This window comes from Flavobacterium aquicola (assembly GCF_003385115.1).
Taxonomy (GTDB): Bacteria; Bacteroidota; Bacteroidia; order Flavobacteriales; family Flavobacteriaceae; genus Flavobacterium; species Flavobacterium aquicola.
This window is the reverse complement of record NZ_QUNI01000008.1, coordinates 57,672-115,342: the sequence shown is the minus strand read 5'-3', so window position 1 is coordinate 115,342 and position 57,671 is coordinate 57,672. Positions and strand designations below refer to the sequence as shown.

General features: G+C 34.7%; 45 protein-coding genes (2 of these 45 cut by a window edge). 23 read left to right on the top strand and 22 right to left on the bottom strand.

What is annotated here, in order from left to right; translation table 11 throughout:
- The 4 genes from hisC to pckA form a co-directional block, all read right to left on the bottom strand.
- Positions 1–667 carry the 5' portion of a histidinol-phosphate transaminase gene (gene hisC, locus C8P67_RS14470; RefSeq protein WP_115813881.1) on the bottom strand. It extends 377 nt beyond the left edge of the window, so the window shows 667 of its 1,044 coding nt (coding positions 1–667); its start codon is at positions 665–667; its stop codon lies off the left edge, out of view.
- Positions 668–741: 74 nt separating this feature from the next.
- On the bottom strand, positions 742–2,034 hold the full coding sequence (gene hisD, locus C8P67_RS14465) for a histidinol dehydrogenase (RefSeq protein WP_115813880.1): 1,293 nt from the start codon (positions 2,032–2,034) through the stop codon (positions 742–744).
- Positions 2,035–2,135: 101 nt separating this feature from the next.
- Complete coding sequence (gene hisG, locus C8P67_RS14460) at positions 2,136–2,993, bottom strand: ATP phosphoribosyltransferase (protein ID WP_115813966.1); 858 nt, start codon at positions 2,991–2,993, stop codon at positions 2,136–2,138.
- Between the two features lie 398 nt (positions 2,994–3,391).
- On the bottom strand, positions 3,392–5,011 hold the full coding sequence (pckA, locus tag C8P67_RS14455; protein WP_115813879.1) for a phosphoenolpyruvate carboxykinase (ATP): 1,620 nt from the start codon (positions 5,009–5,011) through the stop codon (positions 3,392–3,394).
- Positions 5,012–5,291: 280 nt separating this feature from the next.
- Between pckA and C8P67_RS14450 the strand changes: the two genes are divergently transcribed.
- Complete coding sequence (locus C8P67_RS14450) at positions 5,292–6,992, top strand: putative transporter (protein ID WP_170141473.1); 1,701 nt, start codon at positions 5,292–5,294, stop codon at positions 6,990–6,992.
- Positions 6,993–7,170: 178 nt separating this feature from the next.
- On the opposite strand, the gene C8P67_RS14445 is transcribed toward C8P67_RS14450, so the two are convergent.
- Positions 7,171–9,147: an alpha-ketoacid dehydrogenase subunit alpha/beta gene (locus tag C8P67_RS14445; RefSeq protein WP_115813877.1), complete on the bottom strand. Its 1,977-nt coding sequence runs from the start codon at positions 9,145–9,147 to the stop codon at positions 7,171–7,173.
- A gap of 170 nt (positions 9,148–9,317) precedes the next feature.
- Between C8P67_RS14445 and C8P67_RS14440 the strand changes: the two genes are divergently transcribed.
- The 6 genes from C8P67_RS14440 to C8P67_RS14415 all read left to right on the top strand — a co-directional run bounded on the left by C8P67_RS14440 (position 9,318) and on the right by C8P67_RS14415 (position 14,498).
- Entirely contained in the window at positions 9,318–10,268 is a 951-nt protein-coding gene (locus C8P67_RS14440; RefSeq protein ID WP_115813876.1) for an isopenicillin N synthase family dioxygenase, read from the top strand.
- 76 nt (positions 10,269–10,344) lie between these two features.
- Entirely contained in the window at positions 10,345–10,674 is a 330-nt protein-coding gene (locus C8P67_RS14435; protein WP_115813875.1) for a translation initiation factor, read from the top strand.
- A gap of 115 nt (positions 10,675–10,789) precedes the next feature.
- Complete coding sequence (locus C8P67_RS14430; protein ID WP_115813874.1) at positions 10,790–11,662, top strand: nucleoside phosphorylase; 873 nt, start codon at positions 10,790–10,792, stop codon at positions 11,660–11,662.
- A 3-nt stretch (positions 11,663–11,665) separates the two neighbouring features.
- Entirely contained in the window at positions 11,666–12,136 is a 471-nt protein-coding gene (locus tag C8P67_RS14425) for a DUF4265 domain-containing protein (RefSeq protein ID WP_115813873.1), read from the top strand.
- Between the two features lie 156 nt (positions 12,137–12,292).
- Positions 12,293–13,417 carry an SDR family oxidoreductase gene (locus C8P67_RS14420; RefSeq protein ID WP_115813872.1) on the top strand — a complete coding sequence of 375 codons (1,125 nt, stop codon included), beginning with the start codon at positions 12,293–12,295 and terminating at the stop codon, positions 13,415–13,417.
- 148 nt (positions 13,418–13,565) lie between these two features.
- On the top strand, positions 13,566–14,498 hold the full coding sequence (locus tag C8P67_RS14415; protein ID WP_115813871.1) for a transglutaminase: 933 nt from the start codon (positions 13,566–13,568) through the stop codon (positions 14,496–14,498).
- A gap of 137 nt (positions 14,499–14,635) precedes the next feature.
- Here the strand turns inward: C8P67_RS14415 and ung are convergent, their stop codons facing one another.
- The gene (gene ung, locus C8P67_RS14410; RefSeq protein ID WP_115813870.1) at positions 14,636–15,307 is read right to left on the bottom strand and encodes a uracil-DNA glycosylase; all 672 of its coding nucleotides are present in this window, start codon (positions 15,305–15,307) and stop codon (positions 14,636–14,638) included.
- Between the two features lie 108 nt (positions 15,308–15,415).
- Between ung and C8P67_RS14405 the strand changes: the two genes are divergently transcribed.
- Complete coding sequence (locus C8P67_RS14405; RefSeq protein WP_115813869.1) at positions 15,416–17,581, top strand: endonuclease MutS2; 2,166 nt, start codon at positions 15,416–15,418, stop codon at positions 17,579–17,581.
- Between the two features lie 78 nt (positions 17,582–17,659).
- Here the strand turns inward: C8P67_RS14405 and C8P67_RS14400 are convergent, their stop codons facing one another.
- Positions 17,660–19,021, bottom strand: a complete 1,362-nt coding sequence (locus C8P67_RS14400; protein ID WP_170141472.1) for a T9SS type A sorting domain-containing protein — start codon at positions 19,019–19,021, stop codon at positions 17,660–17,662.
- Positions 19,022–19,406: 385 nt separating this feature from the next.
- Here C8P67_RS14400 and C8P67_RS14395 point away from each other — a divergent pair, with 385 nt between their 5' ends.
- Positions 19,407–19,823 (top strand): thiol-disulfide oxidoreductase DCC family protein, encoded by a 417-nt coding sequence (locus C8P67_RS14395; protein WP_115813867.1) that lies wholly within the window; start codon positions 19,407–19,409, stop codon positions 19,821–19,823.
- Positions 19,824–20,303: 480 nt separating this feature from the next.
- Here the strand turns inward: C8P67_RS14395 and ettA are convergent, their stop codons facing one another.
- From ettA to holA, 6 genes are all read right to left on the bottom strand, one after another.
- On the bottom strand, positions 20,304–21,995 hold the full coding sequence (gene ettA, locus C8P67_RS14385; protein ID WP_115813865.1) for an energy-dependent translational throttle protein EttA: 1,692 nt from the start codon (positions 21,993–21,995) through the stop codon (positions 20,304–20,306).
- A 179-nt stretch (positions 21,996–22,174) separates the two neighbouring features.
- Positions 22,175–23,986: a cytochrome-c peroxidase gene (locus tag C8P67_RS14380; protein ID WP_115813864.1), complete on the bottom strand. Its 1,812-nt coding sequence runs from the start codon at positions 23,984–23,986 to the stop codon at positions 22,175–22,177.
- Between the two features lie 81 nt (positions 23,987–24,067).
- Positions 24,068–25,555: an alkaline phosphatase PhoX gene (locus tag C8P67_RS14375; RefSeq protein WP_115813863.1), complete on the bottom strand. Its 1,488-nt coding sequence runs from the start codon at positions 25,553–25,555 to the stop codon at positions 24,068–24,070.
- A 238-nt stretch (positions 25,556–25,793) separates the two neighbouring features.
- Entirely contained in the window at positions 25,794–25,976 is a 183-nt protein-coding gene (locus C8P67_RS14370; protein ID WP_115813862.1) for a CAL67264 family membrane protein, read from the bottom strand.
- Positions 25,977–26,045: 69 nt separating this feature from the next.
- Positions 26,046–28,064: a type I pullulanase gene (gene pulA, locus C8P67_RS14365; protein WP_115813861.1), complete on the bottom strand. Its 2,019-nt coding sequence runs from the start codon at positions 28,062–28,064 to the stop codon at positions 26,046–26,048.
- Between the two features lie 11 nt (positions 28,065–28,075).
- Positions 28,076–29,080, bottom strand: a complete 1,005-nt coding sequence (gene holA / locus C8P67_RS14360; RefSeq protein ID WP_115813860.1) for a DNA polymerase III subunit delta — start codon at positions 29,078–29,080, stop codon at positions 28,076–28,078.
- 121 nt (positions 29,081–29,201) lie between these two features.
- Here holA and C8P67_RS14355 point away from each other — a divergent pair, with 121 nt between their 5' ends.
- From C8P67_RS14355 to C8P67_RS14345, 3 genes are all read left to right on the top strand, one after another.
- Entirely contained in the window at positions 29,202–29,657 is a 456-nt protein-coding gene (locus C8P67_RS14355; protein ID WP_115813859.1) for a type I restriction enzyme HsdR N-terminal domain-containing protein, read from the top strand.
- Between the two features lie 99 nt (positions 29,658–29,756).
- A complete protein-coding gene (locus C8P67_RS14350; RefSeq protein WP_115813858.1) occupies positions 29,757–30,749 on the top strand; it encodes a glycosyltransferase family 2 protein in 993 nt (330 codons plus the stop codon).
- A 74-nt stretch (positions 30,750–30,823) separates the two neighbouring features.
- Positions 30,824–31,681, top strand: a complete 858-nt coding sequence (locus C8P67_RS14345; RefSeq protein ID WP_115813857.1) for an OmpA/MotB family protein — start codon at positions 30,824–30,826, stop codon at positions 31,679–31,681.
- Positions 31,682–31,781: 100 nt separating this feature from the next.
- On the opposite strand, the gene C8P67_RS14340 is transcribed toward C8P67_RS14345, so the two are convergent.
- Together C8P67_RS14340 and C8P67_RS14335 are read right to left on the bottom strand one after the other, a co-directional pair.
- Positions 31,782–32,402: an L-threonylcarbamoyladenylate synthase gene (locus C8P67_RS14340; protein ID WP_115813856.1), complete on the bottom strand. Its 621-nt coding sequence runs from the start codon at positions 32,400–32,402 to the stop codon at positions 31,782–31,784.
- 86 nt (positions 32,403–32,488) lie between these two features.
- Positions 32,489–34,825 (bottom strand): ATP-dependent helicase, encoded by a 2,337-nt coding sequence (locus C8P67_RS14335; protein WP_115813855.1) that lies wholly within the window; start codon positions 34,823–34,825, stop codon positions 32,489–32,491.
- A 331-nt stretch (positions 34,826–35,156) separates the two neighbouring features.
- Between C8P67_RS14335 and C8P67_RS14330 the strand changes: the two genes are divergently transcribed.
- A complete protein-coding gene (locus C8P67_RS14330; protein ID WP_115813854.1) occupies positions 35,157–35,639 on the top strand; it encodes a hypothetical protein in 483 nt (160 codons plus the stop codon).
- An 82-nt stretch (positions 35,640–35,721) separates the two neighbouring features.
- Here the strand turns inward: C8P67_RS14330 and C8P67_RS14325 are convergent, their stop codons facing one another.
- A complete protein-coding gene (locus C8P67_RS14325) occupies positions 35,722–36,087 on the bottom strand; it encodes a VOC family protein (protein ID WP_115813853.1) in 366 nt (121 codons plus the stop codon).
- A gap of 37 nt (positions 36,088–36,124) precedes the next feature.
- A complete protein-coding gene (locus tag C8P67_RS14320; protein WP_115813852.1) occupies positions 36,125–36,892 on the bottom strand; it encodes a sulfite exporter TauE/SafE family protein in 768 nt (255 codons plus the stop codon).
- Positions 36,893–37,023: 131 nt separating this feature from the next.
- On the opposite strand from C8P67_RS14320, the gene C8P67_RS14315 reads away from it, so the two are divergent.
- Complete coding sequence (locus C8P67_RS14315) at positions 37,024–37,545, top strand: DUF7935 family protein (protein ID WP_115813851.1); 522 nt, start codon at positions 37,024–37,026, stop codon at positions 37,543–37,545.
- 74 nt (positions 37,546–37,619) lie between these two features.
- Here the strand turns inward: C8P67_RS14315 and C8P67_RS14310 are convergent, their stop codons facing one another.
- Together C8P67_RS14310 and C8P67_RS14305 are read right to left on the bottom strand one after the other, a co-directional pair.
- Complete coding sequence (locus C8P67_RS14310) at positions 37,620–39,686, bottom strand: M1 family metallopeptidase (protein WP_115813850.1); 2,067 nt, start codon at positions 39,684–39,686, stop codon at positions 37,620–37,622.
- On the bottom strand, positions 39,683–40,468 hold the full coding sequence (locus C8P67_RS14305) for a transposase (protein WP_115813849.1): 786 nt from the start codon (positions 40,466–40,468) through the stop codon (positions 39,683–39,685). Before C8P67_RS14305 ends, C8P67_RS14310 begins: the two co-directional genes overlap by 4 nt.
- A gap of 166 nt (positions 40,469–40,634) precedes the next feature.
- Between C8P67_RS14305 and C8P67_RS14300 the strand changes: the two genes are divergently transcribed.
- Genes C8P67_RS14300 through C8P67_RS14290 form a run of 3 tightly spaced genes read left to right on the top strand, consistent with a single transcriptional unit; the run spans position 40,635 to position 42,610 of the window.
- Positions 40,635–41,375, top strand: a complete 741-nt coding sequence (locus C8P67_RS14300; RefSeq protein WP_115813848.1) for a Dph6-related ATP pyrophosphatase — start codon at positions 40,635–40,637, stop codon at positions 41,373–41,375.
- A gap of 32 nt (positions 41,376–41,407) precedes the next feature.
- Positions 41,408–41,917: a hypothetical protein gene (locus C8P67_RS14295; protein WP_115813847.1), complete on the top strand. Its 510-nt coding sequence runs from the start codon at positions 41,408–41,410 to the stop codon at positions 41,915–41,917.
- A gap of 3 nt (positions 41,918–41,920) precedes the next feature.
- Positions 41,921–42,610 carry an aspartyl/asparaginyl beta-hydroxylase domain-containing protein gene (locus tag C8P67_RS14290; protein ID WP_115813846.1) on the top strand — a complete coding sequence of 230 codons (690 nt, stop codon included), beginning with the start codon at positions 41,921–41,923 and terminating at the stop codon, positions 42,608–42,610.
- Positions 42,611–42,612: 2 nt separating this feature from the next.
- Here C8P67_RS14290 and C8P67_RS14285 read toward each other — a convergent pair whose 3' ends face one another.
- Genes C8P67_RS14285 through C8P67_RS14275 form a run of 3 tightly spaced genes read right to left on the bottom strand, consistent with a single transcriptional unit; the run spans position 42,613 to position 46,131 of the window.
- Positions 42,613–44,313: a carbamoyltransferase family protein gene (locus C8P67_RS14285; RefSeq protein ID WP_115813845.1), complete on the bottom strand. Its 1,701-nt coding sequence runs from the start codon at positions 44,311–44,313 to the stop codon at positions 42,613–42,615.
- 33 nt (positions 44,314–44,346) lie between these two features.
- Entirely contained in the window at positions 44,347–44,892 is a 546-nt protein-coding gene (locus C8P67_RS14280; RefSeq protein WP_115813844.1) for a DUF1697 domain-containing protein, read from the bottom strand.
- A 45-nt stretch (positions 44,893–44,937) separates the two neighbouring features.
- Positions 44,938–46,131 (bottom strand): hypothetical protein, encoded by a 1,194-nt coding sequence (locus C8P67_RS14275; RefSeq protein ID WP_115813843.1) that lies wholly within the window; start codon positions 46,129–46,131, stop codon positions 44,938–44,940.
- Positions 46,132–46,319: 188 nt separating this feature from the next.
- On the opposite strand from C8P67_RS14275, the gene recG reads away from it, so the two are divergent.
- The 6 genes from recG to pheT all read left to right on the top strand — a co-directional run.
- Positions 46,320–48,428: an ATP-dependent DNA helicase RecG gene (gene recG / locus C8P67_RS14270; RefSeq protein ID WP_115813842.1), complete on the top strand. Its 2,109-nt coding sequence runs from the start codon at positions 46,320–46,322 to the stop codon at positions 48,426–48,428.
- Positions 48,429–48,673: 245 nt separating this feature from the next.
- Positions 48,674–49,732 (top strand): efflux RND transporter periplasmic adaptor subunit, encoded by a 1,059-nt coding sequence (locus tag C8P67_RS14265; protein ID WP_115813841.1) that lies wholly within the window; start codon positions 48,674–48,676, stop codon positions 49,730–49,732.
- A 74-nt stretch (positions 49,733–49,806) separates the two neighbouring features.
- Positions 49,807–52,905, top strand: coding sequence for an efflux RND transporter permease subunit (locus tag C8P67_RS14260; RefSeq protein WP_115813840.1), 3,099 nt, complete (start codon positions 49,807–49,809; stop codon positions 52,903–52,905).
- A gap of 72 nt (positions 52,906–52,977) precedes the next feature.
- Positions 52,978–54,288 carry a TolC family protein gene (locus C8P67_RS14255; RefSeq protein ID WP_115813965.1) on the top strand — a complete coding sequence of 437 codons (1,311 nt, stop codon included), beginning with the start codon at positions 52,978–52,980 and terminating at the stop codon, positions 54,286–54,288.
- Positions 54,289–54,314: 26 nt separating this feature from the next.
- Positions 54,315–55,178, top strand: a complete 864-nt coding sequence (locus tag C8P67_RS14250; RefSeq protein ID WP_115813839.1) for a bestrophin family protein — start codon at positions 54,315–54,317, stop codon at positions 55,176–55,178.
- Positions 55,179–55,367: 189 nt separating this feature from the next.
- A protein-coding gene (pheT, locus tag C8P67_RS14245) for a phenylalanine--tRNA ligase subunit beta (protein ID WP_115813838.1) crosses the window boundary here: on the top strand, positions 55,368–57,671 show its 5' portion. Its footprint extends 117 nt past the window's final position; 2,304 of the gene's 2,421 nt are visible here — the first part of the coding sequence; it begins with the start codon at positions 55,368–55,370; the stop codon falls past the right edge of the window.

Here is a 57,671-nt window from a genome sequence, read left to right as displayed (position 1 = left end):
CATAACAAACTCCCAAACGAATTCCTGCCAGACCATAGGCTTTAGATAAAGTCTGCGTGATAATCAAATTAGGATATTGATCCAATTTTTGCAACCAGCCTTCTTTATCTGAAAAATCAATATAAGCTTCGTCAATAACCACAAAACCATTGAATTTTTCTAATAGAGTTTTCACACTTTCCTCTGAAAAAGAATTCCCAGTAGGATTATTTGGTGAACATAAAAAGATGATTTTAGAATTTGAATCAACTGCTTCTAAAATTTTATCAATTTGTGGCTGAAAATCATTCGAAAGCAGTACTTCTCTGTTTTCAACAGCGTTGATATTAGCCAAAACGCTGTACATTCCGTAGGTAGGCGGTAGTGAGATAACATTGTCAATTTTTGGCTCACAAAAAGCTCTGAACAATAAATCTAAAACTTCATCACTTCCGTTTCCTAGCAAAATTTGTTTTGGATTTACATTCTTCATTTTTCCTAAAACCACTTTTACATTCCCTTGTTGTGGGTCAGGATAACGGTTTACGCCGTTTTGATATGGATTTTCATTGGCATCCAAAAAAATCATATCAGCTGTATCGAAATCTTCAAACTCATCACGAGCCGAAGAATAAGGCTTTAATTTCTTGACGTTTTCACGTACTATGGTGTTTATATCGAAAGTCATTTTTTTAATTTGCTTTATGCAATAGGCTTTATGCTGTAAGCCTTTTGCAATATTCTTGATTATTTTTTTTCTGCCTATTGCTTATCGCTTAACGCCTTTAGCCTTAAAGTAACTGCATTTTTATGTGCCTGCAATCCCTCGGCTTCTGCCATGACTTCAATTGCTTTTCCAATGTTTTGGATTCCTTTTGGAGTAATTTTTTGGAAAGTCATTGACTTAGTGAAACTGTCAAGGTTTACACCGCTGTAATTTTTTGCATAACCATTAGTTGGCAAGGTATGATTCGTTCCCGAAGCGTAATCTCCTGCGCTTTCCGGAGTGTAATTTCCAATAAAAACAGAACCTGCGTTTCCTATATTTTGAACATAAAAATCTTCATCTTTAGTACAAATGATAAAATGTTCTGGACCATATTCGTCGATTAATTCTAAAGCTATTTTATCATTTTCGACATAAATCAATTTGGAATTCGCAATTGCTTTTTCAGCAATCCCTTTTCTCGGAAGAACATCCAATTGCGATTGAACTTCTTTCTCTACCTCATCAATTAATGTTTTTGAAGTCGAAACCAAAATCACCTGACTGTCAGTTCCATGTTCGGCTTGGGAAAGTAAATCGGAAGCTACAAAAGCAGGAACGGCTGTGTCATCAGCAACAATAAGTAACTCCGATGGACCAGCAGGCATATCGATTGCTACACCAAATTGCGTTGCTAATTGTTTAGCAACAGTTACAAACTGGTTTCCCGGACCAAATATTTTATACACTTTCGGAATGCTTACAGTTCCAAAAGTCATTCCAGCAATCGCTTGGATTCCTCCTACTTTCAGAATTTTGGTTACACCGCATAAATAAGCAGCATATAAAATAGCAGGATTGATGTTTCCGTTTTTGTCCGGAGGTGAGCACAATACAATTTCGCTGCATCCTGCAAGATTCGCAGGAACAGCCAGCATTAATACTGTTGAAAACAAAGGAGCTGTTCCGCCTGGAATGTATAAACCAATTTTTTGGATTGGTCTTTTTTCTTGCCAGCAGTTTACGCCTTCGATAGTTTCAACTTCAATTCGGTTTGTTTTTTGTGCTAAGTGGAACTTTTCAATATTTGATTTAGCCAATAGAATGGCTTCTTTTAATTCTTTAGAAATACTTGCAATTGCAGTGGCTATTTCGGTTTGTGAAACTTCCAGTTCAGGAACTGAAGCTCCGTCAAAAAGTGAAGTGTATTTTGCAACAGCAAAATCTCCTTTTGACTGCACTTCCTTGAAAATTCCTTTCACCGTTGCTTCTATATCGTCAACTGTTTTGGTTGGTCTTTCTAAAATTGAGGACCAAGTTTCTGGTTTTGGATTGTATATTTTGTTCATTTCTTATATTGCTGTAAGCTTTAAGCTATAGGCTTTAAGCTTTATTAACTTTGTGTTTTTTTTGGCTTAAAGCGTATTGCTTACAGCCTAAAGCGCGAAGCTTAAAGTACCATTTTTTCTATTGGACAAACTAAAATTCCTTCGGCACCGGCATCTTTCAATTTATCGATTACTTCCCAGAAAGTGTCTTTGTCAATAACAGAGTGAACACTGCTCCATCCTTCCTGCGCCAAAGGCAAAACAGTTAAGCTTCGTAATACAGGAAGAATTTTTCCAACTTCATCGATTTTGTCGTTTGGAACATTCATCAAAATATATCTTGATTTTCTAGCTCTTAAAACCGATTCAATTCGGAATTTCAAAGTGTCGATTAATTTTTGGTTTTCTGGGTTTATTTTTGGAGAAACCGCCAAGACTGCTTCACTTTTCAGGATAACTTCAACTTCTTTCAAGTTGTTTTTAAATAAAGTGCTTCCGCTTGAAACGATATCTACAATAGCATCGGCAAGGCCAATATTTGGTGCGATTTCAACCGATCCTGAAATTTGGTGAATATCAACGGTCATTCCAAATGAAGCAAAATAGTTGATAACTGTATTAGGGTAAGATGTGGCGATTCGCAGTCCGTCCAAATCTTTTATGGAATTGTATTCGAAGGTTTTTGGAACTGCAACAGAGACTTTGCATTTTGAAAACCCTAATTTTTGTGCTACTTCAATACCTTTTCCTTTTTCAACCAAAAGATTATCTCCCACGATAGCTGCATCTACAACACCATCAATTAAATATTGCGGTATATCTGAGTTTCTAAGAAATAAAACTTCTAAAGGGAAATTAGTTGCTTCAGCTTTTAACTGATCGTTTCCGTTATCTATAGAAATACCGCAGTCTTTTAGGATTTGGATACTTTCTTCGTTTAAACGTCCCGATTTTTGAATTGCAATTTTAAGTGTACTCATTTTAGTTTTTTTAGTTTGTTGTTTTGAGTTAATGCCTGAGTACAAAGAATGGGTAATAAAAAACCCGCTTGATGTACTCAAACGGGTTTAGATTATTGTGAATTACACGCATACCATTAACACATCGCTTGAGAGCAATTATGAGAATGATGATGATGTAATTGAATTGATAACATAACTTTATAAAATTAGATAACTCTTTGTTTCTTTTGCAAATATAGGGTATAAATTAATAACAATCCAATTTTTATTTTAACGTTTCGTCAAGTATTTGTTAAATTAAAAAAGCACTGAAGATATTAATTCCTTAGAAACAGAAACACCCATTTGGAATTGCTTATCAGACAATACCAAACAGGTGTTTCAAAATCAACTTTAAAATAATTACTACTAAACGGTTAGCTTAATACTGGTTCCAAAGAAGGTCCGGCTGCGACTAAGCGTTTTCCTTCTTCGGTATCAGTGTACTGCTCGAAATTTTTGATATAACGTGCAGATAAATCTTTTGCTTTGCTTTCCCATTGCTCAACATCTCTGTAAGTATCTCTTGGGTCTAAAATTCCTTCACTTACATTTGTTAATGCTGTTGGAATAGTTAGGTTTAAAAATGGAACAGTGGATGTTTCTGCGGTATCGATCTCACTGTTAATAATTGCATCAATAATTGCTCTTGTGTTTTTAAGAGAAATTCTTTTCCCTGTTCCATTCCAACCTGTATTAACTAAATATGCTTTTGCTCCGTGCTCTCTCATTTTTCCAATTAATGTTTTAGAATACATTGTTGGGTGTAATGTTAAGAAAGCTTCACCAAATGCTGGAGAGAAAGATGGTTCTGGTTCAGTAATTCCTCTTTCAGTTCCTGCCAATTTGGATGTATATCCGCATAAAAAGTGGTATTGTGCCTGATCATCATCAAGTATAGATACTGGAGGCAGTACTCCAAATGCATCAGCAGAAAGATAGATGATTTTCTTAGCGTGTCCAGCTTTTGACGGTAATACAATTTTATTAATATGATAAATTGGGTAAGATACTCTAGAGTTTTCGGTGATTGAATGATCATAATAATCAATTTCTCCGTACTCATCGACGATAACATTTTCTAGTAATGCATCTCTTTTAATAGCTCTCCAGATATCTGGTTCATTTTCTTCTGATAAGTCAATTACTTTAGCATAACAGCCTCCTTCATAGTTAAATACTCCGTTGTTATCCCATCCGTGTTCGTCATCACCAATTAAATATCTTTTTGGATCTGCAGAAAGTGTTGTTTTTCCTGTTCCTGAAAGTCCGAAGAATACAGCAACATCTCCTTTTTCGCCTACGTTAGCAGAACAGTGCATTGAAGCCATTCCTTTTAAAGGCAGATAGTAGTTCATCATCGCGAACATTCCTTTTTTCATTTCGCCTCCATACCAAGTACCTCCAATAAGCTGTATTCTTTCTGTAAGGTTGAATACTACGAAATTTTCTGAGTTCAATCCTTGTTCTCTCCAGTTTGGATTTACTGTTTTTGAACCGTTCATTACAATGAAATCAGGTTTTCCGAAGTTTTCCAATTCATAATTTGAAGGTCTGATAAACATATTAGTTACAAAATGTGCCTGCCATGCTACTTCCATTACGAAACGAACTTTAAGTCTTGTGTCAGCATTTGTTCCGCAGAAAGCATCTACTACATATAATTTTGGAGAAGTAGAAAGCTGTTTCAATACTAATCCTTTCAAATCATCATAAACTGCCTGAGTTGTTGGGAAATTCACTTTATCATCCCAGTAGATAGTGTCTTTTGAAACTGAATCCTTAACAATATATCTGTCTTTTGGTGAACGGCCTGTAAAAACACCTGTTTTTACAGCAACAGCACCTGTATCTGTTAATGCTCCTTTTTCGTATCCTTTTCTTTTATGTGAAATTTCTGCTTGATATAATTCTTCATAAGAAGGATTGTAAACTACTTCATGGTAGCCTGTAATTCCCAAGTTATGTAATTCCTGAATGATTTTAATGTTTTTCATAATGTGTGTATTTTATTATAGTTTTGTGCGTTATTTTCTTTATCAAAATTACTCCAGTTATTCACTAAAAAACCTGATTTTTATCATGTTTTGTAGAAAAATATGCGCAAACGTTTTCGGTTTTAGTGCTGTTTTACAAAGAGATATGATTGTCTTTAATATTAAAGATTGGTTTTGGTTTATTAGGAAAGAAATAAAAATTAAACCTGATTTTTGTCATATAAAGTTACCAAAAAAAATAATTCATTTACGTTATATTTTCATTAAAAAAGCTACAGTTATGTTTGAATGGTTTAACGTTTTGTTTACTCCGACAGATACGCCGGAAATGACACAGTCATTAATAGTATTATTTATGGCTATAAGTATTGGTTTTTTTGCAGGTAAAATAAAAATTGGAAAAGTTTCGCTTGGAGTTTCCGCAGTAATGTTTGTGGGGCTGTTCTTGGGGCATTTGGGATTTAGCATGGAACCAGAATTAATACAGTTTGTGAGAGAGTTTGGTTTAATTCTGTTTGTCTATGGCATCGGAATTCAGGTCGGTCCTACTTTCTTTTCTTCATTTAAAAAGGAAGGTCTAATTTTCAATGCATTGGGAGTTGGTACCGTATTTTTGGGCGGAATTATTACTTGGCTGCTATATTTGGCTGCTAATGTGAAAATTGAAAACGCTGTTGGTTTAATGTCTGGCTCAGTAACAAATACTCCAGGGCTTGGTGCTGCAAAGTCAACTCTTATCGAAATCCAAAAACAATTGAATCTTCCAGCAGATCATTTTTCTGATCCCGCCATTGCGTATGCTATTACCTATCCCATAGGTGTTTTTGGAATAATCCTGATTATAATTTTGGCAAAAAACATCTTGAAAATTGATTTGTCTAATGAAGTTGTACTTCTTAACAAAAAGAATAAAGATTCGGAAAATAAAATTGTACGTCAAAAATGCAGAGTTACAAGACCAGAAGTTGTAGGGAAAACTATTCGTCAGATATACAAGGAGTTTATCATTGATGGAGTTATTATTTCCAGACAAAAACAAAGCGGTACCAAAGTTGTGTTTTCTCCATCATTGGACTCGATTATAAACGATAAGGATGTCCTGATGGTAGTAGCCAAACAAAAAGATATAAATAGGTTTATAGATATTGTTGGTAAAGTTTCTACGGATCTTTTTATTGAGTCAGAAAATGATGTTACGGCCAAAGTTTTAAGTGTTACTAAAAAGACTGCGACACACAAAACACTGGCACAATTGGATTTGTATAATCAGTTTGGCTTAAAGGTTACCCGTGTAGTACGTTCGGGTCTGGAAATTTTGGCACAGCCTGCATTAGAACTATATTATGGAGATACTTTATTGATTGTTGGAAGCAAAGAAGCTATTGAGGAAGCTGAAAAAATCATTGGAAATTCAAAAAAAATACTTTTAGAGCCCGATTTTCTTTCTCTTTTTGGAGGATTGATTTTTGGGGTTGTTATCGGTTCTATACCAATAATGATTCCGTCATTACCGGTTCCGCTTAAATTAGGATTGGCCGCGGGACCGCTTTTGGCGGCTTTATTCATCAGCAGATATGGCGGTGTCGGAGTAATTCACTCGTATATCAATAATGGAGCAATACATTTTATGAAGGATTTCGGAATATGTATGTTCTTTGCCGCAGTTGGTATTAAGGCAGGACACGGTTTTTATGATAATTTTGTTGCAAATGACGGCTGGATGTGGATTTATTACGGATGCTATATTACGTTTATACCATTGACTATCTTGGTTTTAGTCAGCAGATTTATATTTAAACTCAATTTCTATCAAATGGTTGGTATTATGAGCGGTTCCTATACAGACCCTGCTGCATTGGCTTTTAGTACTAAATATTTAGATTCGGATATACCTAATCAATCATATGCAACAGTCTATCCTTTGGTAACCATCAGCAGAATTTTAGTTGCACAGCTGCTTATATTGCTATTAGCGAGCTGATTTTTTAACCGCAAAGACCGCAAAGATTTCTTTTTTATATAGTGCAATGTTCGCAAAGCTTTGCGAACATTGCATAATAAACAGTCAAATTATACTCTTTGCGCTCATTGCGGTAAGTATTAAAACTAGTTAGATTTTATTAAAAAAGTGTGCCGTTTCGGACATGATTAGACTGATACTAATACTCCAAAAGAGCTTTTAATTCCTTTTCGAATCGGCCTTTCGGTAAATATTGATCTTCCAATGCTTTTGTGAAAGGAATCGGAGAATCTAAACTCGCTACGCGTTTTACAGGGCCATCCAGAAACTCAAAACAATTTTCCATAATCAAAGCCGAAATATCGCTGGCAACACCTCCAAACATCGAATCTTCCTGATAGATAATAACTTTTCCAGTCTTTTTTACCGAAGTATAAATCGCTTCTGTGTCTAAAGGCTGTAAAGTCCTTAAATCCAAAAGATCAGCTTGTATTTCGGGGTTATTATCTAAAGTTTCCAAAGCCCAATGTACCGCTGCTCCAAAAGATATAATAGTCACGTTATTTCCTTCCTTCAGCAAAGCAGCTTTCCCGAGCGGAATCGTGTAATAATCGGTCGGTACCTCTTGTGACAAGCTTCTGTATAATTGTTTGTGTTCGAAGAAAAGCACAGGATTCGGGTCATTTATTGAAGCATTCAGCAAGCCTTTTGCGTCAAGCGGAAAAGCAGGATAAACCACTTTTAAACCTGGAGTTTTGGTAAACCAGGCTTCGTTGGTCTGTGAATGAAAAGGCCCAGCCTGCGTTCCTCCGCCACAAGGCATCCGAACAACTACATCAGCTTTCTCCAGCCAGCGGTAATGTGATTTGGCCAATAAATTAACGATTGGGTTAAATCCTGTGGACACAAAATCGGCGAACTGCATTTCGACAATCGCCTTATAACCGTTAATGGATAATCCCATGGCGGTTGAAACAACAGCGCTTTCACAAATGGGCGTATTCCGAACACGTTCTTTACCAAACTGCGCTACAAAACCATCAGTGATTTTGAATGCACCTCCATATTCGGCAATATCCTGTCCCATAATAACCGATTTGTCATGGCGTTCCATAGACTGTCTTAAACCTGTAGATATAGCGTCTATAAATCGTATGTTTTCTGTTTCAGTATTTGGAGGAAAATCTTCACAGGTATACGGTTTGTAAACATCTTTTAATTCTCCTTCAAGAGTTGGCTCAATTTCAGGTTCTTCATTGGCTAGAGCCCAGCTTTGATCGATGTCTTTTTTTATTTCCTGCTGGATTTCGGCATCATATTCTGCGGTTAGGATATGATTTTGGTACAAAAAGCTTCTGTAGTTGTCTACAGGGTCTTTCGAAGCCCATAAATTCATTAATTCCTGCGGAACATATTTGGTGCCACTCGCCTCTTCGTGGCCTCTCATTCGGAACGTTTTGAATTCGAGTAAAATTGGACGCGGATTTTCAATCATTGATGCCTTTAAGTCTGTCAGCAGATTAAAAATCTCTAAAATGTTATTTCCATCCACAATATGGCTTTCTATTCCGTAACCTATTCCTTTATCAGCAAGGTTTTGGCAGCGGTATTGTTCATTGGTTGGTGTAGATAAACCATAACCGTTATTTTCAATTATGAACAAAACTGGTAAATCCCAAACTGCTGCAATATTTAAAGCTTCGTGAAAATCGCCCTCGCTAGTTGCTCCTTCACCAGTAAAAACGGCCGTTACTTTTCCGTTTTTCTGTAATTTATTGGCTAATGCTATTCCATCGGCAACCCCAAGCTGAGGTCCAAGATGCGAAATCATTCCGATGATTTTATAATCTTGAGTTCCAAAGTGAAAACTTCGGTCTCTTCCTTTGGTAAAACCATTTGCTTTGCCCTGCCATTGCGAAAAAAGACGCTGTAACGGAATATCTCTTCCTGTAAATACGCCTAAGTTTCGGTGCATTGGCAGGATGTATTCGTCAGCATCCAAAACAGCAGTTACTCCTGCCGCTATTGCTTCCTGACCAATTCCGGAAAACCATTTGGAAACTTTTCCCTGACGGATAAGGATTAACATTTTTTCCTCTACCAGTCGAGGTTTTAGGATTCTTTTATATAAATTTAGTAAGGTATCTGTGGATAGATTTTTTGGGTCAAAATTCATTTTTAAGGATTTATTGATACATCTCAAAGATAAATAAATATCACAGTTTAGGTATTCATTGTTATATTATTTTAAGATGTAAATAATTTTTAAAATAAGTTAACTATTTTATTCTCTATATTTGTAGTTGCGAAGTTTTAGGCTTCTAAAGTATTAAATACAGACATAATATGCAAAACATTCCTAGTGTTGACTTGCGTGATTTCCTTTCGGACGACCCGAAACGTAAACAAAAATTTGTAAATGAAATCGGAAGTGCATTCGAAGATATAGGCTTCGTAGCGCTCAAAGGGCATTTTTTAAACGATCAATTAGTTGATGAATTGTATGGCGAAATTCGAAATTTCTTTTCGCTGCCATTAGAAACAAAACACAGCTATGAAATTCCAGGAATCGGCGGACAAAGAGGTTATGTTTCTTTTGGAAAAGAACATGCCAAAGGCCGAAAAGAAGGGGATTTGAAAGAATTTTGGCATTTTGGTCAGTATGTGGACAAAGATTCCAAATATGCGTCTGAATATCCTGAAAATGTTGAGGTAAAAGAGTTGCCACGTTTTAATGTAGTAGGTAAAGAAGCGTACCAAATGCTTGAGAAAACAGGTGTTTATGTATTGAGAGCTTTGGCACTTCACCTTGGTTTAGATGAGTTCTATTTTGACGAATATGCCAAAGAAGGAAATTCAATCCTAAGACCTATTCACTACCCTCCTATTACATCCGAACCTGAAAATGCTATTCGTGCGGCTGCACATGGCGACATCAACTTAATTACATTATTGATGGGGGCTCAAGGCAAAGGACTGCAGGTTCAAAATCATGATGGAGAATGGATTGATGCTGTTGCAGAACCAGATGAATTGGTGATTAATGTTGGAGATATGTTATCCAGACATACTAATAACAAGCTGAAATCTACTATTCATCAAGTGGTAAATCCACCAAGAGAATTATGGGGGACTTCGCGTTATTCTATTCCGTTTTTTATGCATCCGGTAAGTGATATGAAATTAAACTGCCTTGAAAACTGCATCGATGCTGAAAATCCTAAGAAATTTGACGATATTACCGCAGGGGATTATTTATATGAACGCTTGGTTGATTTAGGGTTAATAAAAAAATAAATAACAAATTTTATAATCCAAATTCCAAAGCTTCACTTTTGGGATTTGGATTTTGTTTTTTATAATTAAAAAAAAAATGGATTTACAAGACCAATTAAAAAATCTTTTTCCTGACCATGAAATGGCTCCTGAAGAAGCAATCGAAAAAGAACCGCACGAATTATATGTTCAAAAAGAACCTATGATCTGCAAATTTGAAAAAAGAAAGGGAAAAGCAACCACCATAATTGAAGGCTACGAAGGATCTGACGAGGATTTTAAAGCCCTTGCCAAAGAAATCAAAACAAAACTGAGTGTTGGCGGTACTTTTAAGGATGATTCTATTATTATTCAGGGCGATTACCGTGATAAAATAATGACTATCTTGAAAGAAAAAGGATTTAAGGTAAAGCGTGTCGGCGGATAAAAAGTTGATGGTTGATCGTTGGTGGTTGATGGTTTAGGCAATATTTAAATCAGTTTTATATCGAAAACCACTTAAACCTTTAAACTAAAATTAAACTCTTTAAACCTTCTTTAAAATGTCTATACAACAATCCGAATTAATACTCAATCCTGACGGAAGTGTGTATCATCTTAACTTGAAACCCGAGAATATTGCCCACGATATTATTTTTGTGGGAGATCAGGATCGTGTGTCAAAAATCACCAAACATTTTGACTCAGTTGAGTTTTCTACCCAAAAGAGAGAATTCAAAACCGAAACCGGAACTTACAAAGGCAAACGCATAACTGTAATGTCAACAGGAATTGGTTCTGACAATATTGATATTGTCGTTAACGAACTTGATGCACTTGTCAATATTGATTTAGAAACCCGAAAACCAAAAGAAAATCTAACTTCATTAAACATTATCCGAATAGGAACTTCTGGCTCTTTGCATGCCGATATTCCCGTGGATAGTTTTGTGATGTCAAAATTTGGATTGGGACTTGATAATATGCTCCGCTCCTATTTGGTTGATTCTATTTCTAATATTGAAATCGAAGATGCCTTTATTGGTCACACCAATTGGGATTTGCGAAAAGGAAGACCTATTGTTGTTGCTGGCTCTTCTATTTTGGAGAGAAAAATAGAAAGTGACAGAATTCATAAAGGAATCACTGCAACGGCCGGTGGTTTTTATGGTCCTCAGGGACGTATTCTGCGTTTGGGTATTCAAGACAATGGACTGAATTCTAAAATGGATAATTTCCTTTTTGAAGGGAACAGAATCACCAACCTTGAAATGGAAACATCTGCTATTTATGGGCTTTCGGCTCTTTTAGGACATCAGGCTCTGTCTTTAAATGCTATTATTGCTAATCGTGCCAATGGTACTTTTAGCAGTGATCCTTACAAAGCTGTTGATGAATTGATTGAATATACTTTGAATAAATTGGCAGAAAATTAAACCATGACAGAAAATCAACAAAAAGTCTTATTTCGATTCCACAGTGCTATTTTGGATGAAGAAATAACCGAAACTATGTGGTCTGATATAATTGATGCCGAAAAAGGAATATACAAATTAGACAATATTCCGTTTTTTGGACCACTTATTGCGACAGATGACATTTTCTATGCAAAATTTGATGAAAAAGAAGGAGCAATTGTTTACAAAGAGACAATTGAAACTTCAGGAAACTCTATAATTCAGATTGTAATTTTAAAAGACAATTTTGATCAGGAAATCATTAGAGAAAAACTTAATGAAATGGATTGTGTTTCTGAAGTTTTGAATGAAAAGTATTTTGTTGCCGAAATAAAGAAAGCCTGTGATTATTCAGTTGTAAAGCAATTATTAAATGAATATTCGGAATTAGGTTTATTAGATTTTGCTGAGCCTTGCCTGTCTAAAAAACATAGTGATGATTTGTTAAAATAGTACATTTTCATCTGCGAAAATCTGCCAAATCTGCGTGCTATTATTTCACGCAGATTTGGCAGATTTTTTCTCAAAACCACATAAATCCTGACCTCATTTATTTAAACTTCCTTATTCATTTTTTAAAACTATATTTGTGTTTTGAAAAATAAACCAATGAAAATAATTCTTACGGGAGCAACTGGAGTTTTGGGATCGCATATTATGTATGACCTTCTGGAGCTTTTTATCAAAAATAATAACAGCGAAAAACTTTTTATAATTGCCAGAAACAAAGGAAAAGTTAGTGCTATCGACCGTGTCAACGAACTATTGACCAGTGATTACACTCCTGAAATTTTGCGTAAAACTGGTCTAGAAAAACTTCATGAGTATATTGAAATCATAGATTCCGATTTGGCGAACCTTCAGGATACTTTTTCCGAAAAAATAAAAGGCGCTTACTTTATTCATTCAGCCGGATATGTAAATCTTTCCACGGATGAAAAACTAAAAAGCAAAATTTTTGATGAAAATGCCAAAATAACTCAATCGCTTTTCAATACGTTTCATCCGTTCATCAAGAAATTCATTTACATTGGGACAGCTTTTTCTTCAGGAATTAGAGATGGATTAATAGATAACGATTTTCATAATCTTAAGTTCAAACCAAAGCACCGCAATGCCTACGAAAATGCCAAATTTCATTCGGAGAATTTCATTGCACAGGAATGCAAAAAACTTGAACTGCCGTTCCAAATTCTGCGCCCTAGCGTAATCGGAGGAAAAATGCTGGGAACCGAAAGCCCTTATTTCATTCCGAAGTATATGGTTTTTTATCTTTTGGCGAAATTTTTTCACTTTACCTCCCAGCGAAAAGGCGAACAGGAAAATGTTCGATTCATCATTAACGAGGAAACTGGCTTGAATATCATTCCGGTTGATTATGTTTCAAAAGTGATTGTAAATACTTTCGAACGTGACGATATCGAACAATTAAATATTGTAAACGACAAAAGTTTCAATATCGTAAAAGGACTTCAGCTGATTATGAAAGAAGTGGGTTATACTAATTTTACCTTAATCAAAAATCCTCTTGATTTCAAATACAAAAACACCATCGAAAAACTGTATTACGAAAGTATCGGCAAGCATCTAAAGCCTTATTTTATTACCAATCCCAACGAATACGATACCACTTTGCTGAATTCTATTCTGGAAATACCCAAATTGGATAACGAGGCATTTACCAATATGATCCGCTATGCTATTTCCAATGATTTTAAGGACATTAATGTGTAGAGAAGTTGCTGAGATTCTAAGATTCTGAGTCACTAAGCGATTTTAAAAAAAACTTAGAATCTTAGTAACTCAGAAACTTAGAATCTTAAAGTTTTAGTATCTTAGCAACTCAGTAATTTAAAAAAACAATTCCCTACTTTTGGGTGTTATGGTACAAATTAACAAAACGAATTTTCATCTCGTAAAATCCAAGTTTCAGTTGAAAAAGCCTTGGGACCGTTTTGTTATCTTTTTATTGAGTACACTAATTACGATTCCTTTATTTATAGTGCTTCACCAAAATTTAATCGACCCGCAATGGTATTTTGGTTTGGACAGAGTACTCCTTTTTATTCTTGTTTTGGGGATTATTTTCTTTGCGCTATATGCTTTACGAACTATAATTATCGTTTGTTTTGCGCTGTATTTGTTGGTTCTTGTTTATGGAAGTATGTTCGGAAATTTTAGTTTTAATTCTGTTTTTGAAGACTATAACACAATGCTTTACACGATGAATAACGATCCATTTCCTCAGGATATTATCATCGCCAAATTACTGCCATTCCCTAATAAATCTGAGATTTTAATGGCAATCGAATATAAAAATCCAAAAGTTCGGAATTTTGCCATAATGGCTACAACAAAGCACTTTAAAAACATAAAAGGGTATTCGGATTACAGAAGTTTAATTCAGTGTTTTGCTGTTTTCAAGGAAATCAACAGCCGTTGGAACTACGTGAACGACCCCAAAAACGGAGATTATATCGCCACAGCACACGAATCGTTGCTTTATTTTTCGGGAGACTGTGACGACCATTCCATTTTGATGGCTGCCTGCATCCGCTCCATTGGAGGAACGCCCAGACTGATTCATACTAAAGGTCACATCTATCCCGAAATTTTAATTGGAAGCATGAAAGATCTTGAAAAAGTAAATTTTATAATTAAGAATATTTTATTTATCGAGGAAAGCAAAAATAAACAGCTGAATTATCATATTGACGAACACGGACAAGTCTGGCTAAATCTGGATTATACGGCCAAATACCCCGGAGGCCCTTTCATGTCTGAAGAAATATTGGGAGCTTTGACATTGGAGTAAAATCATTAGGGAGTGCCACCATAAAGAAACGGAGCCAAATCATCTTTGCGGTGATTCGGCTCCGTTTCTTTATGCTGTCGGGCTATCCGCGCTACTTTGGTAGCTAGCTCCTATCCCTCACTCGGAATTCTGCTAAATCACAACCAATCAATTTTCTTCAAATTATTTTCTTCCAAATATAAATTTGTCTTGCTAAAATGTTTATTCCCAAACCATTTTCCCTGATTAGCACTCATGGGCGAAGGATGCCCCGATTCTAAAACAAAATGTTTGCTTCTGTCAATCTTTGCTCCTTTTTTTTGCGCAAAACTTCCCCAAAGCATAAAAACCACATTTTCCTTTTCGTTTGATATTTTCTGAATAACGGCATCAGTAAAAAGATTCCATTTAAGGTGTTTGTGGCTGTTTGCATTGTCTTTCCTGACAGTTAAGGATGCATTAAGCAACAAAACACCCTGTTTTGCCCATGATTCCAAATTTCCTGAACTTGGTATAAAAATAGAATCCAAATCGGAATTGATTTCCCTAAAAATATTGCGGAGCGAAGGCGGAATTTTAACCGAATCATTCACCAAAAAAGCCAAACCATTGGCTTCTCCATCACCGTGATAAGGATCCTGTCCGATAATGACAACTTTAATTTCCTCAAAAGAACAATTATTAAATGCCGAAAAAATCAGTTCTTTTGGCGGAAAACAAGTGAAGTTTTGATATTCTTCATTCACATCTTCCATCAATTTGATGAAATAAGGTTTTTCTATTTCATCGCTTAAAATAGTTTGCCAAGAAGGATTTAAATTGAGAACCATAAAAATATTTTGCTGTAAAGTTCGGAAAGATTTTGGAAAGAGTGCAAAGAAAATGGTTTTTGACTTTTTACTTTGTAACTTTGGACTTTTGACAATTGATATATAATAATGATCTCCATTACTGAAAAAACGTTACAAGATTTACAATTCCCTGCGGTTCTCGAAACGATTTCCGAAATTTGTAATACCGATATAGGAAAGCAAAAAGCATTGGAAATAACGCCTTTTAGAGAAAAAGAATCTTTGATGAGTGCCTTGATGCAGACTTCAGAGTATGTTTCTTCTTTCCAGAATAATAATGCGATTCCAAATCATGGTTTTGATGCGATTACTTATGAAATCAAGTTTTTGGCAATCGAAGACAGCTTTCTTGAAGTGGGAGGTTTCAGAAAAATAGCTACTATATCCGAAACGACTAATGTGCTTTTGACATTTCTAAATAAATTCAATGATTATTATCCGAATCTTTGTGCCAAAAGTTCGGGAATTCAGCTTACCAAAGAGATTATCACGCTTGTAGATGCAGTGGCTGATAAGTATGGAGAAATAAAAGACAATGCCTCTCCCCGACTTTTGGAAATTCGCCGTGAAATGAATCTGGTTCGTGGGAAAGTAAACCAGAGTTTTGGTTCCGCTTTGACGCAGTACAATAGTTTGGGTTATTTGGACGATATTAAAGAAAGTTTTGTACAAAATCGCCGTGTTTTGGCTGTTTTGGCAATGTACAGACGAAAAGTAAAAGGTTCTATCCTTGGAAGTTCAAAAACCGGAAGTATTGCATACATAGAACCCGAAAATACACTGAAATATTCCCGAGAATTAAGCAACTTGGAATATGAGGAAAAAGAGGAAATAACAAAGATTTTAAAACAGCTGACAAATGCTGTCCGTCCGTTTTTGCCTTTGTTGATTCAGTATCAGGATTTCCTAAGTGATATTGATGTGATTGCAGCCAAGGCAAAGTATGCGAACAAAATTAACGGAATTTTACCGGCAATTACAGACGAACGCCGTTTGTATTTCAGAGAAGCTTTTCATCCTATTTTATATTTAACAAATAAACAGAAAAAGGAAGTTACACATCCGCAGACTATTGAACTAAGTCAGGAAAATAGAATTATTGTAATTTCCGGACCTAATGCCGGCGGTAAAACCATTTCGATGAAAACCGTTGGTTTATTACAATTAATGTTGCAGTCGGGTATGCTTATTCCTGTACATGAACGCAGTGAAACTTTTCTTTTTGATCGAATATTGACAGATATTGGAGATAATCAATCTATTGAAAATCATCTAAGTACTTATAGTTACCGCTTGAAGAACATGAATTACTTTTTGAAGAAGTGTAATAGAAAAACCATGTTCCTGATTGATGAATTCGGTACGGGTTCGGATCCTGAATTAGGAGGTGCTTTGGCTGAAATTTTCCTGGAGGAATTCTATCACCGTGAAGCTTTTGGATTGATTACTACACATTATTCGAATCTTAAGATTTTGGCAAATGAATTGCCGTATGCTACTAATGCGAATATGCTGTTTGATGAAAAATCATTGGAACCAATGTATAAGCTGGTTTTAGGACAGGCAGGAAGTTCTTTTACTTTTGAAGTAGCACTTAAAAACGGAATACCTTTTAGCCTAATTAATCGAGCCAAAAAGAAAATAGAAATTGGTAAAGTACGTTTTGATAAAACTATCGCTAATCTCCAAAAAGAACGATCGAAATTGGAAAAAACTTCTACAAATCTTAAGGAAGAAGAAACCAGAGCGCGAGAAGAAAGCAAAAAAATGGAGAATATCAATGTCAAAATCAAGCAAAAACTGGAAAGCTATCAGGAATTGTATGACAGTAATCAAAAGACGATTTACATTGGCCAGAAAATAGAAGATATCGCCGAGAAATATTTCAATAATAAAAACAAAAAAGACCTGATTGGCGAGTTTTTGAAAATCGTTGAAATTGAAAATTCGAAACGTAAAAAAGCCACTCCTAAAGAAATTAAGGCAAAAGTGGAAATGAAAAAAGAAATCATCAAAGAAGTTGAAATTAAGGTTGAAGAAATCCGAATTGAAAAGAAAGAAAAAAAATTAAAACCAGTTATTGAAAAGCCAAAACCTATTCTAAAAGTGGGTGACCGTGTGCGAATGCTGGACGGAAAATCAGTAGGAAGTATTGATAAAATTGAGAAAAATAAAGCAGTTGTAAATTACGGACTGTTTACTTCGAAAGTAAGTTTGGAAGAATTAGAGTTTGTTGAGGCTGGGAAGAAATAGTATAGTCAAGCAAACTCATTTTAGTAAAAAAAAGTCGGAAGAAAAATCTTCCGACTGACTACCGCAAAAGCTATTTTTTTATTCTTTAATAAATTTATGTGTTTGTGTACTTCCATTTGAGAAAGCCTTTAACACGTACATTCCGGAGCCTAATCTTTCAAGATTTACTAGATTGATTTTTTCAGATTGTTGCATTATAATCTTCCCCGAAACATCTAGGATTACAATCTTCTCAATTTTATCAGACTGTTTGTGAACAACGTTTAATATTGAAGAAACTGGATTAGGATAAATAGAAACCTTTTCAAACTTTAAATCTTCCGCTGAAAGTGAATTAGAAAGCATACAATCACTCCAAATACTACAATCACCATAAGTTATAAATACCGAATAAAGACCTGGTGTTTGAGGCGAAAAACTTTGCCCATTTTCACCAGCTACAAAAGCTTCGGCATTACAATCCCACCATTCATAGGACGCATCAATTTGGCTAGCAGTGAATGTGTTTTCTTCAAGAGAAACCGTTTTATCAAGTTCGGAGATTTCTACATAAAAACTCCCTTGTGCTTCTCCACAGCCGTTTCCAGCATAGAGGTATATAACTTGTGATGAGGTTATTAAATCTCCCGGATATAATATATCACCAGCTGTATTAGGTTGGGTATAAAAATTGCCACTACTCAAATGAGGAAGTGTATAGCTTTCGCAAGTATGTACGTCATCTAAAAAATCAACATAAGGTCCATAATTGATGGTAATGTCTAAAACTGTTTCAGCACTTCCGCAACTGTTGGTAGTATGCTTGTAAAGGATTTGGCTCATTGTAATTTCGTCACCACCATTATACATTGTACCATTTCCGCCTGATTCTGTATAATAGCCACCTTCTGAAAAATCGGGTAGAATATAACTATCGCAGACAACCACGCTTTCGTTCACAGGAAGGCTTAGTGCTGATTCGATTATGATGAAGAAAGGGGATTGTGCACTCCCGCATTCATTTTCCCCATAAATATACATGGTCCTGTCTGCTTCAATTACGTCTCCGGCAAAAAACGGGTCGGTTTGATTATCATTTCCATAGTAATTTCCAACTGATAATGCGGGTAACGTATAAGAGGAACAGCCATAAACTACACCTAATTCATCAATCAACGGTGCCTGGTTGATTGTCACTTCCACAGCGACCCGGACACTTTCTTCATTATCTATGGTTTGAGTTACATAATAAGTAGCTGTTGCGAGTTGAAAGCTCGAAGAAAGTGCATTTCCTCCTGTCACTTTTTCATACCACTGCAAACTTGTTCCATTAGCAACCAGATTAGATACGGTTGCATGATCACAAAAACTTTGTGGCAAAGCTGAAGGAGGTGGAGTAATTGAGAATGCGTCCTGATTTATAAAAACGACTAATGCTATAAAAAGTAATATTCTATTCATAATCATTAAATTAAAATAGTTGTTAAATTATTTTTATGAAATTGTCATATCAAAATTAATAAAAATATTAATCTAAATAATTAGTTTACAGTATTTTATGTGTATGTTTTTTATAATTATTTAAAATTGCAGATACTTTTGGGGTGAAAATGAATTTAAAATGATGCTGAAACAAAGCATTTATCTATCAACTATTAAGTCTTATGGTATTATTCATCATCCGTTTTTTTATAGCTGGTAGCGAATTACTAATTATTAGTGATTTAGTCAAAATTTATTTAGAAATTTATTTTCATCAAAATTTTTATGGTAGTTACTTTTTTCATCATAGGATTTTAATTAAATAAGCTTCAACTTTGTTGATGGTTTTTTATAAAATATAAATATGCAAAATCTTCCTATTGATAAAAAAATAATTCTTTTTGACGGCGTCTGTAATCTTTGTAATTCGGCGGTGCAGTTTGTGATTCAGCATGACCGAAAAGATGTGTTCCGATTCGTGGCTTTACAATCTGAGTTGGGTCAGCAGATTCTAAAACACATTGGTGTCAATCCAGTAAATATTGACAGTATTGTTTTGTACGAACCTGGAATCGCTTATTACTACAAATCTTCGGCAGCTATAGAAATAGCAAAAAATCTAGGCGGTTTTTGGCATTTTGGAACTGTTTTCAGAATAATCCCAACAGGCATCAGAAACCTGCTTTATGACTATGTTGCCAAAAACAGATACAAATGGTTTGGTAAAAAAGAAAGCTGTATGACACCAACGCCAGAACTGAAAATAAAATTTTTAGAATAATTCAATTACATGATAAATGTCATCTCTTAAGCAGGATTACTGTCGTAAATTTGATTAATCTTAAAAGTTAAATTTTATTAGAGAACGTTCATAAGAAACCGCATATTCATAGTTGTTTTCGAGTTGGTAATTATTGGTTTAAACGAAAACTGTGTTTTTTAAGTTCCAATCTGATAAAATGAAATGATTAGTTTTTTTTGTCTAAAAAAGAAAAGAGGATGCCTTTCTGTGAGCATCCTTTTTTTGTTTTATGCAGTTTTGAAAACAAAATTTCATGATGAAAAATGTATACCCCTAGCCTTGATGGGAACGGCATCTCCTGATTTAGTAAAACAAGGCTTTTTTGCCGTAGTTTTTGTTAATCGGGAATATAGTGGACAGCAAGACACGAGCGAAGCGAACTGACGAAGTAAACAGCTTCAAATAAAAAGCCTCAAATCACAATAGATCCGAGGCTTTTGCTTTTATTAAAATTAATTATTATCTAATCAATTTTCTGTATTTCAAACGTTTTGGAGTTAAATCACCACCTAAACGTTTCTTTTTATTTTCTTCGTATTCGGTAAAACCTCCTTCGAAATAATATACTTCAGAATCACCTTCGAAAGCTAGAATGTGCGTACAAATTCTGTCAAGGAACCATCTGTCGTGCGAAATCACAACGGCACAGCCTGCGAAATTTTCTAATCCTTCCTCCAATGCACGAAGCGTATTTACGTCCAAATCATTCGTTGGCTCATCCAGTAACAATACGTTTCCTTCTTCTTTCAAAGTCATTGCTAAATGCAGACGGTTACGTTCACCACCTGAAAGCATTGAAACTTTCTTGTTTTGCTCACCGCCTCCAAAGTTAAAACGGGATAAATAAGCTCTTGAATTTACTTGTTTTCCGCCCATCATGATTAACTCCTGACCGTCGGCAAAGTTTTCCCATATTGATTTATTTGGGTCAATATTAGTATGTGATTGATCCACATAGGCAATTTTTACAGTATCTCCTACTGAAAATTCACCGCTGTCTGTTTTTTGTTCACCCATAATCATTTTGAAAATGGTAGATTTACCAGCACCATTTGGTCCGATAATTCCAACAATTCCAGCCTGTGGTAAAGTGAAGTTCAAGTTGTCGTATAATAATTTATCGCCAAAAGCTTTAGCAACATTTTTGGCTTCGATAACATTTGTTCCCAATCTTGGACCATTTGGAATGTAAATCTCTAATTTTTCATCCAATTGTTTTTGGTCTTCGTTTAAGAGTTTATCGTAGTTCTGCAAACGTGCTTTTTGTTTTGTCTGACGGCCTTTTGCACCTTGACGAACCCAGTCAAGCTCACGTTCCAACGTTTTTCTGCGTTTAGAAGCTACTTTTTCTTCCTGTGCCAAACGGTTTGATTTTTGGTCTAACCAAGAAGAATAATTTCCTTTCCATGGAATACCTTCTCCTCTATCCAACTCAAGAATCCAGCCTGCAACGTTATCCAAGAAATAACGGTCGTGCGTCACGGCAATTACAGTTCCTGCATATTGTGCCAAGTGCTGCTCTAACCAAAGTACAGATTCGGCATCCAAGTGGTTAGTAGGCTCATCCAATAGCAATACATCTGGCTGTTGCAATAACAAACGACATAAAGCCACACGGCGGCGCTCTCCTCCTGAAAGGTTTTTGATTGGCGTGTCACCATCCGGCGTACGCAAAGCGTCCATTGCGATTTCTAATTTGGTATCGATTTCCCAAGCACCAAGAGCATCAATTTTGTCTTGCAAAGCGGCTTGACGATCCATCAATTTGTCCATTTTATCTGGATCAGAATAGTTTTCTTCAAGACCAAACAAATCGTTGATTTGGTTATATTCTTCAAGAACAGCCATTGTTTCGGCAGCACCTTCACGAACGATTTCGATTACGGTTTTAGAATCATCAAGAATTGGTTCCTGCTCCAAATAACCAACCGTATAACCTGGCTGGAAAACAACATCTCCCTGATAGTTTTTATCAACTCCTGCAATAATCTTTAAAAGAGATGATTTACCTGAACCATTTAAACCTAAAATACCAATTTTCGCCCCGTAAAAGAAACTTAAATAGATGTTTTTAAGAACAGGTTTGTCTGCTCCCTGATAGGTTTTGCTCAATTTCTGCATTGAGAAAATTACCTTTTTATCGTCTGACATATTATTGTGATTTTAATTTTTAAAGAATACAAATATAGCATTATTAAAGAAAATTAAAGTCACAACTCATAAAGTTTGTAAAGTCGAAACAACATGTCTATTATCAATGTCAAAGTCAATAACAATTGCAATGTCAAATTTTCGAATTTCCAAGTTTATGACTTTACAAACTTTATGACTTACAACTTTGGACTTATGCCTTTATCCGTCAAAGTTTTCATAAATGCCACTAATGCTTTCATTTCTTTTTCGGTTAATTCTAATTTATCAGTTGGCAATGTCTGATTATCAATTTGTATCCCTAAGCCGGTTCCGCCTCCTTTGTTGTAAAAATCAACCACTTCTTCTAATGTGGAATAAACCCCATTGTGCATATAAGGCGCAGTCACAGCTACATTTCGCAGGGACGGAGTTTTGAAAGCGTTTTTCAATTGAGGCATTTCGTATTGCAGATATCTTCCTAAATCTGGGCTGATTTTTTTTCCGTTTTTATCTGAGGGTGTTCCTATAACTTCTTGCTCTGTTTTTTGATAGTTAGGCGGTACGGTTCCGTTAAATAAAGGAATAAAATGACAGGTAGCACATTTTGCTTTACCTGCAAAGATGTTAAATCCCAATTTTTCATCATCTGTAAAATCATTCGATTCTCCTCTCATATACTCATCAAACCTGCTGTCGAATGCGTTTAAGGAGCGAATATAGCTGGCTAACGAATTTTGAACCTGCCATTCTTCTATTTTCTTTGAATTTGGAAATGCTTTTTTGAATAGTTTTTGGTATTCCCTGTCTTTATTTAAAATCTGAATTGCATTCGCAACATTTCCGTGCATTTCATCTTTATTTTGAATAACATCGAGACTCTGTTTTTCTAAATCCAATTGACGCATATCCCAAAACTGTGCATTCTGAAGTGAAGCATAAGCCAGCGTTGGCGTATTTCTGCTCAAATTACCTCCGTTTAGAGATTGATTTGTTTTTAATCCATCGGTAAATGCTTTTTCTGGAATATGACAGGATGAACAGCTTCTGGTTTTACTGTCAGAAAAAGAATTTTCGTAAAATAGTTTTTGGCCTAATTCAGCTTTTTCTTTCGAATATTGATATTCTTTTGACGGAATAAAAGCATTCACATCAAAAGCATTTTTTTCGAAAATAGTTGCTGCGTATGGATTTACAACATTATTTCTGCTTGTCTTTTCTATTTTATTTGTTTTTTGAAAAGCGACCAACTTTTTGCTGATTGGGTTTAAAAAGCTTTTAATAAAATGAGCTCTGTCAAAAGTTTTGAAATCAGCATTCGAATCGCAATAATTACCTGCTTGGTTAATTAAAGCTTTTATTTCCTTTTCACATTGAACTGATTCTGGGCTTTTGAAATTCATTTTTGAAATTAAATTTCCTATTGAGGCCAAGCTTTTTTTTGCTTCTGGTATGGAATGAAAAGCTATTGGCGAATCGAATCCTGTGATTCCTAAAGCCAGAATTCTGTTAAGCTCCATTTTTGAAGCGTCAAGAATGTGAGCGTTTGAAATTGTAATAACACTCAAATGTTCTTTTATTTGTTTTAAGTTTCCACTCAGTATTTTTATTTTTCGAATCAATTCGGCTTTGTTTTCAATACTGTAATTTGGAAAAATAAGTTCTTCTATCACCTGAAAACCATTTGGCGGAATAAAAGTATTTTCGGCAACTTCTAATTCATCCAAAGCGGGACCATTTATGAATCGGGCCGGATCGGGAGTGAAATATTCAACCGCCCATTCCATTTTTTTATAAGACAAACGTGTTGTTTTGAAAGCCTGCTGTATTAATTTTTCGTCATTGCTTTCTTCTGCTATCATTCCAAAATCAATAACTTCTCGATTAAGTTTTTCAATATTTGAGATTAACTCTTGCTGAATTGTTATCTCTTTATATTCTTTTTCGCATCCAGATAATAGAATTACTAGCGCTAGATTCAGAACAATAATTATTTTGTTGGTGAAATTCATTTTAAATAATCACATTTTAGGTAAATAAAAACAAAAAACAACCCTGTAAAAGGGCTGTTCTTTATATATTAATATCAAAAATTATTTTTGAACATTTCTTATTATTACGGTTTGTCCGCCTTCCATGTTCTCATTCACTTTACTTCCATCTGCATATTTGAAAGCTTCTTTTTGCCAAGTATGCGGGTGAATATTCAATAGAAACGTATTTGGAACTCCTATAACATCTGAAATATCCTGCATAGCTCCGTATTCCCAGCTTCCTAATTTCATTATGCCTCCTGCTGCATTATATGTAGTATTCCAAGCAGCATCCTCACGCTTGTGATTCATTGTCAGCCATGGTTTGTTGGTTTTTGCAGCAATATTATATTGCCAAATGTAAGAATCGTGCTTGGCATTTGTATAAAAAGAGTCTCCATCTTCTTGGATATAAACATAATTTTCAGTTACACAAAGGTTATCAGGATTGATGATTCCTGTTCCAGGAGTAGAATCACCTTCAACAACTAACTCCAATTTACCAGCTAATGGATTAGTATCATTTAATACTAATTTGTAAACTCTTCCCCACATAGTAAATCCTTCAACAGGATTAGTTTTGTCAGGAGATTGACCTGTTGCAGTAAAATAGATTTCACGATTGTTTTTTGCATTTCCTTTTCTGTAATCAACATCTTCAACTCTTGAAAAACGGATAGCTCCTAAATTATTTACAGCTGTATTGATTTCTGCTCCAGTGATGTTTTTAGCATTTGGAATTTCAACAAATGACACATCAAAAGAGTTTCCAATAGTCATTGAAGTTTCTACCTGATTTCCGTCATTTCTTTTTAACGCATATAATTTCCCATTAGTAAGATCACCAACAGTATTACTTACATACATAATTATCTGACCTGCACTAGTATGAGAAGTTGAATAAGACTGATCTTCACCTATCAAAATCACCGTTTTGCCTGCATAAGCTTCTTTTGTAAGCGGAACAGCATTTTCCATATTTGCTTTACCTAAAGCTGGTAAAACTCTGTCTTTTCTGCTTTTTTCACTTGATAAACTAAGTGGATCGATACCGTGAACCATACTTTCTTCACTGCTTTCTCCAGCGGTTAAAAACATTGGTCCAAAACCGTTAATAGCCGGAGTTGCCAATGTTGCAGAACACAATCTGGTCATACCTCCAATTCCATCAACGATGTACTCTCCTTTTATTGGTTTTAATGTCTTATCAAAATAAACTCTTGAAACCGACTGCAGAATTTCGTGATTAGTAATCATCATGTAGCCATCACTGTTAGGATCTTTCATAAAACCAGCACCGTCAGGCTGCGCTCCATAAACAAAACTAGGAGATCCTGACAATACATCCGAACTGCTGATCATTGAAGTGATTTTTAAGTTTTCAAAACCTTCTTTTGCTATTACTAAAGCTGGTACTGATGATACATTGTTAAAATCAATAGCAGAAGGTTCAGGTTTTGGATCCTCGTTATTATCATTTTGACAGCTAAATACAGCTAAACTTAATACAGATAATACTCCTGCTCTTTTTAAATAGTTAAATTTCATAGTTTTTGTTTTTTTTGTTTGTGACAAAACTATGCTGATAAAATCATGAAGAGGTTAATTGATATTGTTCAAATTATGATGATTAGGTTAAGCGTGTTTAATCCAAATATTAAGAGATTAATTTTATGTAAATAATTAGAATTAGTATTGATAACGCTTGTGAGATTTTAAAATTTAGGAATAAAAAAAACGGCTATTACCAAAAAATGTAATAACCGTTTAAAACTATAAATATTTTTTATACGCGCCCTTTCAAAGCATTAAAAACCCAAGCGTTGGCTAAAAAACCAACTCCAACTGCAGCAAAACCCCAGCCGGAAACATCTCTGTATTTAAAAAAGCCCAATCCTATCAATAATAATCCCATAAGTACCATTATAAAAGTAGCCCATCCTAAAATAGTATTTTTATTCATTCCCATAATTGTAGTATTTGTTTTTAGAAAGGTGTAAATATCGGGATTTTTTGCTGTATTTTTAAATTAAAATTTCTAATCCTGATACAAAATTACCGCGCTTCTTCCTGGAATTGAGATGATTTGATTTGTAACTTTTGATATCCCGTTTGGATTGATGTTTTCTCCATCACACACCATTTTCCAGTTACCTTCAATTGTTTGTTTTGTGTCTTTTTCATCTCCATTAAAATAAACTCTGATATTTTTCCATGAATCTCCATTGGCATAATTTTTTAGAGTATAACCAACTAATAAAGGAGAATCCAAGGATAGAAATTCTAAGTGTTCTTGAATCAATTTTTCAGATGACATTTTAAAAGCAGGATGATTTTTTCTTAATGCAATCAGGTTTTCATAATATTGAACCAGTTCTTTGTTCTCATGCTTCCAATTCCAGTCAATTTTATTAATGCTATCGGGAGATTTATAAGAGTTCTCTACACCCATTTTGGTGCGTTTCATTTCTACACCCATGTGCAAAAATGGAATACTTTGAGAAGTTAAAACAATAGTATTAGCCAATTTATCCATTTTTACCAAGTCTTTTTCTGAGGCATTAGGATTGGCAATTTTTAGTTTATCATACAAAGTGTTGTTGTCGTGACAGGAAACATAGCCAATAATTTTGTTAGGACTGTCTGAATAGGGAAATTGAGCATAACTTCTTTTAGGATCGTATTTTACTTGTGGATGATTTGTCGATGCTACTATTCCAAATTGAATTACCTCTTTGTAATTTGGATTGCCACTTACAAAGCCTTTTTCAGTAACATTTGACCAATGTCCTTTTACACCGTCACGTATATCATCAGAGAAAACAGCTATTTCATTAAGTTGTTTTACGTTAGTTTTTAAGGCTCTTTTTTCGATTGACAAAGGTGAATCTCCTGCTGTCCATCCTTCTCCGTAAAGGAAAATACTTGGATTTATTTTTTTTAATTCCTTTGAAATGGCATTCATCGTTTCGATATCGTGAACAGCCATTAAATCAAATCTAAAGCCGTCAACATGATATTCTTTTACCCAATATTTAAGGGATTCAATCATGAATTGACGAGCCATTATTCGGTCAGAAGCAAATTCATTTCCACAGGCTGTAGCGTCAGAACGTTTTCCATTTGGCCAGCTTCTGTAATAATATCCAGGAACTAGTTGATCAAAAATCTCAGTCGAACTCGTGTGATTGTACACAACATCCATTATCAAATGGATTTTGGCTTCGTGTAAAGCCATAACCATTTCTTTGTATTCTTTTATTCGTACTAAACCATTAAAAGGGTTGGTTGAATATGAGCCTTCTAAAGAATTGTAATTCTGAGGATCATACCCCCAATTGTATTGGTTTTTATCTAAAGCAGCTTCATCAACCGATTTATAATCAAACACAGGAAGCAAATGTAAATGAGTGATACCTATTTCTTTCAAATGATCTAATCCTGTAGTTTCACCAAAAGCATTTTTAGTATTTTTCTCTGTGAATTCTAAAAATTTTCCTTTGTTTTTTATCCCCGAAGAAGGGTCAATTGAAAAATCCCGAACATGCGCTTCGTATAATATTATATCCGAAGCAGATTGTAATGGAGGTTGCTTGTCGGTTTTCCAGTTTTTTGGATCTGTTAGTTTGGGGTCGAAAATTAATCCTCGATTTCCGTTTACCCCCACTCCTTTTGCGTAAGGATCGGGTATTTCTTTAGACCAAATTCCTTTATTTTTTACTTGTAAAGTATAATAAGTATTATGATAATTTCCATCCAAAATAATTTTCCAGACTCCAGTTTTAGCATCATAATCCAGATTTTTTGTTTGCAGTATTTCGCCACCATCGCCTTTTTTGTAAAGATTTATTTTGGTTTCCTCTACATTCGGACTCCAAAGTTTGATAATAGTTTTTGCTAGTGAATAAGTTACACCTAAATCATCTTTTAAATAAACAGGATACTCTTCAAAAGAAGCGTATTTAGTAGTGTTTATTTTCGAATCTTGTGGCATAGCGAAATTTACGACATGAAGAAAAACTAGTAAATAAATCCATTTTTTAGCGGAAGCAAACATGACATAATTGTTTAATTAAAAATTTTATACAGCATCTCTCTTAATAAATCAGCCTGCGACAAACTGTTAGCGCCTACTCCTTTGCTTTTTACATCCGTATCTCGTAAGGAAGCTACGATCTGACTGACTTTTTTCATTGGATAATTTTTTAGCGCAACATCATAATCTTTAAGAAAAAAAGGATTCACACCAAGTGCAGAAGCCACATTTTTCGGATTTTTATCCTTTAATCCGTGGTATTTTAATAGTTGAATAAAAAAGCCAAAAACCAAACCTGTCGTCATAACAATTGGATTGTCTTTTGGGTTTTGAGCAAAGTTTTCGGCAATTTTATAGGCCTTTAATTGGTCACGCTCGCCAATGGCTTTTCGCAATTCAAATACATTATAATCTTTACTAAAACCGATGTTTTCTTCAATATCTTTAGCAGAAATAGTACTTCCGGCTGGTAAAATAATTTGCAGTTTTTCTAGTTCATTATTGATTTTACTCAAATCAGTTCCTAAAAACTCTACCAGCATTGCTGAAGCTTTTGGTTCTATCGAATATTTTTTGCCTGCTAATACTCGCTTGATCCAGTCCCCTACTTGGTTTTCATACAGTTTTTTACTTTCATAAACAATTCCGTTTTTAGCCAGAACTTTGGTAGATTTTTTACGTTTATCCAATGTTTTGTATTTGTAGCAAAACACCAAAACGGTTGATGGCATTGGATTTTCGGCATAACTTTCAATTTTGTCGATCGTCCGAGACAATTCCTGAGCTTCTTTGACAATGACTACCTGACGATCGGCCATCATTGGATAACGTTTGGCAGTAGAAATCACATCTTCAATACTCACATCTCTTCCATATAAAACGGTTTGATTAAACCCTTTTTCATCTTCGGATAAAATATTATTTTCGATATATTCAGATAATTTGTCAATGTAGTAAGGCTCCTCGCCCATTAAAAAATAGATAGGCTTAATGTTCCCTCCTTTAATATCATTAACAATTTTTAAAACTTCGTCCATTTTTTTGGTTTAAGATTTAAAGGTTTGAAGGTTTAAAAGTTTTGATGCAAAATTTCTTTTCAGGTTTTATTTAAACAATTTTAAACCTTAGACTTTTAAACTATTTAATTATTTTTGCCTCATGCAAAAACTCAATTTTCCTTCTTATGCTTTTCGTTTCAAAAATAGCGAAAATAAAGTATCTATTTTTGATGCAATCAGGAAAAAATTCATCATCCTTACCCCCGAAGAATGGGTTCGTCAGCATGTTGTTAATTACCTTTTGGAAGAAAAAAAATACCCAAAATCATTGATTAATGTTGAAAAAGTTTTATTAGTCAATGGTTTGCGAAAGCGTTATGATGTTGTGGTTTTTAATCCTGATGGTTCCATCTTTATATTAATCGAATGCAAAGCTCCCGAAGTTAAAATTTCACAAGCAACATTTGACCAAATTGCACGATATAATATGACACTCGAAGCCGAATTTCTGATGGTGACCAATGGGCTAAATCATTATTTTTGCCTAATGGATTTCGAAAATGAGAAATATGAGTTTTTGAGAGAATTGCCAAACTATAAAGGTTTGGTTTTTTAGACATTTTAGATTTTTAGATTGATTAGAGTTTACATGTTCTAAAAATCCAAAGTCTAAAAATCTAAGAATCCAACAATCTAAATTATCTAATAAATCTAAATGAAAATAGCCGTAGTTATACTGAATTGGAATGGTGTAAAGCTTATAGAACAGTTTCTGCCATCAGTAATTCAATTCTCGCCCGAAGCAACTGTTTATGTTGCTGATAATGCTTCAACAGATGAATCGATAGAATTTGTAAAAAACAATTACCCTTCAGTGAAAATCGTGCAGAATTCAACCAATAGTGGTTTTGCTGGCGGTTATAATGAAGCTTTGCAACATATTGATGCTGATATTTTTGCCTTAGTAAATTCAGATATTGAAGTTACTGAAAATTGGTTGAAACCTATAGTTGAAACTTTTGATGCAGAACCTAATACTGCAATTATTCAGCCTAAGATTTTAGATTTTAAACGAAAAGAATATTTCGAATACGCTGGTGCTGCCGGCGGATTTATTGATAAATATGGCTATCCATTCTGCCGCGGACGTGTTTTTGATACTGTAGAAAAAGACAATGGCCAATATAATGATACATCAGAAATATTTTGGGCCTCTGGAGCTTGCTTTTTTATTAGAAGTGCTGTTTATAAAGAATTAAAAGGTTTTGATGAAGATTTTTTTGCTCATCAGGAAGAAATCGATTTATGCTGGCGAGCTTTGAATAAAGGTTATAAAATTAAATACAATTCAGAATCAGTAGTTTATCATGTTGGAGGGGCAACTTTGCAAGTTGCTAATCCGCAAAAAACGTTTCTAAATTTTAGAAATTCGCTATTGATGTTAACAAAAAATCTGCCACAAAGAAAACTTTTCCAAATTGTTTTTTTGAGATTGCTGTTGGACGGAGCCGCAGGTGTTAAATTTGTATTCTCGAGTCAATTTGCTCATTGCTGGGCAATTATAAGAGCTCATTTTTCTTTTTATAGGTTATTTTTAAAAAATTATAAAAAAAGAGAAAAAAATCAAACTGAAATATACTTTAAATCGAAAAGCATCGTTTATGGATATTATGTTAAGAACGGCACAGTTTTTGCTGATGTTATTTAACAATAATTTACATTTAAATTTAACTTTTAAAAACTAACTTTGTAATTCACACGTTTAATTAAATTCCCTTTTTTATGAAAAAAATAATGATTACGTTATCTGCTTTAGCTCTTCTTACTTCTTGTGTTTCGAAAAAGGAGTATGCCGCTTTAGAAGCTAAAAATAAAGAAACTCAAGATTTGTTGAATTCTTGTACTGTAAAATTAAATTCTTGTTTAGAAGAAAAAGCTGGTCTTAAAGCAACTGTTGACGGATTGAAAGAAACTAATCAGCATTTGATTTCCACTTCAAAAGATATGACGATTTTATCAACTAAAGGTGCTGAAAATATTGAAAAAGCCTTAGAATCTATTAAAGAAAAAGATTTGAAAATTAGTAGAATGCAAGATGCTTTGACTAAAAAAGACAGCGTTACACTTGCAGTTGTTACAAGTTTGAAATCTGTAGTAGGATTGGATGATCAGGATATCGAAATAAATGTTGATAAAGGTGTAGTTTTCATCTCTATTTCTGATAAAATGTTGTTCAAAAGCGGCAGCTATGAAGTAAGTGACAAAGCTAAAGGAGTTTTAGCTAAAGTTGCGAAAGTAGTAAATGACAAGCCGGATTTTGAATGTATGGTTGAAGGTCACACTGATACTGATGTATTAAAAGGTAATGCATGTTTAGTAGACAACTGGGACTTAAGTGTTAAGCGTTCTACCTCAATTATTCGTATTTTATCTAAAGATTTAGGAGTTAATCCAGCACAATTGATCGCTGCAGGTAGAAGTTCTTATGTTCCTTTGGTTCCTAATGATTCTGCTGAAAACAAATCTAAAAATAGAAGAACCCGTATCTATGTAATGCCAAAAATTGACCAGTTCTATGATATGGTTGAAAAAGAAATGAAAAAACCAAGCGGTACAACAACAGCTCCGGTTCAAAAATAAGGTTTTATTATAATTCATAAAAAACGCTTCGATATTTCGAAGCGTTTTTTATGTTCTATTTTTGATCTAACATATTTAATCCTTGGCTTAAAATAAAAGCCTATATAATATCAATATCTCCTTTTCCTTCTCTCACGACAATTGGTTCATCTCCAGATAAATCAATTATAGTTGATCCCATGTTGTCTCCGTAACCCCCATCAATAACCATGTCGACCAAATTTTGCCATTTTTCAAAAATAAGTTCAGGATCTGTGGTGTATTCAATCACTTCATCTTCATCACGAATAGAAGTAGAAACGATTGGATTTCCGAGTTGGCGTACAATTTCCAATGCAATAGAATTATCTGGAATACGAATACCAACTGTAGTTTTCTTCTTGAATTCCTTTGGGAGATTATTGTTTCCTGGCAGAATAAAAGTATAAGGTCCAGGTAAAGCTCTTTTAAGGAGTTTAAAGGTCGAAGTGTCAATTTGCTTTACATAATCGGATAAGTTGCTTAAATCATGGCAGATAAACGAAAAATTGGCTTTTTCGAGTTTAACGCCTTTTATCTTGGCAATTTTTTCAAGAGCACGAGAATTGGTGATATCACAACCTAATCCGTAAACCGTGTCTGTTGGATAAATTACCAAACCGCCATCTTGAAGTACTTTTACAACTTTTGCAATAGCTGCTTCGCTAGGTTTGTCTTCGTATATTTTTATGAATTGAGCCATGAGAATGAAGATTTTTGATTAACGATTTTTGATTTTCTGACTATAATTGGGTATTAAATTTTAGATTTAATTATTTAAGCTGAATACTATCCGATGATATCTAATTTTGCAAAACGCAATAATAATTTTTTCAAACCGCCTACTTCAAACTTGATTTCCGCTTTTTTATCAGGTCCGACTCCTTCCAGATTGATGACTTGGCCTTTTCCAAAGCGTTCATGCATCACCATATTTCCAGCTGCCAGTTTATTGTCAAATAAATTTGCTGTACCGCCCGAAGGATTACCTCCCGATACCGGTTTCAGTTTTCGCACATTGGCATCTGGCTTGGGTTGGTTATCAGTAACGTGTTTAGGCGGTGTACTTCCTATCGGTTTTGCCAAACGCAATTTGGATTTATCTACATCTCCAAAAATATCACTGTCTATTGATGATTTATAACGGTAATTACTTTCGGCAGGTGTCAGATATTCTAAGAATTGGCTATCTATTTCTTCGATAAAACGGGAAGGCTCGCTGTCAGTCAATTTTCCCCAGCGGTAACGTGATTGTGAATAGGTTAAATATGCCTGATGCTCAGCGCGGGTCAAAGCTACATAAAACAAGCGGCGTTCTTCTTCAAGTTCACTTCGCGTACTCATACTCATGGCGCTAGGAAACAAATCTTCCTCCATTCCCACTACAAACACATGAGGAAATTCAAGTCCTTTGGCAAGGTGAATCGTCATTAAAGCCACACGGTCTTCATCGCTGGTGTCTTTGTCCAAATCGGTTGCAAGTGCCACATCTTCCATGAATTCTGATAATGAGCCGACAGCCCCGTCAACTTCTTTTTGACCTTCGATGAAATCCTTAACACCATTTAGTAATTGTTCTATATTTTCAATTCGGGCCATTCCTTCAGGAGTAGCATCTTTTTTTAATTCCTGAATCAAACCTGTTTTTTTTGCCACATGTTCTACAACATAAAAAGCATCCTGATTCTCATTAATCACCTGAAAACTTTGAATCATAGTAACAAAATCCAATAGCTTTTGTTTGGTACCTGAATTCAATTTCAAATCAATACGTTCAATATTCTGCATTACTTCAAAAATCGAACGCTTATAATGATTAGCTGCAATAGTCAGTTTCTCGATGGTTGTATTTCCAATTCCTCTCGCTGGATAATTAATCACTCGCACCAAAGCTTCCTCATCTTTTGGATTTATTACCAATCGCAAATAACACAGTGCATCTTTAACCTCTTTTCTTTGGTAAAAAGACAAACCACCATAAATACGATACGGAATATCTCTTTTTCGCAACGCATCTTCCATAGCTTTGGACTGCGCATTGGTACGGTATAAAATAGCAAAAGCGCCATTATTCAGCTGATGATTCATTTTTTGCTCCCAAATGGTTGCAGCAACAAAACGTCCCTCTTCATTATCGGTAATACTTCGGTGAACTTTTATTTTTGGACCAAAATCATTGGCTGTCCAAACCACCTTGTCAAGTTTTACTTTATTCTTGTCGATGATAGTGTTGGCCGCTTCCACAATATTTTTGGTTGAACGGTAATTTTGTTCAAGCCTAAAGGTTTTTACTCCCTCATAATCCTTCTGGAAGTTCAAAATGTTGTTGATATTCGCCCCGCGAAAAGCATAAATACTCTGAGCGTCATCCCCAACTACGCAGATATTCTGAAATTTATCCGACAAAGCGCGAACGATCAAATACTGGGAATGGTTCGTATCTTGGTACTCATCTACCAATAAGTAACGAAAACGGTTCTGATATTTTGCCAAAACTTCTGGAAAACGAGTCAGCAGTTCATTAGTTTTTAATAATAAATCATCAAAATCCATCGCACCCGACTTGAAACAGCGATCAACATAATTCTGGTAAATTTCGCCCATTCTAGGCTTTTTGCTCATCGCATCTGCTTCCTGTAAATCGGGGTCATTGTAATAAGCTTTTACGGTTATCAAACTGTTTTTAAAGTTCGAAATCCTGCCTAGAACCTGTTTTGGTTTATATATATCACGATCCAGCTGCATTTCCTTGATAATTCCCGAAATAGCACGCAAGGAATCCTGTGAATCATAAATTGTAAAATTTGACGGATAACCCAAATGTTCTGCTTCGGCACGCAAAATACGAGCAAAAACGGAGTGAAACGTTCCCATCCAAAGATTTTTAGCCTCGCTTGATCCCACAATATCCGAGATACGTTTTTTCATCTCACGCGCCGCTTTATTGGTAAAAGTAAGCGACAAAATATTGAATGGATCAATGCCCTGATGCATCAAATAAGCAATTCTGATGGTAAGCACACGGGTTTTCCCCGAGCCCGCTCCCGCAATAATAATCATAGGACCATCCTTTTGCAATACAGGTTCGCGCTGAGCTTCGTTAAGTTGTTCTATATATTTTTGCATGAAAAAATGTAGTGTTTGTCGCAAAATTAAGAATTTAAGAGCGAATAAACGAGTCTTAATGTAATTCTGCTGACTAAAATCTGCTATCTTCATTCTAAAGTTTTTCAGGGCGTGACCACAATAGAAAAAGGGGCTGATTTTTGGAATGTCTTTATTCGCCCCTTTCTCTATTGCGGTCGGGCTGTCCGTGTTACTTCGGTAACTTGCTTCCATCCCTCACGCGGAATTCTGCAGATCAAGATAATTTAGTTCTTATAAGATAAAATTGCTGAATTTATTAGTAAATTAGCGATAGCAATAACCATAAATTATTAACTAAAGATACAATACTATGAAAAACCTTAGTCTGTTTTGTTTGCTGTTCGCTTGCATTGGATTACAAAGCTGTAAAAAAGATCAAGCTCCAAATGATGCTGAAACTGCCAAAGCTGAGTCAGAAAAACCAGTAAGTACAGAATGTTACAAAGCCCTTTACGAAAGTGATACAATCAATTTGACGATCAATACTTTAAAAAACGGTAAGATAAGTGGAGATATGATAATGAAAATTGAGAATATGCCTGATAAAATCGGGAAAGTTGCTGGGGAATTCCGTGGTGATACTTTGTTTGCTGATTACTCATTTATTCAGGGCACAAATGAAAAAGTAAAATTCAAAAATCCTATGGCTTTTCTAAAAAAAGGCAGTGAACTTAGTTTGGGCAGCGGTAAAATAGAAACTTATTTAGGGAAATCATATTTTGTTAAAGGAACGCCTATAGAATTTGAAAAAGTGAAGTATAAATTTACAACTGTAGATTGCGCTGCTAAATAAAGTGCTGCTAAAAAAGCGGTTAAGTCTTTTTGAGAAAACAAAGAATTGCTTCGTTTCTCAAAAAGACTTTCTTGTATATTGGTTATTTATTAAACTCTCCAATGTGCCATAAAACACCAGCTGGATCAGTAATAAAAAACTCTCTTCCCCAATCCAATACCTTTATTGGAACAAGTCGTATCTCTTTGTATTTAGCTGTTAGTTCTAGTTCCAAAATGCTGTTCCAAAAAAGATCAACATCCTCAACTTCCAGGAAAATCATAGTATTGTCTATCCAGTCTTTTACATAAGCATCCTGTAGATAAAATGATAATTTCTCCATTTGAAATACAGACATATTGTTCCCTAAAGCAGTTTCTTTAAATCCTAAATCTCGATAAAAACTCCGCGATAAATCAAAGTCTTTAGAACCTATAAATGGTCGGATTGATTTCGTTGTATGTCCCATGGTTTTTTGTTTTTACAATCAAATATAGATTTATTTTTTATTTTAAAAAGACATCGTAGGCAAAACGGATCAATGTACCAGTAACTACCACTAAAAAGAATACGCGGATAAATTTATTTCCTCTGTTGATGGCTAGTTTGGCTCCCAGCCATCCTCCTATTGCATTGCTGGCTGCCATAGGCAAAGCAATTGACCAAATAATTTTTCCTTTGAGGATAAATAAACAGATCGAACCAAAATTAGTAGCAAGATTTACCATTTTGGCATTGGCAGAAGCATGAAGAAAGTCAAATCCCATTATAGCGATGAAAGCAACAACAAGGAAGCTTCCCGTGCCAGGCCCTATGAATCCGTCATAAAATCCAACTATAAAACTGATTCCTACTGCATTAAGAATTTGAGTCTTTGCAGAAATATTTCTGACTTGATGCTGTCCGAAATTTTTCTTAACATAGGTGTAAATCGCTAATAATGATAAAACTACAAGTAATAACGGCTTCATAAAATCATTACTCACATAGGTTAAGACTGTTGATCCCAAAAACGCTGCCGGAAATGCCAAAAGCATCATGATTATCAAAATCTTTTTGTCGAGAGTAACTTTTTTTAAATACTGGTAAGCCGCAAACGAAGTGCCGCTGAAAGCTGGTATTTTCAGGGTTCCTATTACTGTTGACACCGGCAGATTTGGCAGAAGAATTAGTCCTGCAGGTGTTTGTATAAGACCACCTCCGCCGACAATGGCATCAATAAACCCTGCAAAAAAAGCAGCTAAACAAAGTAATGCGATGATGTAGGTTTCCATTGGTTCTTATAAATTTTTATTCTGATTTTTGAAGTTGCAAAAATACTATTCCGCTTTTTATTATTGCGAAAAATTTGCCTTTGATTTAGTTTCAAAAACATTATTTTTGCTTTTTTTAAAACGAAAACAAAATGGATTTATCAAAAATGATTGAATTGCTTAGTTATACACTGCCTGCCATTATAACCGGTACGGTTGCCTATTACTTTTTTAACTTACATACAAAAAACGAGGAAGGAAGACGCCGCTATTTATTAATGAAGGAAGGGCAGAAAAACTCCATGCCATTGCGTTTGCAGGCATATGAGCGTATGACTTTATTTCTGGAACGCATCAGTCTTTCTAATTTATTGATTAGAATTTCGCCAATTTCTACTGATAAAAATGATTACGCTAATTTTATTATTGCGCAGATAGACCAGGAATTTGAACACAATCTTGCACAGCAGATTTACATGACAGATGAATGCTGGACTATCATAACAACTGCCAAAAATGCTACTATACAGATGATTCGAAAAGGAGCTTTGAGCGAAGCAGTTACTAATGCAGACCAATTGAGACAAGCATTGTTAAATGATTTACTTGACAAGCAGACTCCTAGTAATGCCGCTTTGGGATATATTAAAAAAGAAGTAAGCCAGATGTGGTAATTTTTTTGAGTTTATGAGATTCTAAGAAGCTAATTTCTAAGGTTTTGTCTTAGGAACTTAGCTTTTTTTTAAATTTATTCTTTCACTAATCGATTCAATTGGAATTGTTCTTTTTCGTTCAAAGAAGACAGGATATTTTGAAAACTACTTCTGATTTCTGGATTTTTTAATAATACCCGAATATTGTCTCTTCCAAATTTTGAAAACTGCCATGTATGATGTGTTGTAGCATTTACCAGATTCTTTAAAACAGCTTCGTTAATGATTTTGAAATTGAGTAAATATTCTAAGGCATTCTGTCTTGTTATAGCTTCATATTTTACCGAAGAATAATCAATTAATTCTGTGATATACTTTTCTTTGTCGGCGGTATTATATTCTGGAGTAGAAACTGCTAGTGAAAGCCACAGTATCCGCAGATTGAAATCATTAAATCCTATCCAGTCTTTTGTTTTTGATAAATATTCGACTCTCAGGTTGGGAAAATTATTCCATAAATTATATAATGCTAATTCCTGAGTCTGATAGGATTTGTCATCAAGTAATGTTTCATAATCAGCTCTAAATTCCTCTGGTATTTTTTGAAATGTACTTGCGACAGCCTGTCTTATTTGTACGTTTTGGGTTTGCAGCGCCAATCGCAATAACTGTTTTTTATCTTCAAACTTCTCTTTGAAAAGTTGTCCGACAATTGCTTCTTTCACGCTTTGATACACATCAGATTTCAATGTTTTCTCGAAGAAACCATACTTTTCAGCAATTGGTTTATTTCTAAGTTTGTTTACTTCCAGTACAACTTTCATTGCGTTATTTTTAGCTAATAATTCATTAGCGATATTACTGTTGAAATCTGATGATTCCAGCCATATTTTACTAAAATTCACCAAATCATAGTTGGATACTTTTTTGATTTCATCAAAGAAATCCTGTGTCGTAACGTTTTGATAGGAATATTTCAAAAGATAATTCTTTACCGCTTTTTTAAAAGCCTTCTCTCCTATTCCCTCACGTAAAACATGCAATGCCCAAGCTCCTTTTTGATAAAATGTCAGAGAACTTGCTTTAGCATTCAGCACCGGAATTGTATCGGTTTTAGAGGCTTGCTTTAATTGCAATGATGATTCGTATAATTTGGAATAAAAATAATCATCACCATAGATTGATCGTTCTGCTAATAATGCATAATAGGTCGCAAATCCTTCCTGAAGCCAATGATTTTTACCGCTTTGGGCTGTTACTAAATCGCCAAACCATTGATGTGCCAGTTCATGTGCATTGACATTGGTGTAACTTCGGTCTTCAAAACCAATGCTGTCCACAACATAACGGGTTGCAAATAATGTTGAACTTGTATTTTCCATGCCAGCATACAGAAACTCAGAAACCGGAATTTGTCGATAAATTTTCCAAGGGTACTTCACTCCTATTTCTTTTTCTAAATAATCGAATATTTCTTTAGAATAGCGGTAGGTTGGTTCTTGTCTGCTTATGTCTTTTGGATCCAGATACAATTCTAAAGGAACTCCTGACTTTGATTTTAAAATGTTTTTATCATATTTACCAATGGCCATCATCAATAAATAAGAGCTCATAGGTTTTTGCATACGATATTTCCAATGGGTTTTGTTTTTTTCAAACAATTTATCTTTTAAAACACCATTTGACAACACTTGATATTTTGAATCAAAAGCAATTTCTATATTGAAAATTACTTTTTCATTGACATTATCAAAACTCGGAAACCAATGACTGGTATATTTTCCCTGTCCCTGCGTCCAAATCTGTAAATTATCTGTTGCTTCAGAACCTACAAAATACATGGTTTGTTTGGGCTTTGCTTCGTATGAAAATTGAACGGAATTTTTCCCTTTTTGGAACGGATATATCAGGAGCAGTTCTTTTCCGTTAGTTGTAAATGTAATGCTATGATGATTTAGTTCTACTCCCGAAAAAGCCATGTTTTGCGCATCAATCTTGATAGTGTCAATAGGTTTTAATACTTCAAAAACATAGGTAACTGTACCGGAAATGCTCTTGCTATCTGAATTAATCGAAATCGATCCATCAACGGTTTTAAAATCAACCGATTTGGTTTGCTGTGCGAATGCAAATGCGGAGAAAAAAAGGAAAAGGTATTTCATTCTATTGAATTTATGGAATCTGTATCCCAATTTTTAGGATTGTTTTTAATGTAATAATATATTTTATCGAAAGAATTATAATCCTTAACAATGTGATCATGGTAATTGGATTGCCAAATGGAATCACAATTATTGCTCTCTGTTAATCGATTAATCTGTTTGGTAGTAATTGATTTGAATATAGCCACAAATGATGAAATGGAATCGGGTTTGCGTGATAATGAATTAATTTTGGATTGATTTGGTGGTAGAGACGCACGTAGAGACGCACTGCAGTGCGTCTCTACAACGTTGTTTGTTTTTAAGTCGTCGATTGATTTGATATATGAGAGATATGCATCATAAGAAATAAATGATTTTACAATTTCAATATCAGTATAATCGGGAAGGATTTTTTTGGTAGGTTCATTTAATGGTGACCGTTGGGTACGTAGAGACGCACTGCAGTGCGTCTCTACGTGCGTCTCTACTGAATTGTCCGTATTATCATTCTGAGAATCCATAGCGTTGGTTGATACAATTTCAATCAACAAATGAATATGATTTGGCATAATAACCCAATTATGAAAAAACCAACGATCACGGATTTGAATTGATTTTAGTAATTCGTTTTTAATTATTTTACCATTATCGTTTAAAATCATTTTCATGTCTAAAATATCTCCAAATATAGATTCCCTGTTTTTAGTAACAATTGTAATAAAATAAATTGCTTTACTAGAATAATCCCAATTTTTTAATCTATTCGATTCGGTTTTATATTTATTTTTGAATAATACCATATTTCATTTACAAGTTATTCAAAGTTACAAAGGTTTAACCAAAAATCGTATTAAATTTGTTATGCAGAGATACGGGTTGTAGTATAGATGCACACGGCGGTAGAGATGCACTGCAGTGCATCTTTACATGTTTATCCGTTCCTAGAAAAAAATTAAAACAAATCCATTGAAAAAGAAAGCCCTATTTAATTGGAGCAGCGGTAAAGATTCTGCTTTAGCATTGTATAAAACATTACAAAATGATGAATACGAAATTAGTTGTTTGTTAACCAGTGTCAATCAGCAGTTTCAGCGTATTTCTATGCACGGAGTTCGGGTTGAATTGTTGGAACAGCAAGCCGAGAGTATTGGATTACCACTCGAAATTATGCAAATTCCCGAAATGCCAACGATGGAAGTGTATGAAGCTGTAATGCAGGCCACACTTTTCAAATTAAAGGGACATGGTATTACGCACTCTGTTTTTGGAGATATTTTTTTGGAAGATTTGCGAAAATACAGGGAAGACAAACTAGCCGAAATAGGTTTTGAAGCTGTGTTTCCGCTTTGGAAAATTCCAACTTCGGATTTAATTCAGGAATTTATTGCATTGGGGTTTAAAACTATTGTAGTTTGTGTCAACGAACGTTTTTTGGACAAAAGTTTTGTAGGCCGTATAATTGATCAGGATTTTATAAATGATTTACCCGAAAATGTAGATGTATGTGGCGAAAACGGAGAATTTCATACTTTTACTTTTGACGGACCTATTTTCAGCAATCCGATTCAATTTGAAATTGGCGAAATTGTTTATCGTAAATATGAAAAACCAAAAGAGGAAGATTCGTCTGATACTGCTTGTGATACTTCAGCTTCGGATGCTTTTGACTACGGATTTTGGTATTGTGATTTAATTCAGAATAAATAGTTATAGAAGTTTAATTGATAAAATTAGATTAGATGTTAACAAAAAAACATAGTCGAGAATTAGAAAAAGCTTTGTCTTTTTTAAACGAAATTGGGATTGATGTTATCGAAAAGGAATTGGACGAAACTACTTTTTTGCCTGGCTTATCGTTGGGTTCAAATTGTATTTATGTAGATTTTGAAAAATTATTATATCCGGGTGATATTCTGCATGAAGCAGGGCATTTGGCTGTTACTACAGCATCCGAAAGGAAATTGGTCGGAACTGAAGAAATGTCAAGTGAGTGGCCTACACAAGGTGAGGAAATAGTAGCTATTTTATGGTCTTATGCAGCCAGTTATCATTTAGATTTGCCTTTGGATTTTGTATTTCATCCCAATGGATACAAAAATTGTTCGGATTGGTTTATTTCAAATTTTAGCAGCGGAAACTATATTGGACTTCCTCTATTGGAATGGATGGGGCTTACCTTAAGTGAAAATCGTGCTCTTCAGGAAAATAAAAAAGCATTTCCTGCAATGCAAAAATGGCTAAGAGATTAAATTATGGAAGAATTAGTACGCACAATAAAATTTCCTTTTGTTTTTGATAAGGAACGTTTAAAAAAGGATGTTCAGAAAGTATTGAAGCAGGAATGGACTGATCATTATAATAAAAATGGTTATTCGGGCAAATGGACTTCTATTGCTTTGATGGCAAAAGGAGGAAAATCAAATGAAATATTTGCTACTTCAAATAATGATGACCCTATTATAAATACTGAAATTCTGGAGTTTTGTGACTATTTTAAAGAAATTTTAAAAGGTTTTCTATTTGAAAAAACAACAGTCCGTTTACTGCAATTAGCCGTCGGTGCCGAAATAAAGCCACACACAGATAATTGTCTTGGTTATGAAGATGGTTGTTTTCGATTACACATTCCGATTATTACAAACGATGAAGTTGAATTTATTCTGGATGGTAACCGAATTATAATGAATGAGGGAGAATGTTGGTATATTGATGCTAATTTTATGCATTCGGTGGCTAATCGGGGAACAATAAACCGAATTCATTTGGTTATTGACGGTCTTAGGAACGAGTGGACAGATCAACTTTTTTTTGCAGAAGCAAATCCTAATCAATTTATAAAACCAAAACCAGTTATGAGTGATGAAGAAAAAAAACTTGTAATAGCCGAATTGCAACGAATGAATTCTGCCGTGGCGAATGATTTGATTAAAGAAATGGAATAGTTCTACACTTTTTCAAGAACAGTATTTTCAAGAACTAAAATATCCAAAGCTGAAATTCCAAATAGATGAAGCGCTTCTTCTGGAGTTTCAACAATAGGCATTCCTTTTTTATTCAAACTGGTATTGAGCAGCACGGCTATACCGCTTTCTTTTTCAAATTCTTTCAATAATTTGAAAAATCGCGGATTCCACGTTTCTTCAACAGTCTGTACCCGAGCCGATCCATCACAATGTGTCACATTGCTTAATTGGCTAATATATCCGGAACGTGTTTTATCGACCAATATCATATAAGGACTGTTTCTACCGGATTCAAAATAATCCTCTACTTTATCTTTTAAAACAGCTGGCGCAAAAGGGCGAAAATCTTCTCTGAATTTAATATCCCGATTAATGTGCAATTTCATTCCTTCCGCTCCAGGATGAGCCAAAATACTTCTTCTTCCTAATGAACGAGGGCCAAATTCAGCTCCCGATTGAAACCAGCCAATTGTTTTGCCTTCATTCAGTTTTTTGGCACAATAGGAAATCAAATCCTCTTCATTTTCAAAATTCTTCTGATTATAGGCTGAATTAACGTCTTTTTGAAGTGCTTCTTCGATTTGTTTTTCACTGTATTGCTTACCAAAACAAGTACTTCCGTCATGAACTGCTTTTGGCATATTCAAATAATCTAGCCAGCCATAATAAGCACAGCCTAGCGCTAGACCATTGTCGCCTGCCGCGGGTTCAAAATAAATAATTTCAGCTATTTTTGCATCTTCGAGTTTTGCATTGGCGACAGCATTCAGCGCGACTCCTCCAGTATAACATAATTTATTATGCGGAAATTGTTCCAAACGATTTGTAATACAGGTGATAACCGCTTTTTCTACCTGCTCCTGCGCCCACTTTGCCACATTGGCGTAATAAGAAAAATACTCTTTAAAATATTCATATCCGTTTGAAGGATTTGTAAAATGTTTTTTCCAATCATCTTTTACAAATACCCTTCCGGATTGAAATTCAAAAGCCTCAAAATCAAAATCTTTAGCATTACCAAAAGGCGCCAAGCCCATTAATTTTCCAACATCATCCATATCACCAAAAACATAATGACTTACCGTCGCATAAAATCCACCGATGGAATGTTGTGTAGTGGGCAGTTTCAATTCGTTGACTGAAACCTGAGACATTGGACTAAAATCTTTGAATAATGGAGTGAGTTTCTGACCATCAAAATGATAAAAACTATCTTTTTCACATAGTATTTGTGTTTGATTTAAAAAAACGGAATTTATATCCTTTTCCTGTTCAGGATGCATACTTAAGAACTGATGCAAAGGACTCCCGCATCCGTCAATTACCATAACTGCACATTCAGAAAAAGGAGAAGTTCCTACAGCACTATAGGCATGGGCTAAATGATGCGATATATCAATAATCGGAGGTTCTTCTGATTTTGAAAAAACTCTTTCACCTCCAAATCTGTCGCGATTTGGTATATCAAAATTAGCACATTGAACCACCAAAGCAACATCTTTTAGTTTGATACCCTCTGCATCCAAACAATACTGAATAGCCAATGTATCGTTGCCACCATCGTGCTTTTTTCTGCTGATTCGCTCTTTTTCAATACCTACACAAACACGACCGTTTTTTAACAACACTGCTGATCCGTTATGTGAAAGTCCTGTTCCTAATACGTAAATGGGTGAAGTCATTAATATGCTTTAAAACTAATAATTTGATACATTCTATCTTTCTTCATACATTTTCAACAATTGCGTCACAGTATTCCAATTGCGAATAGTTGCTGTTACATTCAGTTTTTTTTCGATGTATTTTTGGTCAAATCTTGTTTTTCCAGCACCAACAGAATATTTAATGTAGATTCTACTCTCGTCAATATGTGCTTCATCAGGTTTTACCTGACTCATTTTTAAATCATTAATGTGGTCGCTTCGCAAAGCTATCGAAACAAAAGCGACGTACATTTTTTTGATGTCTGCTTCTTTTTCTGTTAGGAAACGATTGTTTTTAAAGCAGTTTTCCAAATCTGTTTTTCCAATAACTACAATTGGCACTTCGTGTCCAAAGGTTTTGAAAATTTCCTGCTTGATTTTGAAACCGACAGATGGAGCATTTTCTTCATCAGTATCTACAAAAACATTTCCTGATTGAATATAGGTTTGCACATTTTGAAATCCAATATTTTCTAAAGCTGTTTTCAAAGCTTCCATTTTTATCATATTGTGACCGGAAACGTTGATGCCACGAAGAAGTGCGAGATGAGTTGTCATTTTTTTTCTTTTTATGCTGCAAAAATATTATGTTTTATTACAGAACTACTTTATTTTTTGCTGATAATCCTGAATAATTTTATATTCTTTATTTTTTACAATTATTTGATAATCGCCTTTGTCCAAAATTAAACTAGCTTTTTGTTCTCTACTATTTATCTCGATAATATCTGCAGGAATTCCATTCTGTTCCAATTCATTATTTCGATAAGCCATTACCAAAACAGGAAACTCAGTAATAGAATTGACAGGAATATCAAAAATTTTCCTTTGTCCATCTAAAGTAAGCCAATCAGGCCTTTCGTTGGTGTATGTGCTTACAGGGTAAATAATACTGCAATCCCCTCTTTTGTTACTTTGTTTTCCGTTATAAGATTCTCCCTGAGCATTAACCATAATGGAGGGGGTCTTTATGTTGGCCATTTTAATAAAGGGGGTATTAAATTTTAAATCTCCTTTTTCAGAACCGGGGATTTGATCAATCGTGAAAGGATTGATTCCTGTTAAATCATGCACTCGTGATGCCATCGCTTTTTCCCATTCTTTTATACCTGGAATTCCTTCATTTAGGTGGTCGTAACCGCAATGAATTAAAAATTTCGCATTCGGATTTTGAGTCATTATTTTAGCAATATTTTCAGCTTCTCCAATTTCTCTATCTTTACCAGTTTTACCTTTACCAAAATATTCATAATTGAATAATGTAAAACCGATATCCAAAGCATCTTTGATTAAATTAGCACTTTGCGATTCATGTATATAAATTGAACCACCTGCCAAAACTGGAAATTTTCTTTGATTTATTAAGGTGTCATCAAGCATTTCCATACCCAAAAAGCGATACCCATTTTTATATAATCCTTTTAATAAAGATGTAGTAAAAACTCGATGTCTGGAATTATTGTGAGCTTCATTAATTATAATTAGCTTTTCATTTTTAGAACGCTTAAGAATATAATCTTTTGCATAGTAAGGTTTAAACTGCTTAAAATAAGAACTATCTTCAGCAGTGATTGAAGGGACCGTAGACATTGTTTTGTCCCACGTTTGCAATGCTTTTTTATAATTTCCGTTTATTGAATAATAGGTTGCTCCATATTGAAATCTCCACGGAACAGTATCTTTTTCCATATAATTCTCAATGTCATTGGAGAATTTATAATTTTCTTTAGTTATTTGAGCATTTAAATTGATGTTGAACGAAAGTAGAACAAATATAGTGGCAATGGTTAATTTCATATGATTATTTTATTTTAGGGCTTAAAAAAAAAAAGCATTTTCAAATATAACAATATTCGTACAACAATTCAAAACAAACCCATTTCCAAATTTACAAACAAACAGCTATCTTCGCTTTTTTAAAAGAAAATAGAAAATAGAACAAAGAGAATATACTCTCGTATCTAAATTCTGTAAGGTAAAATCAAATGTCTAATAATCTCCTAGAAACTCCCATAGAATACCTCAAAGGCGTCGGTCCCACACGTGGTGCGTTGCTGCGTAAGGAATTGGGAATTTTTAAATACGGCGATTTGGTTAATTTTTTTCCGAATAGATATATTGACCGTACCCGTTATTATAAGATTAATGAACTGCAGAACAATATTGCCGAAGTGCAGATTATTGGTAAAATCATTAATATCAAAACTGTCGAATTTGGTAAAAACCAAAAACGATTGGTGGCGACATTTGTAGATGATACAGGACAAATGGATCTTAACTGGTTTCAAGGACACAAATGGATTAAAGAAAGTCTAAAAATTAATGAAGTCATTGTTATTTTTGGCAAATGCGCCCAATACGGAAGTCAATTCAGTATGGCGCATCCTGAAATTGAACTATTGAGCGAACATCAAAAAAGCCTTCGCTCGGCAATGCAGCCAGTTTATCCTTCGACTGAAACATTGGCTAATCGAGGCATTACAAATAGAGTGGTGAATAAAATGATGCAGCAGTTGTTTCATGAGACACAGGCATTATTTAGCGAAACACTGCCTTCATATCTAACAGATGAATTAAAGCTGATTCCTAAAAATGCTGCTTTATTCAATATACATTTTCCAAAGAGTGCCGAAATTTTGAAGAAAGCTCAATTTCGGTTAAAATTTGAAGAACTGTTCTTTATTCAGCTGCAATTGATAACGAAGAATCTGATTCAGAAACATAAAATTAAAGGGCATCCTTTTTCTAAAGTAGGTGAATTTTTTAATGAATTTTATCAAAATCATCTTCCCTTCGAACTTACAAATGCCCAAAAAAGAGTAATCAAAGAAATAAGAATCGATATGGGCAGTAATGCCCAAATGAATCGTTTGCTGCAGGGAGATGTGGGCTCTGGAAAAACTATTGTTGCCTTTATGAGCATGCTGCTGGCAATGGATAACGGTTTTCAGGCCTGTTTGATGGCTCCGACCGAAATTTTGGCCAATCAGCATTTTATAGGCTTGTCAGAATTGGCAAAATCTTTAAACATCAATATAAAAATACTCACTGGCTCTACCAAAATTGCTGCCCGAAGAATCATCCATGAAGAACTGGAAAACGGAACTTTGCAGATACTCATTGGTACGCATGCCTTATTGGAAGATAAAGTAAAATTCCAAAATTTAGGTTTGGCAGTTATTGACGAACAGCATCGTTTTGGTGTCGAACAGCGATCCAAATTGTGGAAGAAAAACACAATCCCGCCCCATATTTTGGTAATGACGGCCACTCCTATTCCCCGAACTCTTGCGATGAGTTTGTATGGAGACCTTGATATTTCAGTGATTGATGAACTGCCTCCTGGCAGAAAGCCAATCCAAACTGTACATCGCTATGATTCGAATCGATTAAAAGTCTGGAAATTCATTCGGGATGAAATTGCCAAAGGACGCCAGATTTACATCGTTTATCCTTTAATTCAGGAATCTGAAAAAATGGATTATAAAGATTTAATGGATGGCTATGAAAGTATCGCCCGTGATTTTCCGTTGCCGCAATATTCAGTGTCGATTCTTCACGGAAAAATGAAACCCGCAGACAAAGACGAAGAAATGAAGCGTTTCTCCGAAGGAAAAACCAATATTATGGTCGCTACAACGGTTATCGAAGTTGGTGTAAATGTACCGAATGCCAGTGTAATGATTATTGAGAGTGCAGAACGTTTCGGGCTTTCGCAACTGCACCAATTGAGAGGCCGTGTCGGTCGTGGTGCTGACCAGAGTTATTGTATTTTGATGACTTCTTTTAAATTATCAAGCGACAGCAAAACACGTATGGAAACCATGGTGAGTACCAATGATGGTTTCGAGATTGCCGAGGTTGATTTAAAACTCCGTGGCCCAGGTGATTTGATGGGAACCCAGCAAAGCGGAGTACTCAATCTTCAGATTGCTGATATTGTCAAGGATAAAGAAATTTTACTTTTGGCACGTAATTATGCGATTAAAATTCTGAAAGACGATGCTCCTATGCAGAAACCTGAAAACGCTATTCTCAAAGCTGTTTTTATAGAATTGACTAAAAAGAAAAATATTTGGAATTATATAAGTTAGTAAACCGTTAAGATTCTGATGCTTTGTCCTTTTCTTTTGAAAAAATATAAAAAATTTTATTTTTCCCTTTAAACCTTTTTTATTTTTCAAAGTCTTATTTATTTAGTTGTTTTTTTATATTAAATTTAATATTTGTATGTACAAACGTTAAATAATAATTAACATTCTGAATTTTAACAATACTAAAACCTAAATTTGCTTTTCATTAACTGCCCGAAATTGTCGAATTTATTTATCTCTTACTCATGAAAATAAAAAATATTGTCTATGCCTTATTAATACTCGCTTTTATTGGATTTATTGGTTATAGAATTAAGTCGAATAGTGCCAAAAGTGATGGTGCAAAAGGCAAGGACGAAAAAAATAAACCAACAACTGTAACCGGAATTGTAGTTCGTGCTGCAACGTTTGACAATAATCTGTCACTTTCAGGTTCTATTGAAGCAAATGAGCAGATAGAAATTCACAGCGAAGTTTCGGGGATTGTAGAAGGTATTTATTTTACCGAAGGGTCGATGGTGCAAAAAGGCCAGGTTTTATTCAAAGTTAATGATATTGAACTTAGAGCACAGCTGCAGCAGGCTGTAACCAAAGAAGGTTTGGCGGCTGAAAATGCAAGAAGAGCCAAATTACTGCTCGAAAAAGAGGCCATCAGTCAGGAAGAATATGATATTTCAAGAGCCGACTATAAATCTACTCAGGCGCAGACACAATTAATTAAAGCCCAAATTTCAAAAACAGCTGTTAAAGCTCCTTTTTCAGGTAAAATTGGACTGCGTTCTATTTCTCCGGGAACTTATATTACACCAGCGGTTGTGGTTTCTAAATTAGTAAATACAGGAAAATTAAAAATCACATTTTCTATTCCAGAGAAATACGCTGCTGAAGTAAAATCAGGCTCTGTAATTGACTTTGCTGTATCTGGTTCTACAAAGGTATACAATGCAAAAATATACGCCATTGAACCTGAAATTGAAGTCGCGACACGTACTCTACAGGTTCGAGCCATTGCAGATAATATTGACGGAAAACTTTTTCCTGGAACTTTTGCTGATGTAAAATTACCGTTGGATATTATCAAGGACGCAATAGTTATCCCCTCTGAGGCGATTATTCCTGTACAGAATGGTAAAAAAGTCTTTATTTCGAATATGGGTAAAGCCAAAGAAGTTATGGTAGAAGCCACAACAAGAACTGATTCCTCAATTTTAATTCTTTCGGGATTAAAAGTTGGAGATACCTTGATAACAGGTGGCGTTATGTCATTAAAAAATGAAGCTCCAATAAAAGTGAAAGTAAAATAGATTTTTAAGTTTAATGATTAGTGTATTAAGAAATCTAAAATCAAAAAGTTTAAAATCAAAAATCTGCAATCTCAATGAGTTTATCAACTACAAGTATAAGAAGACCTGTTTTAACCATAGTACTGAACCTTTTAATTATTTTATTTGGGTTCCTTGGTTTTACTTTTTTGGGTGTTCGTGAATTCCCTTCTATTGATCCAGCGCAGGTTTCTATCAGAACAAATTATACCGGAGCCAACGCCGATATTATTGAATCGCAGATCACAGAACCTCTAGAAAAAGCTGTAAATGCAATAGATGGAATTCGAAATATTACATCTTCGAGCAATCAGGGAAGCAGTAATATTACAATCGAATTTAATTTGGACAAAGATCTTGAAAGTGCAGCTAATGACGTTCGGGACAAAGTTTCGCAGGCTGTCCGAAATCTGCCTCAGGATATTGATGCACCGCCTGTTGTTTCTAAAGCAGATGCTGACAGTGAATCTATCATTTCGATGACCGTTCAAAGTGATACTAGAAGCTCTCTGGAACTAAGTGATTATGCCGAGAATGTTATTTCACAGCGATTAGAAACTATTCCAGGAGTAAGCGGTGTTCAGATTTGGGGACAAAAAAGATATGCGATGCGTTTATGGATTGACCCCGTAAAACTTAGTGCATATAATTGTACCGTTTCGGATGTCCGTACTGCCTTGAATGCACAAAATGTCGAATTACCATCAGGAAAACTGACAGGAAACAACACCGAGCTTACTGTAAAAACGATTGGAAATTTATCTAAACCAGATGAATTTAATAATATTATCATTCGTACAGACGGCGATAAAATCGTTCGTTTAAGTGATGTCGGCAGAGCTAGTTTAGGTCCCGAAGTTATCGAAACGCAATTGACACAATCAGGACTTCCGATGATTGGTCTGGCTATTGTGCCAATGCCTGGAGCCAATTATTTGGATATTTCAAAAGAATTTTACAAAAAATATGAAGCCTTAAAAAAAGACTTACCAAAAGATATCAAACTTAACATAGCATTGGATAATACTATTTTTGTAAAAAAATCGGTACTTGAAGTGGCTGAAACTTTAGGGATTTCAATTCTTTTAGTAATTATTATTATTTATTTGTTTTTTAGAGACTGGGCAATTGCTTTCAGGCCTTTAATTGATATTCCGGTTTCATTGATTGCTACTTTTTTCATCATGTGGCTTTTTGGTTTTTCGATAAATGTATTAACACTTTTAGCAATTGTATTGGCAACTGGTTTAGTGGTAGATGACGGAATTGTAGTCACCGAAAATATCTTCAAAAAAGTTGAAGAAGGAATGTCTCCTATTGAAGCTGCTATCAAAGGCTCTAATGAAATTTTCTATGCCGTAATTTCGATTTCGGTAACCTTAGCTGCTGTGTTTTTGCCTGTAATTTTCCTTGAAGGTTTCGTAGGAAGGTTGTTTCGGGAATTTGGTGTCGTAATTGGAGCAGCTGTTTTAATTTCGGCTTTCGTCTCTCTGACTTTAACACCAATGTTGAATGCCTATTTAATGAAAGGCGGCGAACAAAAAAAATCAAAATTCTATGTTAGGACTGAACCGTTTTTCGAAAAATTAAACAGCGGTTATGCTGAATCACTGAAAAATTTCATGAATAAAAAATGGCTGAGTTTTCCAATATTAATCGTTTGTTTTGGACTAATCTATTTGTTTTTTACGATACTTCCAAAGGAAACAGCTCCTTATGACGATCGTAGTTCGGTTACAATGCGAATGGCAACTCCAGAAGGTTCTTCTTATGAATATACAGATCGTTTTATGCAGGAAATATCCAAATTGGTAGACGATTCCATTCCTGAGAAAAAAGTAAGTTTAGTTGTTACAGCACCGGGTTTTGGTTCTTCGGCGGCCAATACAGGTTTTATTAGACTTTCATTGGTAGAACCGAATGAGAGAGAAAAATCTCAAAAAGATATTGCTGATCAATTGTCTAAATGGACAGGTAAATATCCAGATGCTAAAACATCTGTAATGCAGCAGCCTACAATTGCAGTAAACAGACGTGGTGGCTTACCAATTCAGTATATTATTCAGGCTCCGACTTTTGAAAAACTAAGAGAGAAGATTCCTGTTTTTATGGATGAAGTTGGTAAAAGCGATGTTTTCTCGGTTACTGATGTCAATTTAAAATTTAATAAACCCGAAATAAATGTAAGTATCGATCGTGCCAAAGCCGAAAGTTTAGGAATTTCTATTATTGATATAGCTCAGACACTGCAACTTTCGTTAAGCGGTCAGCGCTTTGGTTACTTTATAAAAAACGGAAAGCAGTATCAGGTTATTGGACAATTTGATCAAAAAGACCGCTCCAAACCTTTGGATTTAACTTCAATGTTTGTAAAAAATAATAAAGGAGAACTAATTCAGATGGACAATGTGGTCAATGTTGAGGAACAGAGTAATCCGCCGCAGTTATTTCATAATAATAGATATATGTCTGCTACTGTTTCGGCTGGTTTAGCGCCGGGTAAAAGCATCAGCGATGGAATACAGGCTATGGATGAAATTAAGTCTAAAGTTCTTGACGAAACTTTTACTACTGATTTAAGCGGCGAATCTCGTGATTTTGTTGAAAGCAGCTCGAATACTTCATTTGCTTTTGGACTGGCTTTATTATTAATTTTCCTGATTCTTGCCGCGCAGTTTGAAAGTTTTATAGATCCGTTCATTATTATTTTGACTGTGCCAATGGCAGTTGCAGGAGCTTTATTCTCTCTTTGGCTGTTCAATCAGACATGGAATATTTTCAGCCAAATTGGGACTGTAATGCTTATTGGTCTGGTAACCAAAAATGGAATTTTGATAGTAGAATTTGCTAATCAGTTACGTGAACAGGGTAAACCAAAATTAGAAGCTATTCTAGAAGCTTCTGAAGCGCGTCTTCGACCTATTTTGATGACGAGTTTAGCAATTGCTTTGGGAGCATTGCCAATTGCTATGTCGCTTGGGGCTGCCTCTACTAGCAGAATTGGAATGGGGGTTGTTATTGTAGGAGGAACAATTTTTTCTTTGGCATTAACTCTTTTCGTTATACCTGCGATTTATTTGATGTGGTCTAAAGCTAGAAAACATTATCCTGAATTTGATCATATAGATGAATATGAAAGAGACAGTAAATCGTAGATTCTAAATTTTTAATAAAATAGTTAAGCTATGAATTGCTCTAAAAAGAATTGATAGCAAATGATTGAAAATATGAAAACTAAAAATATAATAAAAAGTCTGGTTTTATTTTTATTCTGCATCGCAAAAATGAGTGCACAGGAAGTATTAACCCTTGAAGACGCGATAAAAATAGCTTTAGAAAACAATTTTGAAATTAAAATCGCCAAAAATAATTTAAAGATTGAAGAAACTAATGTAGCCATTGGTAATGCCGGGATGCTGCCTAGTTTAGCAGCTTCTGTGACAGATAACAATAGTATTCAAAACTCTTCGCAGACACGGCAGGACGGAACGACAACATCATTGGATAATGCCAAAAACAATAGTCTGAATTACGGTGTTTCTTTGGATTGGACGATTTTTGACGGAATGCGGATGTTTGCCAGATACGATCAATTGAAGGAATTGCAAAACTTGAGCGATGCCGAATTGAAATTGACTATTCTTAATAAAGTAAGCAGTGTAAATAATGTGTATTATGATTTGATACAGGAACAGCAAAAATTATCCGATTTGGATTCGACAATTGTTATTTCCAAAAAAAGGCTCGAATTTACCCAAAACCGCTACACTATTGGGAAAAACTCTAAACTTGATGTTTTAAACGCACAGGTAGATTTAAATACCGATCTTGGAAACTTGGTTAAAGAAAAACAGGCTTATGCTAATGCAAAAACTCTTTTGAATCAGATTTTGGCTAGAGACTTGAAAACAGATTTTATAGTTTCGGATAAAATTAATGTGGATCGAAAATTACAGCTGGACGATTTAATTGCATTAGCTGAAAAACAAAATCCCGAACTGGAAATGCAGCTTATCAATAAAAAAGTAGCCGAATTAGAATTGAAACAAATTAAAGGAGACCGCTACCCTACTGTTAAATTGAATACAGGATATAATTTTAGCGACTCACAGTCTAGTCTTGGTTTTACTTCTCAGTCTTCTTCACGCGGTTTAAATTATGGATTTTCTGCTTCTTTGAATCTTTTTGACGGCGATGCACAAAACAGAAATGAAAAAATTGCCAAAATGCAGATTGACAATTCAAAACTGGCAATAGATCAGCAATTGATTCAGTTAAGAAGTAATCTGATAGTCGCATATCAAGTCTATTTGACGAATTTAGATTTGATTGATCTGGAAGTCAGCAACACGGCTATTGCAAAGCAAAACATTGAAATTACTGCCGAAAAATTTAAAATAGGAACCATCACTTCCGTAGAATTCAGAGCGGCACAATTAAATTTCATCAATTCTAAAATTAGATTGAGCAGTGCGCAGTTTCAGGCAAAATTATCTGAAATAACTTTGAGAGAGTTAGCAGGTAATCTTAATTTTTAATTACTTTTGGTTTCAAAAATAACAGAATGATACCATACAATCCTAGGGTTTGGCTTGCCTACATTTTTCGTTTTCATAGATCGGATTCTTTTCGAGCATTATTTCCTTTTCTGCTGATGATAGCTGCCTATTCAGGGATTATAGCGTATTTAGAAATTGAATATTTTCATTTAGAAGAAAACAGCCATGTAAAAAATCTTTCGGTGATTCATACCACTTTAGGTTTTGTAATCTCTTTATTGTTAGCTTATCGAATTAATTCTGCTTATGACCGCTGGTGGGAAGGCCGAAAAACGTGGGGAGCTTTAGTTAACAACAGCCGTAATCTTGCTATTAAACTTTCGGTAATACTGAAAGACGAGAAAGATCTGGTTTATTTTAGAAAACTGATTCCTAGTTACGCTTCCATGCTTAACAAACACTTGAAAGATGAAGAAACAAGCATGCTGTTGTTTGATGATGTCGATTTGGCTATAAATCATCATAAACACAGACCCAATCAAATTGCCAAAATGCTGTTTCAAAAAATTAATGATTTGTACGTTTCTCATAAAATAACCGGCGATCAATTGATTATTTTAAATAATGAAATTCAGTCCTTTACTGATATTTGCGGTGCCTGTGAACGTATAAAAAACACCCCAATCCCCTATTCTTACAGTACTTTTATTAAAAAATTCATATTCCTTTTTGTTTTAACATTACCTTATGCTTATGTTTTTAAATTGGGTTATTATGTTATTCCTGTAGTGTCTTTTATTTTTTATGTATTGGCTAGCATCGAATTGATTTCGGAAGAAATTGAAGAGCCGTTTGGCTACGATGATAATGACCTTCCTACGAAAAAAATAGCCGAAAATATTAAAAAACACATTGAAGAGCTAATTTAAAAAGCATACAATTTTATTGAATTTGAATTAATTTTTGATGCTTACTGACTTTGACCCTCAAGAAACATTGATTATATTTGCATTCTTGAAAAAACAAAACATTAAATGAGTGTAATTTATATTGGTGTTTAGACCAAATAATGATTTAAGAATTACATTCGGCCTATAAAAAATAATAAACAGCTACAAATGAAAATATCTTATAACTGGTTAAAACAGTTCATTAAAATAGATTGGAAATCCGAGGAAACATCAGCATTACTTACTGATTTGGGGCTTGAAGTCGAAATTGTTGAGAAATATCAATCTGTAAAAGGAGGATTAGAAGGTATTGTTGTGGGTCATGTATTAACTTGTGTACAGCACCCGGATGCCGATCGTTTAAAAATAACAACTGTAGATCTTGGAGACGGTATTCCACTACAGATTGTGTGCGGTGCGAGTAATGTTGATGCTGGACAAAAAGTGGCAGTAGCGACCATCGGAACCGTTTTGTATGACAAAGAAGGAAATCCATTTACCATAAAAAAAGGAAAAATCCGCGGACAGGAAAGCCACGGAATGATTTGTGCCGAAGATGAATTAGGTCTGGGCGAAAGTCATGACGGAATTATGGTATTAGATGAATCAATTCCTGCAGGAACATTAGCTTCTACTGTTTTTAAAATAGAAAATGACGAAGTTTTTGAAATTGGATTGACGCCTAACCGTGCCGATGCCATGAGCCATTTAGGTACAGCACGTGATTTGAGAGCTGGGTTAATTCAGACAGGAATTAATGTCGAATTGATTACTCCTGCTGTGAGCAATTTTAGAGTTGATAAAAGAACTTTGAAAATAGATGTTGATGTAAAAGATATTCAGCTTGCTCCAAGATATTGCGGTGTTACTATTTCTGGACTTACTGTAAAGGAATCTCCAGAATGGCTTAAAAACAGACTGAAAGCTATTGGAATTAATCCAAAAAATAATATTGTAGACGTAACGAATTATGTATTGCATGATTTAGGACAGCCTCTGCATGCTTTTGATGCTGCTAAAATTAATGGAAAGATTTTGGTACAGACACTTCCAGCCGGAACTAAGTTTGTAACATTAGATGATGTCGAAAGAACTTTGCACGAAGAAGATTTAATGATCTGTGACGAAAAAGGGCCTTTGTGTATTGCAGGTGTTTTTGGAGGAAAAAAATCAGGTGTTACTGAGGTAACGACTTCTATTTTCTTAGAAAGTGCTTATTTTAATCCTGTAAGTATCCGTAAATCCGCCAAAAGACATCAATTGAATACTGATGCTTCCTTTAGATTCGAAAGAGGAATTGATCCTACAATTACTGAGTATGCGCTAAAAAGAGCTGCTTTATTGATACAAGAAGTTGCAGGCGGAGAAATCACTTCAGATATTGTTGATATCTATCAAAAGAAAATTGAAGATTTTCCTGTGTTTTTGAATTTCCAAAATGTTTCTAGAATTATTGGTCAGGAACTGCCAAAAGATACCATCAAGCAGATTTTAGCTTCTTTGGAAATTAAAGTTAATAGTGTTTCTGATGCTGGTTTGGGATTAACAATTCCTGCTTATCGTGTTGATGTGCAGAGAGAAATTGATGTCATCGAGGAAATTCTGAGAGTTTATGGATATAATAACATTGTATTCTCCAAAAAATTAAACGCTACAGTTTCTAATTCTCCAAGAAACGAGGATTATAAAGTACAAAATACTGTTGCAGGTCAATTGAATTCTCAAGGATTTAATGAGATGATGGCCAATTCATTGACTACTGCTTCATATGTACAGCTTTCGGAGACTTTGAAAGAGGATTATAATGTAACAATGTTAAACCCACTGAGCAGTGATTTGGCGACAATGCGTCAGTCTTTATTATTCTCAGGACTGGAAGCAATATCCTATAATATTAACCGTAAGAATTCGGATTTGAAATTATTTGAATTCGGAAAATCATACCATAAATTCCTTTCAGGATACGAGGAAATCAAGCATTTAACATTGTTTCAGACTGGTAACAGAAACCAAGAAAATTGGACAAATGCTCAAAAACCTTCTGATTTCTTTTTGTTTAAAGGATATGTTGAAGCCATACTTTCGAGATTAGGAATTGTTAATGCTAAAAGTATAGCTGTTTCTTCAGATGTGTTTTCCGAAGGTATTGCACTTGGGCAAGGAAGTTCATCTTTAGTTGAATTTGGTGTTGTAAAGAAATCGGTTTTGAAACATTTCGGAATCAAACAGGAAGTTTTATATGCTGATTTTAATTGGGCAAATGTTTTGAAAGCGATGTCCAGCAAAATTAAATATACTGAAATACCGAAATATCCTGAAGTCCGCAGAGATTTGGCTCTGTTGGTGGATCAAGAAATAACTTATGATACTATTTATACCATTGCCAGACAAACTGAAAAATCGTTGTTGAAAAATATTAATTTATTTGATGTATACGAAGGTCAGAATTTACCTGAAGGCAAAAAATCATAT

Coding starts and splice junctions, on each gene's coding strand:
- ettA (WP_115813865.1), bottom strand. CDS start 21,995: ATGTCAGACGATAAAAAGGTAATTTTCTCAATGCAGAAATTGAGCAAA.
- C8P67_RS14440 (WP_115813876.1), top strand. CDS start 9,318: ATGCAAAACATTCCTAGTGTTGACTTGCGTGATTTCCTTTCGGACGAC.
- C8P67_RS14405 (WP_115813869.1), top strand. CDS start 15,416: ATGATCTCCATTACTGAAAAAACGTTACAAGATTTACAATTCCCTGCG.
- C8P67_RS14280 (WP_115813844.1), bottom strand. CDS start 44,892: ATGACAACTCATCTCGCACTTCTTCGTGGCATCAACGTTTCCGGTCAC.
- pckA (WP_115813879.1), bottom strand. CDS start 5,011: ATGAAAAACATTAAAATCATTCAGGAATTACATAACTTGGGAATTACA.
- C8P67_RS14450 (WP_170141473.1), top strand. CDS start 5,292: ATGTTTGAATGGTTTAACGTTTTGTTTACTCCGACAGATACGCCGGAA.
- C8P67_RS14375 (WP_115813863.1), bottom strand. CDS start 25,555: ATGAAATTTAACTATTTAAAAAGAGCAGGAGTATTATCTGTATTAAGT.
- hisG (WP_115813966.1), bottom strand. CDS start 2,993: ATGAGTACACTTAAAATTGCAATTCAAAAATCGGGACGTTTAAACGAA.
- ung (WP_115813870.1), bottom strand. CDS start 15,307: ATGGTTCTCAATTTAAATCCTTCTTGGCAAACTATTTTAAGCGATGAA.
- C8P67_RS14425 (WP_115813873.1), top strand. CDS start 11,666: ATGACAGAAAATCAACAAAAAGTCTTATTTCGATTCCACAGTGCTATT.
- pulA (WP_115813861.1), bottom strand. CDS start 28,064: ATGTTTGCTTCCGCTAAAAAATGGATTTATTTACTAGTTTTTCTTCAT.
- C8P67_RS14260 (WP_115813840.1), top strand. CDS start 49,807: ATGAGTTTATCAACTACAAGTATAAGAAGACCTGTTTTAACCATAGTA.
- C8P67_RS14400 (WP_170141472.1), bottom strand. CDS start 19,021: ATGAATAGAATATTACTTTTTATAGCATTAGTCGTTTTTATAAATCAG.
- C8P67_RS14325 (WP_115813853.1), bottom strand. CDS start 36,087: ATGGGACATACAACGAAATCAATCCGACCATTTATAGGTTCTAAAGAC.
- C8P67_RS14380 (WP_115813864.1), bottom strand. CDS start 23,986: ATGAATTTCACCAACAAAATAATTATTGTTCTGAATCTAGCGCTAGTA.
- C8P67_RS14250 (WP_115813839.1), top strand. CDS start 54,315: ATGATACCATACAATCCTAGGGTTTGGCTTGCCTACATTTTTCGTTTT.
- C8P67_RS14420 (WP_115813872.1), top strand. CDS start 12,293: ATGAAAATAATTCTTACGGGAGCAACTGGAGTTTTGGGATCGCATATT.
- C8P67_RS14295 (WP_115813847.1), top strand. CDS start 41,408: ATGTTAACAAAAAAACATAGTCGAGAATTAGAAAAAGCTTTGTCTTTT.
- C8P67_RS14310 (WP_115813850.1), bottom strand. CDS start 39,686: ATGAAATACCTTTTCCTTTTTTTCTCCGCATTTGCATTCGCACAGCAA.
- C8P67_RS14370 (WP_115813862.1), bottom strand. CDS start 25,976: ATGGGAATGAATAAAAATACTATTTTAGGATGGGCTACTTTTATAATG.
- C8P67_RS14275 (WP_115813843.1), bottom strand. CDS start 46,131: ATGAAATTAACCATTGCCACTATATTTGTTCTACTTTCGTTCAACATC.
- C8P67_RS14335 (WP_115813855.1), bottom strand. CDS start 34,825: ATGCAAAAATATATAGAACAACTTAACGAAGCTCAGCGCGAACCTGTA.
- C8P67_RS14305 (WP_115813849.1), bottom strand. CDS start 40,468: ATGGTATTATTCAAAAATAAATATAAAACCGAATCGAATAGATTAAAA.
- C8P67_RS14395 (WP_115813867.1), top strand. CDS start 19,407: ATGCAAAATCTTCCTATTGATAAAAAAATAATTCTTTTTGACGGCGTC.
- C8P67_RS14330 (WP_115813854.1), top strand. CDS start 35,157: ATGAAAAACCTTAGTCTGTTTTGTTTGCTGTTCGCTTGCATTGGATTA.
- holA (WP_115813860.1), bottom strand. CDS start 29,080: ATGGACGAAGTTTTAAAAATTGTTAATGATATTAAAGGAGGGAACATT.
- hisD (WP_115813880.1), bottom strand. CDS start 2,034: ATGAACAAAATATACAATCCAAAACCAGAAACTTGGTCCTCAATTTTA.
- C8P67_RS14350 (WP_115813858.1), top strand. CDS start 29,757: ATGAAAATAGCCGTAGTTATACTGAATTGGAATGGTGTAAAGCTTATA.
- C8P67_RS14285 (WP_115813845.1), bottom strand. CDS start 44,313: ATGACTTCACCCATTTACGTATTAGGAACAGGACTTTCACATAACGGA.
- C8P67_RS14320 (WP_115813852.1), bottom strand. CDS start 36,892: ATGGAAACCTACATCATCGCATTACTTTGTTTAGCTGCTTTTTTTGCA.
- recG (WP_115813842.1), top strand. CDS start 46,320: ATGTCTAATAATCTCCTAGAAACTCCCATAGAATACCTCAAAGGCGTC.
- C8P67_RS14430 (WP_115813874.1), top strand. CDS start 10,790: ATGTCTATACAACAATCCGAATTAATACTCAATCCTGACGGAAGTGTG.
- C8P67_RS14315 (WP_115813851.1), top strand. CDS start 37,024: ATGGATTTATCAAAAATGATTGAATTGCTTAGTTATACACTGCCTGCC.
- C8P67_RS14340 (WP_115813856.1), bottom strand. CDS start 32,402: ATGGCTCAATTCATAAAAATATACGAAGACAAACCTAGCGAAGCAGCT.
- C8P67_RS14345 (WP_115813857.1), top strand. CDS start 30,824: ATGAAAAAAATAATGATTACGTTATCTGCTTTAGCTCTTCTTACTTCT.
- C8P67_RS14415 (WP_115813871.1), top strand. CDS start 13,566: ATGGTACAAATTAACAAAACGAATTTTCATCTCGTAAAATCCAAGTTT.
- C8P67_RS14255 (WP_115813965.1), top strand. CDS start 52,978: ATGAAAACTAAAAATATAATAAAAAGTCTGGTTTTATTTTTATTCTGC.
- C8P67_RS14290 (WP_115813846.1), top strand. CDS start 41,921: ATGGAAGAATTAGTACGCACAATAAAATTTCCTTTTGTTTTTGATAAG.
- C8P67_RS14355 (WP_115813859.1), top strand. CDS start 29,202: ATGCAAAAACTCAATTTTCCTTCTTATGCTTTTCGTTTCAAAAATAGC.
- C8P67_RS14265 (WP_115813841.1), top strand. CDS start 48,674: ATGAAAATAAAAAATATTGTCTATGCCTTATTAATACTCGCTTTTATT.
- C8P67_RS14445 (WP_115813877.1), bottom strand. CDS start 9,147: ATGAATTTTGACCCAAAAAATCTATCCACAGATACCTTACTAAATTTA.
- C8P67_RS14435 (WP_115813875.1), top strand. CDS start 10,345: ATGGATTTACAAGACCAATTAAAAAATCTTTTTCCTGACCATGAAATG.